Genomic DNA, 57,671 nt, shown 5'->3' with positions numbered 1-57,671 from the left:
CGCGATTGTGCTCAGCGAAGAACTGACTCGCGAGCAGTCCGCCGCCAGCAGCGTCGAGCAGCAGCTGCAGCGCTTTATGGCGCGGCGCTTCGAACGTTGCAAATACATCAGCGAAAGCTCGGTGCTGGCCGGCGACAAGGAAATGCAACACGACCGCGCCTTCGATCGCATTGGCCTGGTCAAGCAAATGCTCGCGCGCACTGCCGAGCCAATCTAAGCCCCACCTGCGACTCATCCACAGCAGTTACCACTATAAAAACAAGAGGTTAACGCGATGGTTAGTTCTACGACTGCGGCGCTCGCGCGTCGCCCGGTCTGCTCGTCTGCACCCTTTGGTTTGAGCGTTGCTGCGCTGCTGGTGCTGTGCAGCCAGGCCGCTCAGGCTTTCGACATCGATACCGGCAACCCGGACTTCAAGCTGCGCTGGGACAACACGATCAAGTACAGCGCTGCCTGGCGCACGCAGAATCCGAGCAGCAAATTGACCGAGGGGCAGGTAGCGCTCAATCAGGACGATGGCGATCGTGCGTTCAAAAAAGGCCTGATCTCCAATCGCACCGACATCCTCTCGGAGCTGGATCTGTCTTTTCAGGATTTCGGCGCACGTTTGAGCGGTGCAGCGTGGTACGACAGCGAGTACCAGGGCAACAACGACAATAACGATCCGTCCCGCGCCAACGCACGTTCGGTGGGCTACGACGAGTTCACCGACGACACCCGTCATTTGCACGGTGGTGACGGCGAAATCCTCGACGCGTTCGTCTACTGGAACGGTGAACTGGCCGACCGCGCAACGTCGGTGCGCGCCGGCCGTCATGGCCTGATCTGGGGTGAAAGCCTGTTCTTCGGCGCCAACGGCATTGCCGGTGGCATGGCCCCGGTGGACGTGGTCAAGGCGCAGTCGGTGCCTAACACGCAGTTCAAGGAAATCACCCGTCCGGTCAATCAACTGTCGGGCACCTTCCAACTGACCGATGACGTGTCCCTCGGTGCGTTTTACCAACTGGAGTGGGAAGAAACACGCTTGCCTGGCGCAGGCAGCTACTTTTCTACCAGCGACACCATCGGTGAAGGCAATGAACGCCTGATTGTCGGCGCGCCGTTTCCAGCGTTTCTGGGTGGCAACGCCGGCAGTCCGGCGGCGTTTTTCCATGGCAAAGACAAAGATGCCAGAGATTCGGGGCAGGGTGGCCTGCAACTGAAATACAGCGCCGAGACCGTGGAGTACGGTCTCTATGCCATTCAGTACCACGACAAGACCCCCAAGCTGTACCTCAGGCCTTCCACTGGCGCGCCGAACTTCAGCACGGGCCAAATCGGTGATTACTACTGGGTTTACCCGGAAGACATTCGCGCGCTGGGCGCCAGTTTCTCCACCACGGTCGATGCCTACAGCTTTGCCGGTGAAGCCTCGATGCGCTGGAACATGCCGCTGGTGTCCAACGGCGTCACAGTGCTACCGGGGGTTGCTGCCGACAACGATGACGATGCGCTTTATGCCGTAGGGCGCACCGCGCACATCAACCTCAACGTGATCGCTTCGTTCGGGCCGAACTTCATTGCCAAGGAGTCCGGATTCGTCGGTGAGGTCGCCTGGAACCGTCTGCTCAGCGTCACGAAAAACCGTGCCGCACTAGACCCCAACGCCACCGATGACGGTCTCGGCTTCAAGATGGTTTACACCCCGACTTATCGGCAGTTTTTCCCCGGCGTGGATATCAGCATTCCGGTTGGCCTGAGCTATTTCCCGCTGGGCAAGTCGGCGGTTGTCAGTTCGTTCGGCGCGGATAACGGCGGTGACATGAATATCGGTATTACCGCGACCTACCTCGACCGTGTGACGGCCGGCCTGACGTACACGCATTACTACGGCCCCGAGAACACCAACCTCAACGCGACCAGCCAATTCAATTTCCAGCAATCGCTGAAAGACCGGGATTACCTGGCTTTCTCCGTCAAGACCACGTTTTAAGAGGACTTGCGCATGACCTATAACAACAAAAATGCCGCGTTCACACTCAAAGCCTTGTGCTTCGCGTTGCTCGCAAGCCTGGCGGTATTGAGTCAGGGTGCCGCAGCAGCGACGGCTGACGAAGCGGCGAAATTGAACAAGTCGCTGACGCCGTTCGGTGCCGAGCGCGCCGGCAATGCCGACGGCTCGATTCCAGCCTGGGATGGCGGCTACACCAAGGTCGATCCGGCCTTCAAGGAGGGCGGCAAACGTAACGATCCGTTTGCGGCCGACAAGCCGCTGTTCAGCATCACCTCGAAAAACCTGGCGCAATACGCCGGCAAGCTCAGCGATGGCACCAAGGAAATGTTCAAGCGTTTTCCCGACACCTATCGCATCGACGTCTATCCGACCCGTCGCACGGCCGCCGCACCGCAATGGGTGTATGACAACACCCTGAAAAATGCTACCCGCGCCAAGCTGGTCGACAGCAGCGCCGGACCGGTGCCCGAAGGTGCGTTTGGCGGTATTCCATTCCCGATTCCGCATAACGGCGCCGAAGCCATGTGGAACCACATCCTCAACTGGCGCGGCACGTCACTGGCCATGCACTTTCGCCATTACCTGATGACTGCAGACGGCAAACAGGTGATGACCACCGACGGCCAAGCGATTCAGGACATGCCGTATTACTACCAGGACGGCACGCCGGAAAGCTTCGCCGGTGATTACTGGCTGTTCCGCCTGCTTAACGTCGGCCCGCCGTTGCGTGCCGGTGAGCAAATCATGGGGCGCACCAATATCAACGGCGACAAGTCCCAGGCTCACGTCTATCTGACCGGCCAGCGCCGCGTGCGCAAGTTGCCGAATGCCTGCTGCGACACGCCGACGCCGGCCACCGCCGGGGTGATGTCGTTCGATGAGTTGAGCGTGTTCCAGGGGCGCATCGATCGCTTCGACTGGAAACTGGTCGGCAAGCAGGAAATGTATATCCCTTACAACACCAACAAAGTCCTGACCGCCGGCAAGCCGGAAGATTTGTTCCTGGCCCATCACATGAATCCCGATTACGTGCGCTGGGAGTTGCATCGCGTGTGGGTGGTAGACGCCGAACTCGCGCCGGGCAAGCGTCACCAGTTGCCGAAGGGCCGCTACTACCTCGACGAAGATACTTGGCAAGCCATGCTCGGCGATCGCTGGGACGCCAACGGCCAACTCGCCAAAACCTTGTGGTCGCTGCCAGCAGTGCTGCCGGATCTGCCAGCGCAAGCGCAGCTGTCTTCGGGTTTCTACGACCTGACCTCCGGCGCCTGGTTTATCCAGAACGTCTACACCGGTCTGCCTGAGCAATACGGCGTGGTCGATCGCTACAAGGCATCGGAATTCTCGCCGGCGGCGATGGCGGGTGCCGGGGTTCGTTGAATCGGGCCGGATCGCGACACGCTGTGGCGATCCGGTTTCACAGGTGGTTTCGAGGTCGGTATGAACAGAATCTGTCAGGTGCTCGGGCGGTTGTTAGCGCTGCTGGCGCTGCCTTGCGTATTACCCGTAAGCCAGGCTCAGGCTGCTGTTGTCGGTGATGTATTGCACACCCCGGCAATGCGCGCGCCACAGGCCCGCCAAGCGGTCTTGCTTGATCTGGCGCGGGCAGGTGCGCGGTTGGTGGCGGTCGGCGAACGCGGCATCGTCTTGCTCTCCGATGACAACGGCATCAATTGGCGGCAGGCGCAGGTGCCGGTATCCGTCAGCCTTACGGCGGTGCAATTTGTCGATGCCAACACGGGTTGGGCGGTCGGCCATGCCGGTGCGGTGCTGGTCTCCCACGACGGTGGGGAAAACTGGGCGTTGCAGCTGGACGGCAACCGCGCTGCGCAACTGGAGTTGGACGCCGCACGCGAACAACTGCCGACAGCCACTGACCCCGACGCAGCGACGGCACGCGTGCAAACCGCCGAACGGATGGTCAGCGAAGGCGCGGACAAACCGTTTCTGAGCCTCAAGTTCACCGATGCGCGTCACGGCCTGATCGTCGGCGCCTACGGCCTCGCGTTTACCACCGAGGACGGCGGCGTGAGCTGGCAGTCGCTGATGGGCCATATCGACAATCCGATGGGGGCGCATCTGTATGCCATCGCGCAACAAGGCGAGCGTTGGTTCATCGCTGGCGAGCAAGGCTATGTGGCGCGTTCCGAGGACGGCGGACGATCCTTCGTCGCGCTCGACAGCCCGTACAGCGGCAGCTTTTTCGCCCTGCAAGTACGCGATGACGGCACGCTGCTGGCGGCTGGGTTGAAAGGCAACGCGTTCATTTCCACCGACGGCGGCAACAGCTTCGTGGCCGCGCCCGTACCGATGCCGGTGTCCTTCAGTGATGCGATCCGCAGCGCTGACGGCCAGTTGTTGTTGGTCAATCAGGCGGGCGCAATGTTTCGCACCTCGGGTGATGTACCCACCCTACAGCCTTTCGGCAAACCGCTGGGCAAACCGATCGCCAGCGTCGTGCAGGCCGCCGATGGCAGCCTGGTGCTGGCCGGTTTTACCGGGTTGACGCGCCTGGCGTCGCCCACCGCTACAGCTTCGGAGTGAGGTTATGAAACCATTCGACAACGCCACGGCCAGCCTGGCGAGTTTCGACCCGCGCTCCGGCTCGGTTGTGGAACGCACTTTGTTCAATCACCGGTTGTGGGTGTTGCTGGTGTGCCTGGTGACCACGCTCTTCCTGGGCTATCAGGCCACGCGCGTCGAGCTGAACGCCAGTTTCGAAAAGATGATTCCCACGCAACAGCCTTACATCGCCAATTATCTGCAACATCAAAAGCAGCTCAGCGGTCTGGGCAACTCCTTGCGCATCGTCGTCGCCAATCGCCAGGGTGATATCTACGACGCTGATTATCTGAAAACCTTGCAGGCCTTGAGCGACAAGCTTTACCTGCTGCCCGGCGTCGATCGTGCCTACATGAAGTCGCTGTGGACGCCGGCAACACGCTGGGTTGCAGTGACTGAAGACGGACTGGATGGCGGCCCGGTGATCCCGGACGATTATGCCGGCACACCGGCCAGTCTCGAGGACTTGCGCCGCAACGTGCAGCGTTCCAACGAACTCGGCCAACTGGTAGCGTTCGATCAAACCTCGAGCATCATTTACGTGCCGTTGCTGGCGACGACTGCTGACGGCCAGGCGCTGAATTACTCGGTGCTGTCGGAGCAACTGGAGGCGTTGCGCAGCGAGTACCAGAACGACAGGATCGACATTCACATCACCGGTTTCGCGAAAAAGGTCGGCGACCTGATTGCCGGGCTCAAGCAGATCCTGCTGTTCTTCGCTGTGGCGATCCTGATCACCACCGCCGTGCTGTTCTGGTACACACGCTGCCTGCGCAGTACGTTGCTGGTGGTGTTCTGCTCGCTGGTGGCGGTGGTCTGGCAACTGGGTCTGTTGCCGTTGCTCGACTATCAGCTGGATCCGTATTCGGTGCTGGTGCCGTTTCTGGTGTTCGCCATCGGCATGAGCCACGGTGCGCAGAAGATGAACGGCATCATGCAGGACATCGGTCGCGGCATGCACCGGGTGGTGGCGGCGCGATTTACCTTCCGCCGACTGTTCCTGGCCGGGCTGACGGCATTGCTCTGCGACGCTGTGGGTTTCGCCGTGCTGATGCTGATCAAGATCCAGGTGATTCAGGATCTGGCGGTGATCGCCAGTATCGGTGTGGCGGTGCTGATTTTCACCAACCTGATTCTGCTGCCGGTGTTGCTGTCCTATGTCGGCGTAACGCCGCGTGCGGCGCAACTTAGCCTGAAGAGCGAGCAGAACGACCAGACCGGCGCGCGGCGTCATGGCTTCTGGCGTTTTCTCGATCTGTTTACCCGACGTCGCTGGGCCAGCCTGTGCATTGCCATCAGCCTGGCGTTGGCGGCATTGGGTTTTGTCGTCAGCCTGCAATTGAAAATCGGTGATCTGGATGCCGGCGCACCGGAGCTGCGGGCCGACTCACGCTACAACCAGGACGATGCGTTTCTGACCCGGCATTACGGCGCCAGCAGTGACTTGTTCGCCGTGATGGTGAAGACCCCGGCCGGGCAATGTGCGCGTTACGACATCCTTGCCAAAGTCGATGCGCTGGACTGGCAACTGCGTGCATTGCCGGGGGTGGATTCGACCAACTCGCTGGCCTTGCTCAACCGGCGCATGCTGGTTGGCCTCAGCGAAGGCAGCGCCAAGTGGTACGAGCTGCAGAACAATCAGGCGATGCTCAACATGATCACCGCCAGTGCGCCACGCGGCTTGTACAACGAGGATTGCAGCCTGCTCACGCTGTACGCCTACCTCACCGACCACAAGGCTGAAACGCTGACGCGGCTGGTCGAACACGTCGAGCAATTCGCCGCTGCCAATAACGACAAGGATGTGCAGTTCCTGCTGGCAGCGGGCAATGCCGGCATCGAGGCAGCGACCAATATCGTGGTCAAGCAGGCCAATCGCGAGATGCTGTTCTGGGTCTACGGGGCGGTGATCGTCCTGTGCCTGATCACCTTCCGCTCGTGGCGCGCCACGCTGTGCGCGGTGATTCCGCTGATGGTCACCTCAATCCTTTGTGAAGCATTGATGGTCTGGCTGAACATCGGCGTGAAGGTCGCGACGTTGCCGGTGATCGCGTTGGGTGTCGGCATTGGCGTCGACTATGCGTTGTATGTGATGAGCATCCTGCTCGGTCATCTGCGCCAGGGCGCGAGCCTGTCAGAAGCCTATTACCGCGCATTGGTGTCCACCGGCAAAGTGGTGATGCTCACCGGCATCACGCTCGCCATTGGCGTGGCCACGTGGATCTTCTCGCCGATCAAATTCCAGGCTGACATGGGCGTGCTGCTGGCGTTCATGTTCGTCTGGAACATGGTCGGCGCGCTGTTGCTGTTGCCAGCGCTGGCCTACTTTCTGCTGCCTGCACGGCACACGAACACCGACGCAGAAACGCCGGAGGAGGCCATCAATCTGGCCGTTCCGTCGCGAGCCGTGGCGGTAGATGTTGTTCAATCGCGTCATCGGGAGACCTGTCATGGCCGTTGAGTCTTCATTTGAAAACAGCGGCCGTCACGCGGGTGTGACGCAATCGTTGCTGTTGCTACTCGGCAGCTGTCTGCCAGTGCTCGGCGCGGTATTGCTCGCGCCGGTATTGCCGCGCATGCAGGCCCATTTTGCCGAGGTCGCGGGCAGCGCGGTGCTGGTGCCGATCGTATTGACCTTGCCGGCATTGATGATTGCACTTCTGGCGCCGTTTGCCGGGGTCATCGCTGATCGGCTCGGACGCAAACCTTTGTTGTTGGCGAGCATGGCCCTGTACACGCTCTGCGGTGTGTTGCCGCTGTGGCTGGATTCGCTGGCGGCGATTGTTGCCAGCCGCGCCGGGATCGGTCTGGCGGAGGCGGGGATCATGACCTGCTGCACGACGCTGATGGGCGACTACTACAGTGGCGCCCGACGCGAGCGCTTGTTCGCCTTGCAAATGGTCGCGACGTCGCTGTCCGCTGCGGTGTTTATCGCGCTGGGCGGTTTTCTCGGCCAGGACGACTGGCGCACGCCGTTTGCGTTGTACGCGGTCGGGCTGATTTTCCTGCCGCTGATGGCGTGGAAACTCTGGGAACCGCAACCCCGCGTGCAACCGGCAGCAACGCTGCCGACACCAGTCCCGCGTCTGTTTCCGTGGCGCGCACTGACGCCCCTGTATGCGTTGTCGCTGCTCGCGGGCCTGAGCCTGTTCATCGTGCCGGTGCAGGCCGGCTACTTGCTCAACCTGTTGCACGTGGATGCGCCGCAGCAGATCGGCATGACCATGGGCGCCAATCAACTCGGTGTGCTCGCTGGGGCCTTGAGTTTTCGTTTATTGAGCGGTCTGCGCAGCCAGCATGTGTTGCTGATTGCCTATGGCCTGGCCGGCATTGGCGGCTTGTTGATGGCCGCCGCCGGCAGTCACGCGCAAGTGGTGGTCGCGGTCTTGGTCAACGGTCTGGGCATCGGCCTGATGTTGCCGACGTTGATCACCTGGATCATGGCGCAAGTCGGGTTTGCTCAGCGTGGGCGAGCGGCGGGGTGCTTCACCGCCGCGATTTTCGCAGGCGAGTTCATCAGTCCGCTGGTGGTGCTCGCCATCACTTTCGGGGCTTCCACGGCGTTGCCGCGAGCGTTGGCCATGATCGGTTGGCTGCAACTGGTCGTGGCGCTGTTTTGTCTGTCCGTGCCGAGGCTCGGTGGTCTATTGATCCGCAAGAATGTTGGCGGGCACGACTCCATCAGCAACGGCCATTGAACGAGGATTTTCCATGCAAGCGCTTCCCCCATTCAAACGCGTGGTCACCGGGCATGATGCCCAAGGCCGCGCGGTCGTCGCCAGTCACGCAGCAACGGCCAACGTTTTCGCGCTGCAATCGGTGCCGGGCACGGTGTTTCATGAAATATGGAACAGCAGCGGCAGTCCGGCCCTGCTCGACAATGCCGATGATCCAACCAGCAAACCTTTACAGCTGAGCCCCGGCCCGCAGGGCAGTGTGATTCGCGTCGTCGACATTCCACCAGACAGCGTGCAGAACCAGGTCAGCGCTGCCGATGCAGCGGCCGCATTCGCCGAGATTGGCCAGGCGCATGCCGGCACCGGCCAAGCGAACTCGCGGCACAAACTGATGCACCGCACCGAAACCCTCGATTACGGCATCGTCACCGAAGGCGAAGTCTGGCTGGTGCTCGACGATGAAGAGGTCCACCTCAAACGCGGCGACGTGGTGGTTCAGCGCGGCACCCATCACGCGTGGAGCAATCGCACCGAGGCCATGGCGCGCATGGTGTTTATTCTGCTGGACGGGCGTTTCGCCGCTGAACTGCAAGACTGCCCGGGAGAAACGGCATGAAGCTCGCAACCTTGAAAAACAGCAGCCGTGACGGCCAATTGGTGGTGGTTTCGCGCGACATGGCCCGTGCGCTGGACGCCCGTTTGGTAGCGCCGACCTTGCAGCAAGCAATCGAAAACTGGGCTAATGCCGAGCCGCGTTTACAAGCCCTGGCGCGTGAACTTGAAAACCACGATTGCCGCGAGGCCTTTGCCTTCGACCCGGCGCAGGCGATGGCACCGTTGCCGCGTGCTTACCAATGGTGCGATGGCTCGGCGTTTCTCAGCCACGGCGCGCTGATGCAGAAGGCGTTCAACCTCGACCCGATTGAAGCCGCTGACCGTACGCCGTTGATGTATCAGGGCGCCGGTGATGACTTCATCGGCGCACACGATGACATCGAACTGCCGAGCGAAAGCCAGGGCATCGATTTCGAAGGCGAATTTGTCGTGCTGGTCGATGATGTGCCGATGGGCTGTTCGGCGGAAAACGCGTTGCAACACATCAAACTGATCCTGCAGATCAATGATGTCAGCCTGCGTGCGCTGGCACCGCGTGAAATGCGCACCGGTTTTGGATTTCTGCAAGCCAAGCCGTCCTCCAGTTTTGCCCCGCTGGCGATTACCCCGGATGAACTCGGCGAAGCCTGGCGAGACGGTCGCGTCAATTTGCCCCTGCAAGTGCAGTGGAACGGCGAGTGGTTCGGCCAACCGCACGGCGCGCAGATGAACTTTCATTTTGGCCAACTGATCGCCCACGCGGCCCTGACCCGACGCTTGCGCGCCGGCACGCTGATCGGTTCCGGCACGGTGTCGAACGCCGAGCGCAACGTCGGCTCGGCGTGCATCGCCGAACGCCGGGCCATTGAGATGATCGAGCAGGGCGCGCCGGTGACAGGATTTATGCGTTTCGGTGATCGCGTGCGCATGGACGTCACCGGCAGCGATGGCCGGTCACTGTTTGGTGCGATCGATCAGCGTGTCGTCAAAGCCAACGGCTAAGGAACGCCCATGCGTGTACTGATTACCGGAGCCAATGGCTTTGTCGGTCGCGAACTGCTGCGTTGTCTGCTCGCGCGCGGCAGTTTGCGCGGGCAAGTCATTCGTTCGTTGCTGGTGCTCGACACTGATGTCCAAGACCTGCCAGACGATCCGCGCCTGCGTCGGCACAGCGGCAGCGTAACGGATGCGGCGTTGATGCGCCGTGTCCTCGCCGATGGCATCGATGTGGTGTTTCACTTGGTCAGCGTCCCCGGCGGAGCGGCGGAGGCGCATTACGAACTGGGTTATCAGGTCAACCTGCTGGCCAGCCTCGAACTGCTCGATCAACTGCGCAACAAGGCGCGACCACCGGTGCTGGTGTATGCCAGCAGCGTCGCGGTGTACGGCGCGGATCTGCCGGCGAAGATGAACGAGCAGGCTGAACTGCACCCGCAACTGTCGTACGGCACACACAAGATGATGGTTGAGCGCGCGCTGATCGATCTGGGTCGGCGCGGTGAAGTCGACAGCCGCGCGGTGCGCCTGCCGGGCATTGTCGCGCGCCCACGCGAACCCAACGGCTTGCGCTCGGCCTTCATGAGCGACTTGATGCGTGCCTTTGCCGAGGGCGCTGACTATTGCTGCCCGGTATCACCGCAAGCAACAGCGTGGTGGATGTCGGCGCGCTGTTGCGTGAACAACCTGATCCACGCTGCCGAACTGGATAACGCCGCCGCGCAACAGCGGGTCTGGCAACTGCCGGTGCTGCAGTTGTCCATCGCCCAGGTCATCGATGCACTGGCGGCAACTTACGGCGAGCAACGCCGTGCGCTGATCAGTTTCGCCGCTGACCTTGAGCTCGAAACCCTGTTCGGGCGCATGCCGCCCTTGAAAACCCCGCAGGCCCGCGCTGCCGGTTTCTGCCATGACGGCAACGTCGCCACACTTATTCGCAACGCCCTCAACCCAGCCCCATATCGGCCTCTGCCGTTGAACGGAGACACGCCTCATGTCACAGCCCATCCCGCGTAAACGTCGTTTGGTCGACCTTTCGGTGACCCTCGATAACAACCCCTACACAGACCCGCCACCGCTGTTGCCGAAAATCGATTACATGGATCACCAACAAGGCTGGCCCGAGATGGCGGCAATGTTCCCGGGTTTGCAGCTTGAGCAGATGCCCGGCAATGAATCGTGGGCCGCCGAGCGCTTACAGATCACCACCCACAGCGGCACCCACATGGATGCGCCGTGGCATTACGCCTCGACCACCGATGGCGGCGAGCCGGCGTTTGGCATTGATGAGTTGCCGCTGGACTGGTGTTTGCAGCCGGGGGTCAAACTGGATTTTCGCCATTTGCCCGACGGTCACGTGGTCACGGCAGAAGAGGTCGAAGCGGAACTGGCGCGTATCGAGCACACGTTGCAACCGCTGGATATCGTGCTGATCAACACCCGCGCCGGTGCGCTGTTCGGTCAGCCCGGGTATCTCGACGCCGGCATTGGCATGGGACGCGAAGCGACGAAGTATCTACTGGAACGTGGCGTGCGCGTGGTCGGCACCGACGCCTGGAGTTGGGACGCTCCGTTCAAATACACCCGTGAACGTTTTGCTGCCAGCGGCGATGCCTCGATCATCTGGGAAGGGCATAAGGCCGGGCGCGATATTGGCTACGGGCAAATGGAAAAACTGGCCAACCTTGAGTCCCTGCCAGCGAGCGGATTCACGGTGTCGTGCTTTCCTTACAAGATCCGGCATGCGTCTGCAGGTTTCGTGCGCGCGGTGGCTATTTTTGAAGAGTGATCGGGCTGTCTGAGGCATTCCTTTAACGACAGTAAGAGAACGGCAGGCTTTGAACACAGTGGACGGCGTTTGCCGCCGCCACTGTTCTGAGGCCATCAACCCGTTGGATTGCGCAGTCGCTCGATGATTCTGCGGGCACGATTGGCTCCGACGTCGACATGAATATCAATCATCGGGCGCGTACCGAACCGGCACATGTTCTGGTACTGCGCTTCGATCACCACTTTGTCTTCGTCGAACGTCAATCGCGTCTGATGCAGAACTTTGGCTGTGACGGCCTCGGGATCATGTTCAGGATTGGTGGCCATGGTCCAGAAATAGTGGCTTGTGGTATCTGTTTCCGGCGATACACCGTGAAAACCACGCATATGAAAACCGCCTCGATCCGGGTTGTTCAGGTCGTCTGTGCCCGCGTCTATCGCGCCGGTCCAGATGCGCAGGTGATTGAAGTGAAATTCGATCTCCTGCCAGCGGTCGATGTTGCCTTTGAACGGGTAGGCCGCGGTGTAGGTCGGCGGCGGAACGGAGTCGGGCATATGGCGAACCACACGAACCATTGAGTCATCACCATCGACGTTCATCTTCGCGTTCATATGAATGCTGGCGTTGCCGCCAATGGTGTGCAGATGGACGTAGCCCAGATGGCTGAGATCCATGAGGTTGTCGTGGATGAGTTGATAGGGCGCGTCGTAGTGGTAGACATCACCGTCGAACAGGTATTTACCGCTGCTGTGCACGTCGTAGACCGGTGGCGCGAATGTCGGCTCTGGATGCTCTGCGCTGCCGAACCAGATCCAGATGATCTGATCCTGCTCCCGGACGGGGTAGGCAGGTACTTTGGCTTTGCTGGGGATCTTGTCCTGGCCCGGAATTTCGATGCATTTACCGCCTTCATTGAACAGCAGACCGTGGTAACCGCAGCGCAAACCGCGTGCTTCCACCGTGCCGCCGGACAGAGGCAGTGCGCGATGGCAGCAGCGGTCTTCCAGCGCGGCGACCTGGTTATCTGCCGTGCGAAAAAGCACCACCGGTTTGTTCAGTAACGTACGGCCAAGGGGTTGGTCTTTCAGCTCGCGGCTCAAGGCTGCGACGTACCATTGATCGAGGGGGAAACTCGGCACGGTGGCCGGGGCGATTTCATGGGCAAGGGGTTGGGCAGCAGTTGTCATGATGTTCTCCGGCGAGCGGTCAAGGCTCGGTTCAGGTCAAAGATCCAATACCAGGCGGGGCGATTTGGCACGTGAGCAGCACGGGGTGAAACGGTCATTGGCAGCATGTTCAGCAGCCGTCATGAACTGGTCACGATGATCAGCAATGCCTTCGAGCAAAACCGTGACACAGGTGCCGCAGACGCCTTGCTCGCACGATGATTCGATGGCAATCCCGGCCTCATCGAGCACCTCGAAAACGGTGCGATCGGCGGGGATGTAAAAAATCTGTCCTGTACTCGCCAACTGAACTTCGAAGGGCGAATCAGCGCTTGCATCGACCGGTGCGGCGGCGAAGAACTCTCTGTGCACGCGATCTTCCGGCCAGCCAGCGGTCTGCGCGGTGTCGAGGATGAAATTCATGAAACCGGCGGGGCCGCACACGTAAAGGTGAGTCGTGGTATCTGGCGCGGCGAGGAGGGCGGTTGCATCGAGTTTCTGTTCGGGCGATCCGCTGTCGTCATGCAAATACACGTGGCTGGCGAAGGGCGCCTCTCCGAGCCATCGGATAAACGCGGCACGTTCGCTGGATCGAAAGCTGTAATGCAGTTCGAAATCCGCGCCTTGATGATGGAGTTCATGGGCCATTGCCAGCATCGGCGTAATGCCAATGCCGCCGCCAAACAGCAGGTGACGCTTGGCTGAGTCCGCGAGTGGGAAGAGGTTGCGTGGTTCGCTGATGCTGAGTGTCTGTCCTTGGCTGATGGTGTCGTGCATTGCAGCAGAACCGCCGCGGGAGGCAGGATCCTTCAGCACACTGATGACGTAGCGATGACGTTCTCGGGAGTCATTACACAGCGAGTATTGCCGGGTGAGGCCGCCGGCAATGTGGATGTCGATGTGAGCACCGGCATTGAACGGTGGCAACGGCTGATCGTCCGCTGCGCACAGCTCAAAACTGCAAATACTCTCGGCCTCGACGACTTTGCGGGTGACGTTGACTTGAAGCATGACTTCTCCCTCCACATTGAAGTGGCTGCTGAAAAACGAACGGCAAAAAAGGGTGCGAGCGGGTGACGAATCAGCCGGGCGCGAAGAAGCAGGAGGAGTGGCTAATCATGGGCGCCAGGGAAGGGCACGGTTGGCGAGGGTTCATAAGCAAGACCTGTAATTATTTTTTTGAGGTTGTGCTACGGCGTATCATGCGGCGCATCGTCCGCAATGCCAGGCTGAGTGAATCCTCAGATAAATTAGTTGCGGTGTCAACCAAATTGCAAGATCTTCGATCTACGGTGTTTCTTGATGCCTACCGATACACAACTGAACCTGTCGCGTTATGTACCTGGCCTGGTGACATTCCTGGCGAACAAACTCGCCACGGGAGCCTCGCAGTGCTACCGCAAACACTTCGGAATCGGCGTGGTTGAATGGCGGATGCTTTCAATGCTGGCCGTTGAATCCGACATCACCGCCAATCGAATCTGCCAGGCGATCGGTCTCGACAAGAGCGCTGTCAGTCGTTCATTGCAGACATTGGAAGCGGCGGGGCGGATCACCAGTCAGCTGGATCCCAAGGACGCGCGGCGTTACACCGTGCGATTGACGGCCAGCGGTAAAGAACTGCATGACCGCGTGCTCAAAGTTGCACTTGAGCGAGAGTCGCGTCTGCTCAGCGGATTGACCCCGGCCGAGGTTGATACGTTGGTTGACTTGCTTGGGCGCCTGCACCTGCAAGTGCCCAATGTGAACAGTTATGACCCGAGTGAGGAGTGAGTCGCGGCAGACTAGCGTGAAATCGGCGTTGAGGGCTGCTGCCCGACGCGAGTCGGCGGGTTGCTGATATTTGGTCATTGGATCAGAGGTTGTAGACCGTCCAAAAGGCTGGGAGGCTAGCGTGACATTTACCATAAGGACATGCCGAAATGAGCTCAGGAAAAATCCTCGTCACAGGTGCGGCAGGAAAGATCGGCAATGCTTTTTGGCAAAAGCGCGACGATAAATCCGATTTGCGTTTGGCCGATCTAGACGTAACAGCACTTCCGGACTCGGCACAGCGTTTCACTCTCGATGTCACGGATCAAGCCAGTTGCCTTCGAGCTTGCGAAGGTATCCATACTGTCATCCATCTAGCTGCTGACCCAAATCCAGACGCCGATTTCATGGCCTCACTGCTTCCAGTGAACATTGTGGGCACTTACAACATGCTGTTCGCCGCAAAGGCACAAGGCTGCAAGCGCTTCATATTTGCGAGCAGTGCCCAAGTGATCGAAGGATATCCAACAGATGTTCAGATACAGGAATGCATGGCACCTAAACCAGGCAATCTCTACGGCGTCAGCAAGGCGTTTGGAGAAGCTTTGGCTTCGATGTATGCAAACGACGGACAGATGACGACCATCGCAGTCCGTATTGCCAACGTAGCCAAATTTCAACAAGGGGAGACCCACAGTCCCAGAGACGTCGCGGCCTTCATCAGTTTTAGAGATGTTGTCGCGCTACTCAATAATTGCGTTGAAGCCGAGCTAAAGGGATTCCACGTTATTCATGGGGTCTCAGATAACCGCTATAAGCGCCTCTCTATTGATCAGAGTAGAAAAATTGTCGGATATGCTCCCATTGATGATGGGTTTGAGATTTTGGAAGGAGGCGCTCAATCTGATTGAACGCACACTTCCTCTGAGAAGGTCACCGTGATGCGCCGGGAAAACGTGCTGGTTTAATGATTGGCAGACGCTCACGACCACCGCTTCCGGCCCGAAGCTGACAGTGGAGGGCATGCGGTTGCTTCGATGCTTTTCAATGAACGTCATCAGAACTCGACAAGGAGACGTCCCCCATGACCAAGCCAATGCTTCATTTGATGTCAGGCAAGATTGCATCCGGTAAATCGACGTTGGCCAAGTCCTTGGCGTCTGAACGGTCGGCCATTTTGATGAGTGAGGATTATTGGCTCTCAAGGCTTTACCCTGATCAGATCCAGTCAGTGGCCGATTACGTGAGGCTTGCGCGTCAGATTCGGGCACTGGTGGGCCCGCTTGTCATCGATGTGCTGAAGGCTGGCGTGACTGTGGTTCTGGATTTCCCGGCCAACACTCCAGAGGATCGGCAGTGGTTACGCGGTCTGGCTGACGCTGCCGAAATTCCCCACTGTTTCCATTACATCGAAGTGGATGATGAGACCTGTCGGGGCAGGCTACATCGGCGCAATGGCCGCGCCGAGCATGAGTTTAGAGCAAGCGACGCTGAGTTCGATTTGATAACGAGCTACTTTCGTGCTCCAGATACGAATGAGGGGATATGGATTGAAATTCACCGACACTGAAGGGCGGTCATATTGCTTGGAGTGAGTTATCTGGAACGTCTGCTTCTAGCGGCGCAGGTGATCGTTGATGCAATAAGAAGTGGCCTCGCTGATTAACTTCCTGTTGAGCGAGGGGGCTTCCTTCGTTACTGGCCAAGTGATCAGCGTCGATGGGGGAGGGAGTCTCGGTGGGAAATAGCGATATGAAGCGGATTTTCAGCCTGCGTTGTTAATCTGTCAGTCTGCGGTCTCGAAGCGCTCGACAGACGAAATCGGCCAGAAGCGGTCGGTGGACAAAGACCTTCACAGGGAAAAAGCGTCGCCCTTTACCAAGAGGCTGCCCCATGGATGTTATTGCCGATGACTCAAAACACCATCGACCTTGCGCGGGCGTATGCGCTGCCGCAGTGAAGGAGGGGAAACATGATAGGTAAACGTTTATTAGGTATGGTCGCATTGGCAGGATTACTTGCAGGAGGAGCCGTGGCCGACGAGGAAAATGGCTTGGTGGTGCGCATCGCGCAACTCGAAATCGATCCTGCACAGGTTGCGGCCTATCAAGCCGCAGTCAAAGAAGAGATCTCAGAATCGACTCGAACAGAGCCGGGCGTTATATCAATCTATGCTGTCGCCGAAGTCGACCGCCCGAACTGGTTTCATTTCTTCGAAATCTACGCCAGCGATTCGGCATACCGAAGCCATATCGAATCGCCGCACTTCAAAAAGTACGCCGTTACCACGCAGTCGATGATTGTGTCGAAGCGCTTGATTGAAACCACGCCAATCGAGCTCAGCCCCCGGCCTGCACCGTAACAGCCCAGTTCGAAAAAGAGTTTCGCACTGGGCGGGCTGGCTTTTTAAATGGAGGAAAGTGATGAAAAGGGATGAGTTCGACGCAGATCTTGCGGTTCACGTTTAACTACACTAAATGGCCGTTTAGTCGAGTTAACGTAAGATAGCATCATATTCTACGGAGAAGAGACCATGATCATGCGTGAAGCCAAAGCTAGAGACGTTATCAAAACGTTGGATCTGCAGCCTCACCTCGAAGGTGGCTATTTCCGCAGAACCTATCAGGCCGATCATCGCGACCCACTCAAAACCTCCAGCGGCCCACGATATCTGATGACCTCGATTTACTATCTGCTGGATCAGCAATCACCGGTGGGCCAGTTTCATTTCAATCGATCCGACATCCTGCATTATTTCCAACTGGGCGACGCCATTGAGTACAGCCTGATTCATGCTGACGGCTCGTTGCAGACATTGGTGATGGGCGCCGACATTCTGTCAGGACAGCTTTTGCAATTACACGTACCAGGTGGAATATGGAAAGCTTCGCGGTTGCTCGAAGGCGAAAACGGATTTGGGCTGATCAGCGAAGCCGTTTCGCCAGGATTTGATTTTGCCGATATGGAAATGGGTGATCGGCAGAAACTCACGCAACAATTTCCACAGCATCGAACGCTGATTGAAAAGCTGACGCGTGATGAGGGTTGAGCGCCGTCGAATTCAAGGAAAAGCTGTGGATCGGATTCAGGACGATTCTGTAGGTTGAAATCCACTGTGCAACGGGGTCGGTCTCGTAATATTTTGTTACGTGTAATGTATATTATGTTAAATTATGTGCCATGTTAAAAATGTTCATGAGTCTCGTAAGGTACTGATTGGACATATCTGCTTCTGGCATCCATTCTCTCAACGGGCCATGTCCTTCGTGTTCATGGCGAGTCATTGAATGAGGTGGCTGCAGTGTTCTGAAGTAAAAATCCCCTTAGATTCTCTCTCAACCGCCAAAATGCAGCTAAGTACGCCTTAAACGTCGTTTTCTTCAAATCCAGCCTCCCTTGCCTCACGGGCGCCTGACCGATCGAGCGATGCCTGAGCATCTGTTAGGATTGATCACGGCGACGCCAATCTCGACTTGGCGGCACTGGGCAAGAACGCGGTGCGGCTAGGCGGAATAGACTGAGTCCCTTGCTGCTTGAGAAAACGTCCCGCCCCGCCCCCATTCAGTAAAAGTAACCTCGAATTGAATACGAAGCCCTCCGCAGATTCCTACAGCCTCCAAAAGATCTTCAAAGAAGAAACGGAACAGTATGAATGGTCATCTCTGTTCGACTTCTCAAGGCTTACGGCTACCGATGCCGTCATCACTGAAAGGCCGGATGGGGACGACAGCTTTTCAACAACGCTTTGGAACTATTGTTTTCCACCCATAGCCTCGACCTCCCGGTGGCATTACACACAACTCTCAACACTGAGAAGCATTGCCCAAACCAGATCAATTCGATTGCATGCCGTAGAGAAGCGCATGAGTGAAGGTGAACTCACCTCATTCGCAGGCCAGTTCGGACTCCTCGGCTACCTCACCCCTAAATCTGACGGTAGACGCGTGATTGATGACCTTGCGCGGGATCTGTTTTACCTGTCGCTGGCCTCAGGGGACGAGCCGGGCCCGCTTTGGTCGTTTGGAGAGGTGCGACTGCGACTGTTGATCGAGCCCGTCCAGCAGCGAGCGGAAATTCGACAAATCAGGTATAGCGAGATCGAAGCGAGTCATCCATTTCGGGTGTTCAAAAAGATTGCGTCCGATCGATTTGATCGCTTTTTCACACCGAAGGGGGTATCGCGCATCGGAGCGTTCGCCTTACCTTTTTACTTTGATGAAGAAGCTGAAGTACGGTTATTGGTCAAGAAATTTGACGATGAGGACACCACAGAAGTAAACATCAGTGGCCAAGATCGGTACATTTGCGTACCGCTCAACAAGGAGCATGATCGGGTGAAGATAAAATTGCTGGAGGTTCAGTGCAGCGATCCCACTGCCCATTCTGAGGTCGCTCAAATAGTGGCTTCGATGGCCGACCTGGGTGTGCAATTGACCGAATTCACTGAATATCAACGCTAGCGGTATCTAGGAGCCGCGTAGTTATAGCTAGGATGAAATTTGATGTGCCAGGATTTGAGATAATCGCGGGTTTTCCAAAACAAACTCAGTGATTGCATAGCGCGCTTCGCCATGCCATTCCTCAAGCCTATAATTGCAGTCGTAGCTCGCATGCCCCGCCGAGGGCCAGCGCATTAACGATCTGCAAGAGGTTCTGAAATTGGCATTCACCCGCCCCCACTCCAACGAAGCGCTAAGCACCGCTGACGCGATACGATGCCGCACAACTGGAGCCTACGACGAGAGATACGGCCCAGATGGCTATTATTTTGAAGACCTGCTAGGCGTAGACAGAGACCTCTTTGAAATTGCTTACAAGCCAGGAAAGTGGACGCTGCTTCATCGGTTCACCCTGAGCCATTTGTGGGAGCAGTGGAACTACTATCGGAAGAAGTCGGGCGAGGAATTTATAGAGGACGCCCACCAGCTGATATTTCACTACAGGACTCCATTTAACATTCGGGCTTATCCAGACCTGTCGGCTCAAAAGAATCACCTCTTCGAGCAGCTCCTGCAGCCCATGAAGCAGATTGCTCACGAGGTCTTTTGCATCCTCTTCAGCGACAAAGAGCTGATGCGTACTTTTTCGATCAAGGTGTCTGAGGCTATCGCTGACGCCTGCCCATCAGAATACCCAGATTACCTAGAAACCACCGGCATAATGAAGCGCACTAGCTTCTGGCCAACCTGGCTTAGAGAGGCGCTTTTCTACAGAGAGAATGGTCGCTGCGCCAAATGCTCATTGAGCCTGACGGGGGTGTTTGACTCAACGCTGAAGCCACAGGTTGACCACATTGTGCCCATCAGCAATGGAGGCACTACTGACCCGACCAATCTCCAGTACCTCTGTGAACCTTGCAACAAGAAAAAAGGCAACCGCAGCAACGAAGCTGGCGGGTTCATCTATGTTCCCTGGGAATACAGCCACAGCAAGCTTTCAAGAATCAGAATAGATTAGGGGAAAATGCAGTACGAGGGATGCTAGCCGACCCCACGGATTCCTTCGTGCCGTATCCGTTGTTCCCGCCGATTGTGCTCCTAACCGACCACCAAGGCTTGGAGCGCCCAATCAATAACGACGTCCGCGCACGGCTCGGTACCCTAGACCCCGCACTGGAAGCATTCCAAGCCTGGCGCCTCGGCATCGACTTTCTGGCCAAGCAGTGCCAACGGCCGGAATTCACCCCAAGGCACTACAAGATCAGTGCTCGAAACGATGTGGATACGTAAGCATGCAGGTAGGCCGTCGCTCTGACGGCGATCATGCACCATCGGTGAAATCACACTCAGGAATACCAGGATGGGCACGGCCTGCGGCACGGCTGTCGTGAACCAAGCCCCGACTGAGTCGGGGTCTTGGCCCTGCGGGCTTTCATCCTCGTGCCTTCGGCCAAAGGCCTGCGCGCTCGGCTTGCAACTGCCCTCCCCGGCATTAATGCCAGCTTCAAGTGCCGCGTTTCGTTGACGGCAACCGAATGGCTCACGCGGCTATCAGCAAGATTTCCCGCGCCTCGGTCGTATGCTGAAGTATCCCAGGATGCTTCACTTCAAGCTCGATGAGATCAGCTTGGTAGGTCAGAGAAGGCGTCATCTGTGTTCCGTCCTGCAGAAAACGAGTCAGACCCGCGAATTGCTCATGAGTGATCGTTGACGCGACACTGCGATCGTTGGACAAAGCCTTTACCCGAGCATCGTTAAGGCTGGCGATGTCGGTTGCAAGCTCCGTCAGGTTTTGTCGGGCGTACTTGTGAGAACCAGCCTTCAACTGAACGTGGGACATCATCAAGCCAAGGTTTACCAATCGGTTTTGCAGTAATGAAATCTGATCTAAGAGTACGACGTTGCTTGTGGCATTCCGCGAATGTCGTTCCAGGAGAAGCCTGGTGAACTGATACTGCTCATTGAACGATCCAATCAATGGCCTGAGCTGCGGAACATCACCTTCTTCGCAGAACTGCATTGCGGTGACTAGCAGTCCTCGAAAGCGAGCCTCATCAGCGAGTAGATTCCGTTCGTGCCCCTCACTCACCAACTGCCATGTATGTGCGATCGTTTTTGATTGCTCGTCTATTTTCTGGCTGATTTTGTCGAGTTTTTTGCAAACGATGACAAAGCCTGCAGTTGTCACTGCGAGGTTGAGTCCGCTCATTACGAGGTTGGCCGACTGCAGACCCTGAAGCACACTCAAGCTCTGCTGCACTTGATCCATGCCGGTTTGGAGCGACCCCAGGCCACTTGATAGTGTGGATTGCAGGTTCTGTAGGCTCTCTTGGACATGCCCTGAGTCGCCCGGAAAAAGGAGGTGCCCGACGATCTGGCCAGCCTTCTTGGTTCCCTTTGAGTGTCGGACTACGCCACCCCAAAGCGTGTAATCTCCGCTATGCAGTTTGGCCAGGACATCTGGGATTTCAGGCAAGGAGCGTACAAGCGCGTCAACGTTTACAAACATGCTTTCAGTTTCTCCGTGTAGGCCTCGAATTCTTGGTCGTAACGTGCGCGCCGCAGCTTGGCGATTTGCAGCACGGCAGGAATGGTGATCCGGAACGCCGGCGACGAAGCCTGGTAAATCGCGAGTCCTGCGGCTCCAATAGCAAGTGGCGCTGCCACCATTGAGAGCACCCGGCCTACTAATGCGCTGGCGAAGCCCGCCCCGCCACCAGTGGCAGCCATACCGCCCAGGCTACCGGCAGACAACATCAGCGCTTTCACCATTTCATTGATGTAGCCAGCGAGATTGCCGCCACTCAGATAGTCCTTGAGCGCTTCGTCTCCCATGTATTTGTCCATGGCCTGGCGGATGATGATTTCCTCAATGGCGAAGATGTCATCTTGGGCGGAGGGTTTTCCGTCCAGCTTTTTGGCGACATCTGTTGCAAGCTCGAGGTAGTCGATGCTCTCCGTTCGGAATGCGGAGGCAATGGTGTTGCTTCCGAACGCACGAATTTCCTTTTCAAGCAGGCCCGAAATAGATTGCAAACAGCCCTGCACCTTCCGGGTCATGATGGTTGCCTTCACGTCGCTGTCGAGGGCTATCCTGCCCTTGCCATTGTCGGTGATCAGGTCGGCCAAGACTTCCAGATCCGCTGATGCGGCACGCGATAAGAGATCGGATATCGACCGGTCTCTCGGAACAACTGACTCCATGTATCCCCCTGTAAGCATTCCTAAAGTGGCCGATCATCAATGCAATGATTGCCTATGGCCAGTACGGGCGTGCTGATTTTAGCCACAAGACCCACGCGTGTCTTCCCGCTGGAGAGTCAGGCTGGGGCTCACTGATGAGGAATGCAGAGCAGACGCCATGCAACGCATTGCAGCGACGCTTGCTCCATGGGCATCATGAAATCAAACAAAAACAATAAAGGCAGACCTATGACCTCCCCGACCGCTACATTTTTCGTCTTCATCCCACAGCAGCCTCAAACCACGTATTCTCCACAGCTCGGTGACAAGCTGGACAGTCAAGGGGAACCCATCTTCCAGGCCATTGGCATTTCCTATTCGATCCTGGACAGGATGATTGCCCACAACAGCCAGCTGTGCGAATGCGGCTGCGGATTTCTTCGTGACGACGCTCATGAAAGACGGTTGGTCATGGGACACGTCGTACCGCTTGCTCATGGAGACCGATTGGAAGCGCCGGATGTATCGGGCCTGGAATGTCTTGAATGCCGAGAACCGTGCGAACGCAGTAGCGCTCGACTACGAGCGTGTACCAGAACTACTGGCCAAACCTAGACTTTTGCGCGGATGGGTTTGAAGCGGAGATGGAGGATTGGATCTCTAAAATTTTGAAGTAGTAGCACTCTACATAATACGAGCACCCTACTCTAGGGGTGTTTGTGACGTGACGATTAAGTACCAGAGTGGCGGAAGGCCGCCCTGGCGAGCAATTTCAAAGCCTGCTTGTAGATTACATAGTTAGGCCGCCAAGGTTATTTTTAGGCTTGATGCGCGGGGCAGGCGACGCTAGTGGTTTATAAATTTTTTGTTGATATTTATGAGGTTGGGATCTAGCGCAAGATCAGGGCTCAAAACGGATTGAGCGACTATTAAATACTTAACCCCACCATTTACATCAAGAAACCCTTTGACTGATTCGACCAGGTCAGGATCAAAGTCAAGCTCTTAGCCTTGCAAATATCTGTCTGTAAGGCAGCACGACAAAAACTCACAATATGGATATATTGCCCTGTCATCGCTGTTAATAGTAAGTAGGTGGCGAGTCGGGATAGTAGCGGAAAAGGCGGAATGTCCACCCTCACTGCTCATGCAATCATAAAAAACAGTTCGATGAAATGAAGAATTACTGCAATACCTTTTCAACTGCTCCATGTCTAATGCAGAGAATTTTGATTTTGAATCATTAGCTTGGTCGTGATAAATTCGTTTGGCCTCAAGAAACGCCACCCCTTCCAGTGTTTTATTCTCACCAAATCGCAGCTGGACTAGAATACCAATATCGCCGTGCTTTTGCTCAATGCCCTGCTCTTTTGTATTTTTATAGACATCCCAATGGCACTTGGCGTTTTTTCCAGGTTCACCTTGTTCAATTGTTACGTTCGAATGCTCGGTTTTTAATGCATACAGCAGTGATCTTGTAAGATAATCCTCATCTTTCCAATCTCTGGGGTAGCACTTACCTAAAGCACTGTTGACAGTGTTGTCTACAGCTTGATGCCAGTCGAATCTTGAAGAGTAATTCTCCATTTAAGCGCTCAAATCCACTTTGATTTTTATGTAAATATGCGATGCATGTGAGGTAATGTGTCCCCTCATCTCTGCCTGATGAATATCGTGATCGCAGGATGTATTTACTTGCCAGCTTGCAAGGTGCGAAAAGGCTTTTCGAAGATTACCCGATCAATCGACTTCGGACAACTACTGCCGGTTCTGATCGGCAGCGTTAATATGCTACAAAAACTCGAAAACATAATATTGGCGTACGATATATGGATGTGCCTAAAGCGTTTGGCCGCCTTGCAGTACAATGGATCCCTTTAAGCTCGCAGCCCCAGCGCGGCCGAGCCCATCGTAAGCCGATATCTTCATGCCCACTCGGGTAGTACTGTCCCACCGGGTTGCGGGCCATATCCGCTGCCTGGTTTGCCAATCGTATAGCCACTGCTAGCGCTGCGCTCGAAACCAGATACCAAGGCGGTCAACAAACTCTCAGTGGGGGCGTAACCTGAGACTGCAACAGTGAAAAAAGCCCATAATCCGCCATCCCGTTGAATAGCGCTGGTCGCAAACTCAAGCTCTTCGTGTTCCGCCATTAAACCGGCCTTTACCAGATCAGCTTTGTTAAAAAGGCTGGCAAGGTGGGAAGGAAACTCTTCCCATTGGCGATCAGTGATGGGGCTGAGTAGCGCGAAATGCTGACGTGGGGGGTACATGATGCCAAAATCCTTTTATGATCAATGGCCAATCTTATCGAGCGACCGTTAACCTACGCAACCACTGCTGTTGCGGACACGGAGAGGGGTACGGATGTACTCCTCAAGCCGTTTCGTCACCCTGAGCGCCGTCGCGATGATTTTTCTTCTTGGGGACTACCCATCTCAACTAGGCCGCTGTAGCGCCAAAGGTGACTCGACTATGGTGCCATAGAACCGTGAACCTACTTGCGGACGGCAGCAGTGCGGTTGCTGTCGGCAAAAGGGCAAGGCCTGCAGCTAGCACCAGCACCAGCAGATCAGCATCATCTCATTGGGTTGCAAAGTGCGATGCTGTATCCCGGGATCCAATATCTCCACCTCCATCTGAGGCGTGACGTATCTGCTCCGTGCGGAACCCAACTTGTATCAAAGCGAGGCTGCATGCTCTACCGCTCAACAATCCCCAACCTACCGTACTCAAGCTCCTTCGTCTGCACTGAGCTCTGGAGCAGCGGCGCCTAAGTGCTCCGTGCGCTACAAACCATAACCATCATGGAACTCACATCGAAGCGAGTCTATGATCGGCTGATCTCAAAGTGCTTTTATGGAGTAGTCCATCATGGACGAGCAACTCGGACGCTTGCACGCTTCAGCCTGCTTTAACTCAGCCTCCACTTTCAAGGAGCCGACGCTGCGCAGCAAAGCGTATGCGAATGCCGCACTCACCGAGTTTGTAAAGCTTCAACGTGAGCAGCCAGAGATCCTGACCACCCTGCTCAAGGGGGGAAATCAGGGCGCCAAACGGCTGAACACCGACCCTTATCAAGGGCTTCGTGAGGTTATCCAGAATGCTGATGACCTGAATGCCACTTCTGTGCAATTTGGTGTACAGACTTTTAACGGTAGTAAGCAGCTGGTCATCGTCCATAACGGTTTGCCCGTGGAACTGCCCCACGTGTTACCAATGATCTACCCGTTCTACTCCACCAAGCAGCAATCAGCGGAGCTCAAAGGTCGGTTCGGCATCGGACTGAAAACCCTAACGCAGCTCGGCGATAATCTGACAGTCCACAGCGCGCCCTTCCATTTCGGCTCACGCGACGACCACGTGGCCATGGTGGAAGAAGCCGAGCCTATCAGGGACTTTTACGATCCCCTTGCCGACCACACGATGGTCAGCGTCGATCTCTATCCAGACTATGACCTTGCCTCTCTGGAAGCCTGGTTTGATGACTGGGCCCCCAGCGACCTGATCTTCCTGGATAACGTTCGCGCTATCACCTTGCTTGACCTGGATGAGGGTATCTCGCTAAAGCATCTAGCGATCCAGCAGACTCAATCCGACTGCCACTTCAAACTGTCACTTGGCAAGCACCAGAGCAGTGTCATCCACTCAACCTTCTTGGTGGACGACGGTCTTTGGGAGCGCTTCGTTTGTGAAGTGAGGGTTCCCGCTGGAAAGGCACGCGCTGCCAAGGCAACCGGCGACTTCACACCCATTGGTGTAGCGGTGCCGGTGAGCGTGAGTGCACGAGGACGGATCCATGTAGCGCTGCCCACCAAGATCCACACCAATGCTGCATTCTCTCTCGACGCACAGTTTGACCCTTCAACCTCTCGGGAAGACATGATTCATGGCGCGTGGAATCAGTGGCTGACCGAAGCATCTGGCCAGTTTCTAGGTGAGTTGGCCATTTATCTGGCGCAGCAACGCAATACCCTTGCTTGGCTAGCCGTTCCTGTCGGAGCGAAGACAGACAGCAGTTCGGATTGGCTCAACAAATTGTTCCATGAACAATGGAGCAAAGTGATAGAGGCCTTCAAAGCTTGTCCGACTCTCATCGATGACCGCTATGCGCTGAGTCAGATTTCTTATTGCGATGAGTCGATCGACGGGATGCTGACAGAAGCTGACCACCTCGCAGTGAGCGGATGGCCAATGCTGCCCGAGTGGATGCGGGACAGTGACGGGCGTTGGCGGGTCGTCCTAGAAGCCCTCTCCGTTTCACACTCGCTGGAACTCGAGGATGTGTTCGAACACTGTGAGCGATTCGAGCAAAAGTCTCCGTCATGGTTTTTGGACATGGCTTTAAAATGCCTTGAACTGGACGAGGACTACCTGCTACTGGACTCTCAATGGGTACCACTTGCAAGCGGGCAACGTACACAAGCCAAGGCCGAAGACGAGGCCGACTCCTGGCTAACAGGGCAGCCACCCGCGATTGGATTCGCAGCCCGCCATCATCTGACAAATGTGGTTCACCCTCTTCTTCTCTCCACGCCATATGCGCCCCTCGTCGAATGGCTATCAGAGCGCGCGAATTACAAGGCAGACGTAGTCGCCCAGGACGTGCTTGAAGCGTTTGCCAGGCGCTTCTCGCAAGACCCTATTGCAGCCGATAAGCAAGACCTCCTCGATCTGCGAGACCTGTTTGAGCACGTCGACACGAAGAACAGTCAGTTGGGCCAGGAGGTGGGCGCTGCACTGCTGATCGACGCGTTCAGTCATGTTGCACTCGAGGATGGTCGATCAACCGTTACGAAGGTGCTCGCCTCCCCGACTAGCGTGTATCTGCCAGCATCCATCGCTGATTCGCAGGACACATGGTCGAAGGCGGCGGGCACCACTCCTGAGCTGCTGTGGGCTTCTGCTAGCTACGCCGAGGTGTTCAAAATCAGCAGAGCAGGACAAAGGGGCATCCAAGGCGAGTCAGTCACCACAGCTCGAAAGCGAGGCGTGAAGCGTTTTCTGTCATTGCTTGGCGCCGAGGTTTCTCCTCGCCTCGTTGAGGTCGCCACGGACTCCGCACACATCGTGCTTGCCGCTCAGAGTGCAGCTCGCCGCTTCCTGGGCCGGGCGCGCGGTGGACTAGCGCGCGATTTCGTTTCGCCCGATCTTGATGCCGTCATCCGTAACATTCGTCAGAGCCCAATCCAGCCGGTATCACGGAGAGGACGGAAATCCCGTGAGTCGGCGCAAGCGTCCGCCCCCACGGCCGTTGAGAGAGCGATAGCACTTTTTCGCTGTATCGACAGCAACTGGCTCACCTTCGAGCCGTACAGCAGAACCTTTGCCTACCGAGAAAGCGGCAGGAGTGATAGCTCACCAGTGCCCACTACTTGGCTCGCGAGATTGATTGATAATGCGTGGTATCCCAACTACGCAGGGACACCGTGTAGACCAACCACCCTCATTGTTGAGACGAAGGTCACGCTCGCGATGTATGAGCATCACACGGATTTTGCCAGCGGCTTGACCGAAGCTGACGCGAATAGCGAATTTGCGCGTGCGCTGGGGATGCGCGTCAATCCGCCCGTTTCACAGCTGGTGGCGGCTCTTGAGCGTGCCAGAAACACATCTTCATCTGACGAAGTCAGCCTGATGAGGTTATACAAGGCCCTGGCTGGCCATTGCCCACAGGGCGCCTCCACCGTCGCGCATGAGGCGATGATCGGCGACATGCAGGCCGGGAGTCTGCGTGGGAAGTTCGGCATTCAGCGTTCACAAAAAGGGCTCATTGCCCCGTGCGTCACAACCGCTAGGCACAGCAAGGAGTGGTTCAGCATGCGAGCGGTTTTTGCCGGCAAAGACATCTTTCATGGCAGACAACCTTTCGTTCTGTATGACCGCAGCCTCACTCCGTTATGGAACGCACTGGGTATCATTCACCCGGACTTGAAAAGCTGTATCAGAGAGCTGGAATCCTTGGCCAAGACCGCCTACGACCCCAAGCAGGACGCATTGTTGCTCGACATCTATCGGCACATGGACAGGCAGTTGGATAAAGCGACTGCCGCAGATAGACGAAGCCTGAGCCTCCTGCCATTACGATCGGGGGATACCTGGACAACAAAGCGCCCACTGTATTTCTCACACTACTCAAACCTCAAATCCGACAGGATCGCCTTGTGGACGCCACCTTGTGCGGCTGACACCATTTCTCGATTCGTGAACGCCGCAGGGCTGGAGAGGCTCCCATTCGCTGCAGCCGCCCCTGCGATAACAAACGCGACCCCTGACGTGCTTGAGTTTCGTTTCCAAGCTGCGCTTCGCATGCTCAAAGGTGACCTTGCGAGAGAAGATGAACGCTCCTACAAGGCGATGGAGCCCTGGAGTCAGTTCGACAACGCCCGACTCAAGATGCACCTGCCAGGTCAACTGATCGTCAACGCCGCCCCAAAGGGGGCGCGGCAAATTCCAATTCAGCTTCACGCCTATTCCGATTTTTCCGGCCTCGCGGTGCATTTCGACGACGAAAAATTCATCGGCAGGAGCGAGCATGGCGGCATCGCGATCGCGGGTCTGAGCGATGGAACGTGCATGCGTGAGATTGCGCTTGCCTGGGTGTCTGCCTGGGCTGCCAGTGAAGACAGTGAATACATTCCCGACATCAGCCTAGCGACTGATGCTGTGGAGACCAGTCTTGATACGTTGATTGCGGAACAGGAAAGGTTGAGTGGCAATAATCGTAAGCGGGTAATCAAGCGGGATGCTGGTACGATGGCTACCACGGACAGTGCTGATCGCCCTATTCAGACCCGCAAGCTCAAGGCCCTGCCTCACGAATTCCAATTCACTGTCGAAGCCGTTGATAGAAGCGATCTTGCGCAAAAAGGGCCGCAGCCGCGCAAAGTTGGCTCGCTGCTGAACCCATCGCTTATACCCAAAAGGCCATCTTCACCTACGGTGCCAGAAACCGCTTACAAGCAGTACTCATCCGCAGAACTGCAGGCCAAGGCGTGGGCTTACCTGGAAGCGTCGCTGCAGCGGGAGGATGCTGTACTGATCGACTTACAGGCCTACAGAGGGATCGGCGCTGACGGAGCTCTGGATAAGAGCACCTTCATCGAGATGAAGTCGTTCGCCCGCAGGGCTCCTAGCGAAATTACCCTCACCGAGACCGAGTTCCGCCGTGCTGAAGAAAGCAAAACCAACTTCTACCTGGTCATCGTTTCTGGGTTAGAGGAGGGATTCGAGACTGAGCTGCGTGTTTATATCAATCCTACCAAACACCTTCCCTGGACGCCCAAGGGCCAAGTATCCATAGGTGGACTGGCTAAAGGAGCTGCCTTGGTGCTGAGGGAAGCGATTAATTGATAAAGTCAGGTTCGTTGTGAAAAAGCATTAGCTTGTCTGTTCACTGGGCTTGGGCTTCCGGTCGCACTGGAGTGCATGCGGACTTATCCTCTGCAGCTCCAAGAATGCCAAGGAGGTCTCTTCGCTCAGTCTAGTGCTAGGGCGTCTGCGATACGCTCAGATGCTCCAGCAGGGCCTTTCCGCAGTTGCAGGGGTGTGAGAGTCCTACGCGGCTCACCCTGGTCAGGTGCTTACATGTCGCTCAAAACAGGCTTTGCCAACGTACTGAAAACTTTGCGGATCACCCGAGCCCTAACTCACAAGCAAATGGCCGAGGCCAGTAGCCGTGGCTACATGTCGAAATTGGAACAGGGAGCCCTTCACTTATTTCCCAGACTCCCTCCCCGCCTTCTACGGCGGGACAGCACACGCTGACTCAAGTCCACAACACCATGCTTTGGTCATTCGCATGCTCGGTACAATTGTTCAGCAAACAGAGGCAGAAAAAGCTCGGACTCGGCTATTTGCCACCAAACCTTGTTCTCATGCTTGTCGGTAAACGCCAGCAGATCGTGGGCCAGAAAGACCTCAAATCCTGCCCGAGTGACCTTGTCTTCGGCGCTGAGCTCATAAAGCCCTGCTTGGGCGAGCAGCTTCTTGACGATGAGGGGCAACAACCACGCAGAGAGAATGAGGTGGTTATGGCGTGGCCAGAGGCTTCCCTTCTGACCGGTACCAGGGCCATGCGCGGCTGCATTGCGTGCGGCACTGAAATCGTGAACCCAGGCGTCGAGCGGGCGGCTGACGTTGCTGTCCCAGTGATTGCACCACCAGCGCTCGTCCAAATTGCCCTTGTACCAGGTGGGCGGGGTCGGTAGCTCGTCGAAGTGTTCGTTGATGGCCCTGCGAAAGGCGGCTTTGTCATGCGGAACGGCCAGCAGCGTGTCGATGGCGACCCTCATCAGAATCAACTCCGATCGGTCATCCATGGACGGGGCATCAGTGTTGGCCCTGAGGTACGTGACGATCGCTTCGTCGATGCGCTCCTTCAGTTCTCCGTCAGGGAGTTTGAGCAAAGCTTCCAGCAGTGGTGTGTCGAGCGTTATGCGCGTGAGGTTGTCGACGTGATACGGCCGAACGAACTTGAGCCCCCCGCTCCCCGCCAGCATGTTTTGCGTATTGCCGTCACGCCGGCGCGTGGTCATGCAGGAGTGAGTCGGCGTGCCGACATCAAACCGCTGCGCCACGACCCGTAGGGTGTCGGCGTTGTAGTACTCAAACGTTGAGCAGAACTTGCGTTGTGCTAAGGCGGAAAATGCGAGGTAGGAACCCTGAACCAACCGCTCCTGGATCTGGGCATCTGATGCGTCCAGGCCTGGCGTGTCCTCATCCCAGATGATGAGTGCCGCTTGATGGATTGGCTGCGAGGGGTGAGGCCCAACGCCCCGGTCGCCATAGTTAGCTAGAACGCCGTCGAAAGCTGCCTGAGGGATGCCCAGCAGCTCGCCAGGGAGCCGACCGCACTCGTAAGGGATCAGGCGTATGTCTACGATCCGCAGCTCCTCAGTAGCCGCTACCCAAGGTAGAAAAAACACCACTGCCATAGCCACCCCAATCGCCTTTCTAGATCACCAATCAGAGGATTGAAGATGGCTGCTGGCCTGGGGATTTGCAAGGTCGCCAGTTGGGATGGCTGACTGCGGTGAGGCTACCAAACCCTCATGTGATTCAACCTCAGCGAAGACCGAACCCCATCCGCTTAAGCTCTTCGACAAGCTGTTCGCGGCCATGCAGGCTCGAGACGCTCCGAAGCCTGCTCACCACCTGCTCTGACCATCCCGACGCCTTCATCCCTTCGCGTTGATAGAACGCACCCAGGTGCTCATCGTATTCAGCGAGTGCAGCAGCTTCGCCGGTGGCCGAGTAAATTTCATGGTGGAGTACCGCACGTTGGGGCAGCCTCGGTTTGACCTTGGCCGGACGATCATCCGACGGGTATCCGACGCACATGCCGAATACAGGGTAGACCTGAGGTGGCAAGCCAAGCTCCTTGGCAACACCTTCGATATCGTTACGGATGGCACCGATGTAGACGCTCCCTAGGCCCAGCGATTCCAAGGCGACCAAGGCGTTCTGGGCTGCCAGAGCGGCGTCGATCGTTCCCAGCAAGAGGCTCTCCAGGTAAGGCAGCGCCTCCAACTCGGTATCGCTCTGCTCACCGATCCGGGAAACCCTGGAAAGGTCGGCCAGCCACACGAAGAACAGCGGCGCTTGCCGGATATAGGCCTGGTTGCCGGCGAGTGCTGAGAGACGATCCTTTCGATCGGCGTCTTGAACAGCAACAACGCTCCAGACCTGCAGATTCGATGAGGTGGATGCGGACTGCGCCGCTGCGATCAGCGTCTCGATCGTTCCTTCTGGCAGAGGCAGGTCTGTGAAGGCTCGGACGCTTCGATGATCGAGCAGTTGATCGAGGGTATCATTCCATTGCTTGAGAGGCGTGATGTCCGGCGCGCCGTAGCGGGCTGCCAGTTTCGACTGGGCGGTAGCTGCCATGCGTGTCTCCAAAAGGGAAACGAGGCTATCAAATCGAGCCCGCGCAATCACACCTCCCGGCTGAAGTTTCATTTAACATGCTGGCAAATCATATGGCTAGCTAGGGCCAGCGCAAGTGAGCGGTCAGTCTGCAACCGCACACCAGCATCAGCATCAGCATCAAAAAAGGTATAAGTCGTTTGTCAGCACTGCCCCTCACTGCCCGTGAAGCCTATCCAGTCTTGCGAGACATCGCGTTGGGCATCAGCACCATGCGTCGTCTGGGCACTCAGTCTTGGGCTGAAATCTACTGCGGCCAAATGACCGTGGAAACTGACGGCTGGGTGATCACGCTCTACAACGATTGTGACACGTTGGATTACTGCGATAGCTGCTACAACCCCGACGGGCGAGCGTACATCTTCGATTCGATGCAGCATTACGGTACCGACCCAATCGAGCTCCTGAGTACCTGGGAGAACACTCAGCTAGAGAATCTGTTGAGAGCGTTGTAGTTAACCTATTTGGTAGCGGTATGACACATAGGTAGCCAAGCAGTACATCAGCAGTGATTAATTTTCCAGGCGCCGGATATAGTCCAAAACGCTTTGAGTTTCTTCTCTGGTTGCGAGCATGGTGACAGGAGATTTACCGCCTAGCCCTTTAACCGGATTCGCCATCCAGTGGAGGTCGGCTTCAACGTCACCGCTGTACAGGTCAACGATCAGCTGTCACCGGTAGAGTTTGAAAAGCGTAACACCGCGAGCTTGGAGAGTGTCTAGAAAATCAGGGGCGATTCAAACCATCGATTTTATCCCTGACAGGGATAAGTAAATTTTAGCCCCACTGCTGCAAGACTTCTAAGACACACCGAGAGATTTTTACTCATCGGATAGACGGCTGATATTTCCTCTGGAAGAGTGGGTTTGCTTAACGTACTGCCAGCACTGGCTGGTGCCATCACCTCGGTACGCACCGAGGGGTTTGCGTAGACAACCGTTTCTGCTCCACCGTCGTATGAACAGTGCGCAATGAACACCCGGCGATTCAATCAGCACGGCGACGACTGAAAGATCATTTTATGGCATGATGCCATATTGCTATTTTTGGAAGCCGTACTCTATGGATATCACTGTTAAATGAACAACAACTTCAGCATTTGTTATGTAATACAAGATAGCGCCGAATTTGAATCAAGCTTTCTTAGAGGATCCGTTTACAAAACCGAAACAATCGATGCTATCAGACACATAAACCATTTACCCCTTAGCATTCCAGAGCTGCTATGCACCAGAGAAGAAACCATTAGAACAAGGTTAGATAGTATTTTTCACGGAAGAATCGTAGAGATTGTTGAAAAATATAGCGACATAGCAGCACTATCGTATACGTTTAAAGTTGCCTTCGTTAGTACCCCGCCACCAGAAAGCCAAGCGGCTTCAAATGACATTTTGCATGTTTCTTTACACAAGCACAACGAAAGGCCTAACCTCCCCCATTTTGAAAGTCTAACCTTTGATGACTTGCGAAGTTTCTACTTTTCTAAAGTGCAACACAAAGATAAGCTATACCTTGACTTACCTGATACGTTTATTTCAGCTCCCCTTATCGATCCTCAGAATACAATAGAAGTAAATATATTTACTCACGGCAACATCGCCACATTAAGAAGCGTTGGGATTTTACCCAGTCAATGCAATAGAGGCATAATCACCCCTCTCTCGCACATCGAGATCATTGAGCACTCTATAGATCTAATAAATAAATTAAAGAGCGATATAAACCAACACTACCCCTCACGCATTTGCATACCAAGCACAGACTACTTAATCACAGACTTCAGCATTGATTTAGAGTATTCGATCAATTCCAAGCATTACACAAAACACTCGCTAATGAAGGCAGGCACTCCGAATTACGCCGTAGTAGCCGAGTCGATAGCATATGCAAGATCGCACACCAATCTTGACATGGATCATGAAAACAACCTGATTAAAGACTACAAGAAAGAAGTTTACTTCAGCAGCCTTATAAATTCTCTCTTTGCATCTTCAACGCTGGCACCAGAGATCAAGATCAGAACAAGTAATAGCGAAGTATTCCCAATTATCTCCGATATGGGCTTAAACATCCGCAACGGCAATACTTCAAAATTACACAAGCAAGCATTGAGGTTTAGCAATCAAGTTATCAGCAAATCTGATGGGCTGCTAGATTATATTTCAGACTCCTTTAACAAGCATGTAAAAATCGTATCCAATCTCCCGATAGAATGGACAAATTTGAATAGCCTGCCACTTATGATCAGGCATAATGCAAGCAGAGTATTTTCAACTCCTGGTTCCATCAAGGAAAAAATACTGCTAAACAACCGTGAAATAAAGCTGACCTTAAAAGATCTTAGCAAAATCCTAGTGATAAGCTCATTTAAACCTGGAGACCGCATAAGTCAACACATGGCGCAGGAAATAGAAAAAGCCATGCGCGTTTTCAAAAGCCCGGAGTTTGACGCGGCGGTCCAAGAGGCTACTAGAATCGGTGCATATGCACCTGACTTTGATTCGATGATTGTTTTCAGAACCATCAAAAGCAAAGATGAGCTAATTAAGGCGCTCAACGAACAACGTTATGCATTAGTAATATTTGACATGCATGGTGGTCATGATAGCGACAGCCAAGGATATCTGGCTCTTGCTAATGGTAAACTGTACCCGCAAGAATTATCAGGTACAGCCCAAATACCTCCGATTGTAATTCTTAGCGCTTGCGACACTAGCCCCGCGGACCGAAACCACTTCAATGTGGCAAACGCGTTTCTATGCGCAGGAGCTGTCACAGTTCTGGCCTCTACATATCCAATCCTTAGCAAGGATGCCGCCAGTTATATTTCAAGGCTCTACAAGCGCATACGTCTTTATCTACCCGAAAGGATACTCTCTCAAAATCGCAGTATTAGGTGGTCAGAATTTATCACAGGCTTAAATCGTCGAGTATACTTCGCATACTTCATGAAGCACATTCAAAAGAAATATAAGCAGATTAGTAAAAGCCTCATTATCGAAATAGCTAATCAAGTAAACTTCATACTCGAATCTCACCCCGAATCGTTCTTAAGCAGAATAACCCAACTATTCGATGAGCGCGCCGGGCTATCCGAAGAGCTTATTCTAGAAGAGCTTGCCAAGCACTTCACATTTGCAGAATGCATGAACTACGTCCAAATTGGTTGTCCGGAAAAAATCTTGATTCACGCAGAGGATATTTTCTATATGGACGACTACAATTATTCTAAATAATTCTTCACTGGAAGATGTTTTGTAAAAGTCGACTATTCCGGACGGGGCATCCGAAATAAAAAAGGGGCGCCCCGGCAAGGTACCCCTTTTCATTTACTAAAAGCTGTCAACAATTGGTAACAACGGGCTTCGGCCCTTGAACGGTTTCGTGAGGCCTCCACTAACCTGCATCCTGAGGGAACTCGGAGAAGTAATTCCGCCCCTTCAGTCGCCTTGCTCGCGATGTCATGATTGTGTTGGACAGGGCGATCGACCCCGAGTACAGGTTCAGCACATGATGCCTACCTGAGTGACGATTGTGAAGACCACACCAGTCAGTGTCGACACAGTTCCATATCCGGTTCGACGATTTGCAGCTGAATCGATATTATATAGCTATCATCATTCCTCACACCAGACAAGGATTGTCGGCTTTTGACAATGCTGCTTCTGCCTTTTACGGCATCCTAAATGCCGCATTCACTCGGTGTTTCACCCACATCTAGGCTGATAAGCCCTGTTGCAAATGCACCCTGTCGCGGGGTAATGGAAAACTGATCAAATGGATCATTCAATGCTTATTTCAAAGATCAAAGCCGAGTCCAAAGCCATCCAAATGAGAGAAGGTGGCTCTGCTCCAAACATCTTCGATGTCTGCTCGCTCTCGTTGTTGATTGGCCCGAATGGATCGGGCAAGAGCATGCTGCTGAAGCGAATCGTGGATTTTTTTTGTGGGCGCTTTAATCAGCAGATAAGTTGCGGGTTGGAGGTAGAGCTGCAAAACAGGGAAACGTTGAGTAAATTAACCGCCTTTGAAGACTGGGGTGTCATTTACTACTCATTAATTCCCTATGCGCCGGTGTTTGGCAAGGCAGACAACTTTGTTGACGCATCCCCTCGTAGAGTTTCGCAACTGGATGTACGGGAAATCGCCAAGCATGTGCCTTTGATTGAACGATTCGGTTTCAGGCCATATCTAAAGCTTCAGGCGCAGCTTAACACCAACTCCGTGATTAACGACGTTATTGGTTTCCTCTTCCAAGAAGATTTGATCAGTGAAATATTCCCCGATCACACTGATTTTGACCAGCTTAGGGAAATCAAAAATGATTCGGCCTTCGACAGTGAAATTTTCCGCATGCGCTCTCAGCTGTACTCAACGTGTCGAAGTGAGCTCATAGATAGGTTGCTTCATACCAGCGATACTACCCTTACTTATGCCGCGCTGCTCGTAATACAAAAAATTATAACAAAAGAAAGCGCTCGCAACACCATTGTGAGTATTTGCAGTACCTACCTTGGGGTGCCTTTAAAGGTGGATTCGCCTTTCATGCAAAATAACAGTCATCGGCGGAGGCTAGAAGGCGTGGAGCGAGTAGCAAGCCTCCTCGCCCGTTCGGATTATTTTGACAAAAACAAACGGCGTAAAACAAGATTGAATTCCAAGCCGGATTTTTTTCTAGAAATGCACTTGGATGAGTATTTCGGGGGCTACAGTCACGCTAATTACACTCAATATTTTACCGCAAATCTAGAAGGCATGAGTTCTGGACAAGCGGCATTGATTTCACAGTTCTGTAGGTTATCCACCGCCTTGGTAAAGGTATCAAAAGTCAGAAGGAACGTACTGGTCCTCATCGACGAAGGTGATGCTTTTCTCCACTTGGAATGGCAACGCATCTACATTCAGCAACTCAACCAGTTCCTCGCAGATGAAAAACAAGCCCTGGGGCTCGAGGCCCTGCAGGTCATCATGACCACCCACTCCCCTATCCTGGCTACGGACGTCCCGAAACAGTTCATTTGCCAACTGGATGAGCTAGGTGGTTCTGGTGCGCCACCACTGGCATTCGCTGCGACACTTCACGCGCTACTCAATCGTTCATTCCATGCCAGGACCATCGGAGAGTTTGCCTCGCAGCGCATCAATGAACTGATCGAAAACCTGAAGCAAGGCAGGTTCAGCGAACGAGACCGCGCGATCATGGAATGCATTGACAATCCGTTGATTCAAGACGAGCTAAAAAGGCTGATGGCACAAGGGGTGAATGAGTAAATGATCATCTCCATTTCGGACAACTGGAGTGATGCCAGAGCTCAGCATGATGTTTTTTTACAGGCGATTATCGACAGGCACAAGAAAAAGCTGTCCAAAAGATGCGGCCCACCCACGCTCACCTATAGTTTTCTTGTTGAAGTGGAGTCGTTACTGCTCTCCACTCAACAGGCCGATCTGATCAGCAGTATCGATATTTTTCTTGATTATAAAAAACGTGCCGGTAGTTTTCAGGTCCAATTCATCGCCAACCTGCAAAGTATTTTCAACTACAAGACGTTTACCGAAAAAAAAGATGGTTGGGATGCTTACAAACTCTGTCAGAAATCCAAGATAAAAGTCTGCCCTTATTGTCATCAAGTGGATATCATCACGGTCGTTGACGAAAAAACCAAGAAAGCATACCGACCACCGCTAGACCATTTTTACTACAAGAATGAATATCCACATTTGGCCTTGACGCTGAGCAACTTGGTTCCCTCTTGTACGCCCTGTAACACCAATTTGAAGGCGGTTTCAGATTTCTACCTGAACCCTCATTTGCACCCCCTATACGATGACGAAAAAATCGAGTTTGGACTACACCATCCTTTCGCCAATGCGTACCTGCTTGACATTCTTGGGAGCGACCCTGAAAGCGTTACCATCAGTGTTGACACAACGACACCCGGCTGTGCCGCGACCCGCAGATCTCTCGAAACGTTTGTGATGGCCGAACGTTATAAGCAGTCATCAACCATGGCCGTGGAGTACGCGAAATCCAAGCTGGACTGGGAGAACTTGAGGTTAAATTTGCAGATAAACCTGATGACGACGGATGAGAAAACGCTTACACGCTTTGACCGCAAGACCTACCGTAGTCGCCCGCTGGGCAAGCTGTTCGCGGACATCCATGATCTGATAAACCGTTTGAATTGACCGCCCACTCCCTAGCAGACACTGCCTATAGGGGGCTTTATCGGAGCGGGCGGGGCGCTGATCCGCCCTATCCGTCAAAAGCGCGACTCTAGACCGCGGCGCCTATTTCGCGGGTACAGGCCTGTTGGGGCTATTGCGAGCCTTCAAAATAGGCCGGCCCTGACAAAGGCCACGCTCGGTGATTTTCTTGAGCGGTCGTGTAAGCACAGCCGCCTGGCCCGCAGACGGATCAGGGAACCTCTCGTCCATCTTGTACTGCTTGCCCTCCTCGTGTCGTATTACCGACCCTACTTTCTCGACCTTTGCGGCGAGCTACCGTTACGTCTGCGTCCTGGCTTGGATCCGTTCCCCACGCTCAATCAGTTGTCCGTTCAGCGCTAGATAGTCCCGTTTAGCAACGCGACGCGGTAAATCAGAAAAATTCTTTCCGGTTGATGCGTTACTCGTGAACAACTATTCATGAACTCGCGAATAACCTAGCTCTGATTAAGTCTTTATTTGTCAGATAGTTAAATGCATCATCAACATCTGACATAGCCCATAGGTTAAATCATGTATTACGCTAAGCGTCCTGGCAGTGTCAGGAGCATGACTACAAAGTGTTGTGCCCGATCGTTGAGTCGATACTTGGGTGACCACACCGGGCTGTAGCCGATATTCCCAAAAGACGCTCCAAAACTTCGCGGGCAAGACCTTAGCCCCCTAATGACGCCCGATTATCAGATAAACACTCTCGGACAGTGGCCCGGGCCTGAGCTCCTAACACCATCGGTGCTGGTTTATTACGCATGGGCGTGAATACTTCGATTTCACCGCATCATGCTCCAACACCACCAACAACGAGCAACGAGCAACGAGCAACGAGCAACGAGCAACGAGAATCCCTTCCAAAACCTGCATGGGCCTACATTGATCGCACCAGAAAGAACGACGCGTACCGGATTCGTATTTGTGTACGGACAGCCAAAACTCCCTACGTCGAACGGAACTAGCTATGCCAATTTCGAGTTGCAGAACCTGGGCATGATTGACGTCAATTACGACTGGCCATTGCCTTCCAAATATGACAAGTAGCGGGTATCTCAGTCTGCTTCCCGGTACTCGATAGCTGGCGTTCGGGGCTGCGGCGCTACCAAGTCAGCCCCTACGCGCTCAAGACATACCGGTAAGCGTTACCTAAGCAAAACCAGTCATGGTATTCAGGCTAGCCTCCCTTCCCCATCAGCTTAGCGATCCAGTCATACGCCCCAACCGCCTTGTCCACGACATCTCCCGAGGTATTCACAAATTCCAGGACTGACTTGAGGCGAGTCAGCTGGCTTCGGTTGATTCGGGTAGTGGCGACTTGCTTAGCTGGCAAAAGACCTTGCAGACCTTCGAACAGCTTGTCGCGGCTTTCAACCCAATGCTGTGCCAGTTCCGTCACTGATGGGATAAAGAGCTCACCACGCTGAAGCTCAATGATCGGAGCCCGAAGGCTATCTAGCTCCGTTGCCAGTTTGAGCAGGCGTGCGACCTGCTCGTCTCTGAGAAACTTTTCAGAATCTTTGAAAGAGAACCGCGCAAGTAGGCTTTCAAGGATAACGCGCCCCTGACAGCCTTGACCCACGTAAGACGCTACCATCCGATGATCTTCTTCGTTCCCATTGTGCCGACGAAGCACCTGATCCAAGATTTTGGATATCTGGCCTGCTTTTGCACCAATGCTGGCGACGAGATCTTGGAGTCGTTCCAAGGGTTTAGGCAGATGGGCTGCCATAGCTGAGATTTGCTCCTTGAAATTCGGGGCGCCATCCACAATCTTGCGGATCCTCACTAGAACTTCCTTGAGTTCTTCTACAGTCCAGTCCTTTCCTAGGGAAAGGACAATGGATTCGTCCACTCCATGCACGACCAAGCTTAGGCAAGGCAGATCCTCGGGGCCTACCTTGAAAATCTCCATGAACTCAGGGACGAACCTTGCCAGCCCTCGTGCTGAGGTCCGCGCTACGTGATCTCGGTGGTTTGCCCAGTCATCTGTCAGATCTCGAAAGCCCGTGGTGTCTCGCAATGGAAAAGCAGTGCCTGAAAACGCCCCGACCTCCCCCATGCCACGGTCAAGCCCCACAGCTGAATCTCCATTGGGATCGAGCAAGATGAAGGCTACTTCGCTGCCGAGCCAAGCGTCTGCCGCTGCAAAGCGGAGAGTCAAATCCTTCAGCTTCTGCTGATCTTCCAATTCTGGAGCCAGCATGACACACATGATTCGCTGGTTTTCTTGCCTTGTGTGGAACCAGTCTACAAGCTCTTGTGGCGTTGCGGAGGTGATCAGCATGAGGCTTCCTTTTTAGTGCACAGTCAGATCTGTGTTCCGTGGCAGAGAGTGGTGTCGCCCAGCGCAGCCTGGCGAAAATCATTCCTCCCTGAATGCAGTAGCTTTATGCCATGAAAGCCCGGTTCAAGTCAGCAGTTTGGCCATGCCTTTCGTAAGTTCTTCGAAGGGGTTCACCACGGCTCAAGATTATTTCAGACGATACGCAGTCGAGACGAGCCCAGCCACTTTTGCCTTACCTCGGGACGGCATCTGAGGCTCACCGTCAGTTCGAGGATCACCGAGATCATCCCAATAGGGAGGCGCGCCGATCGCTTTGATGAAGTAGTCCCACACCACACGGACCTTCTGAGACCGCAGGCGATTCTCCGGGGAAAGCAGATGGATCTGGCTCGGCGTTTGCTCCACCGATCCCTGCCAATCAGGTAACAGCCGAATGAGCTGCTGGCTTATGAAGCTCTCGCGACTAAAGAGCCAGGACGGAAAAAACACGATCCCCCTGCCCGCCAGCGCAGCCTCCACCAGCACCTGCCCATTGTTACTTCTGAGCGGACCATGGACGTCGATGATCTCGGGTTTGTCGCTGCCAGGCTTTCTGAAATACCAGCGCTGCGCCCCGCCGGTTCCCTTGTAGACCAGGCAGGCATGATTCTGCAGATCCGCCGGCGACGCGGGTTGGCCATGCTTCGTTATGTAGTCCGCACTGGCGCACAGAACGTATTGCTGATCGCAGATTTTCCGGCCGATCAAGCCAGAGTCGCCCAGGTGCCCGACCCGGAAGATGATGTCAGCGCCCTCCTGAACCGGGTCGATAAAGGCATCGGTGACCGTCAACTCGACCGTCAGTTCGGGATACTTGTCATACAGACCGTTCAACAGTTTGACGATGTGCAGACTGCCGAACGCGACCGGCGCGTTGATCCGTACAAGTCCACGCACCTCGCCACCCTTGCCGGTTATTTCCTCATCAGCCGCATCGAGCAATTCCAGCACTTCGCGGATCTGCTGGTAATAACGCTCGCCTGCATCCGTCAGTTTCACTGCGCGGGTGTTTCGATAAAGAAGCTGCTGCCCCACCTCTCGCTCGAGCGCCGCGATGAAGCGCGAAACGGAGGATGCCGGCACTTGGAAGTGCCGAGCCGTCGCCGAGAAACTGCCAGTCACGGCAACCATGGCGAAGTACCGGTGCGCTTTGAGGTGCATGAGGAATTCCGATCATCAGGGACAGTTGGTTTGCACTAAAACAGAACTTCGCCTGCTTGTCCTCTCGCAACATCCTTGCAGGCCTGTTTGCAGCCGACATGAAAAAGCAGCCGCCCCGAATAACGGTGAAGGCTGCCAGTGCTTCAGCGGCTACTTAGCCTTTATAGGGCGGGTAATCGACATAACCCTCGGCCCCGCCGCCGTAAAAGGTTTCGCGCTTGGCGTCGGTCAGAGGCCAGTTGTGCTGCAGCCGCGCCACCAGATCAGGGTTGCTGATGTAAGCGGTACCGAACGCGGCGAGGTCGATGATGCCGTCATTGATCAGATCGTCCGCACGCTGGCGCGACATGCCGCCCGCCAGAATCAGCGCTGTGGCCGGCAATTTCGACTTGAAGGTCGACAGCAACTCAAGGAAGGTTGCCTTCGGCCCGCCGCCACCGCCCTCAGTACCCGGAGCAGGAAAACCGGACTGATCCATCACATGAACGTAGGCCAGTTGCCGCGCACCAATCTCTGCAGCCAGCGCGGTGTAGGTTTCATCGATTTGCTCGTACAGCGGCATATCGAACAACTGACCGTACGGCGAAATACGAATGCCCACCCGACCCGCGCCAATCCGCGCGACTACAGCATCGATCACTTCCAGGGTGAAGCGCAGACGATTTTCCAGTCGATCGGCCGAGTACTGATCGGTTCGATCATTGACCAGCGGATTCATGAACTGCTCGAACAAATAGCCATTGGCACCGTGAATTTCCACGCCATCGAAACCCGCCTCAATCGCGTTTTGCGCAGCCTGTGCGAACTCACCGACGATCCGCGAAACCTCAGCCGTTTCCAGTTGACGGGGCGCCGGCGGCGCTACCAGTGCCGGCTTGCCGTCGGCGTCGTAACCGAACGCTGTCGCGCCGACGGCTTGCTTCGAGGTAGCGCTCACCGGCAGTTTTCCACCGTCCTGGATCGACGGATGCGAAACGCGGCCGACGTGCCAGATCTGCGCAAACATCTTGCCGCCCACGGCATGCACCGAGTCGGTGGTCAGACGCCATCCAGCGATCTGCTCGGCATTAAAGATGCCGGGATTGAACAGATAGCCCTGTCCTTCACGGGAAATCGGCGTGCCCTCGCTGACGATCAAGCCTGCGGTAGCCCGTTGCGCGTAATACAACGCCACGCGCTCATCGGCGGCATCATTGGGTGCACGCGAACGGGTCAGCGGCGCCATGACGATGCGGTTTTTGAGCGTAGTGTCGCCCAGGCGAAATGCTTCGAAGAGTTTCGACATCAGAATTTTCCAAGGTTGATCAACTGAGACGACGATCAGCGCAGTGACAGGCTAACGATGTGGACTGTCTCGAACTCGCGCCAAAGGCCTGATGAGTTGCAGCAATGGATTGATGCTAACTTTTGATATTGACGGCAACAATCCGCCGGAATCGCAAATGACTATTGCTTTTTTAGCAACGCGCTTTTGGCGAACCTTGCTGATACTCCCGAGGCGTACAGCCCAACTCCCGGCGGAAAACCGTATGCAGATACTGCGCAGATTTAAACCCACAACTGCGCGCAACGTCGGCAATCACCGAGTCGGTACTTGTCAGGCCCTTGGTCGCCGCTGCTAGTTTGAAACGCAGGATCTCGTCATGCACGCTGCAGCCTCGCTCGGCGCGGAAATGCGCTTCGAGTGATGAACGCGACACACCGACATACGCCGCCACCTGCGCCGTTTTGATGCCCTGGCAAGCGTATTGACGGATGAACAGCAGCGCTTGCATGACGTAGGGATTGCCCAAAGGCTGGTGCAAGCTCGACACCTGCACGTTGACCGCATCGGGAGGAATCAGGATTTGTGTACCGGTGGACGGCATGCCATGGAGCATCTGATGGAGTAATTGCGCGGCGGTACGGCCCATGGTTTCTGTGCCCTGAATGACCGAGCTCAGCGGCACGCGGGTCAGGCTGCGGGTCAGCGGGTCGTTGTCGATGCCGATCAAGGCCACTTGCTCCGGTACGGCGATGCCGGCAGTCAGGCAGGCTTGCAGCAGTTGCCGGGCGCGGGCGTCACTGACGGCGATGATGCCGATGGGTTTGGGCAGGCTGTGCAGCCAGGCGATCAGTTGTTCGACGGCGCTGTCCCACAGCGGTGCGCTGGTGCCCATGCCGCGATAGATTTCGCCGTGCAGGCCGTCGCGTTTCATCAGTTTGGGAAAGGCTTTTTCGCGCTCCTGAGCCCAACGATTGGCCTGCGCTTCCGGCAGGCTGAAGCAGGCAAAACGTTGCAGTCCTGCCTCTATCAAATGCGTGTAAGCCAGTGTCATCAGCGCGTTGTTATCGGTGGCGACGTAGGGAATCGCTTTCGGATAGGCGCGCTTATCCTCGTACGAGCCCCCTACTGCTACCACCGGCATCTGGATATCGGCCAGCGCCTCGCCAATCAGCGGATCGTCGAAATCGGCAATGATGCCGTCGCCCTGCCAGCGCTCGATGCCTTTCAAGCGACAGAGAAAATCCTCTTCGAGAAACAGGTCCCAGGAAGCACGAGTGCTGCTGAGGTAGTTGCCGATGCCACTGATGATGCCACGGTCGTAGATCTTGCTGCCGTTGAACAACAGGGCGATGCGGTGAACAGGCGGTACGGTTTTCATTGTTTTTATGCTTGTCCCGGGCCCCTTGTCACAGAGGCGATTGGCACAGACTAGGCGCCTGGCCGAAGAAGCTCAATACGCAAAATCGCACCCTGTGTTGATGTTTTTCATAATCAGCAGGGTCGGGGCCGTTGCTAGTATCGAGACACCGCCAAGAACAACAAGGACAAGGTCCATGCAGTATTTCCCCGATGTCGATGCGATTCGCTACGAAGGTCCAGACAGCGATTCTCCCCTCTTCTTTCGTCACTACGACGCCAACAAACTCATCCTCGGCAAACCCATGCGCGAACACCTGCGCATGGCCGCCTGTTACTGGCACACGTTCGTTTGGCCGGGCTCCGATGTGTTCGGTGCGGGGACGTTCAAGCGCCCATGGCAACACGCCGGCGACCCGATGGAACTGGCGATCGGCAAAGCCGCAGCCGCTTTCGAATTCTTCTCCAAACTGGGTATCGACTATTACTGCTTCCATGACACCGATGTCGCCCCGGAAGGCAGCTCTCTGAAGGAATACCGCAACCACTTCGCGCAAATGGTTGATCACCTCGAGCAACACCAGGAAGCCAGCGGCATCAAGCTGCTGTGGGGCACCGCCAATTGCTTCAGCAACCCGCGTTTCGCTGCCGGCGCCGCGAGCAACCCCGATCCGGAAGTGTTCGCCTGCGCCGCTGCTCAGGTGTTCAGCGCGATGAACGCGACCCATCGCCTGAAAGGCGCCAACTACGTGTTGTGGGGCGGTCGCGAAGGCTACGAAACCCTGCTCAACACGGACTTGAAGCGTGAACGCGAACAGCTCGGCCGCTTTATGCGCATGGTGGTCGAGCACAAACACAAGATCGGCTTCACCGGTGATCTGCTGATCGAACCCAAACCGCAGGAACCGACCAAGCACCAATACGATTACGACAGCGCCACCGTATTCGGCTTTCTCCAGCAGTTCGGACTGGAGCACGAAATCAAGGTCAACATCGAGGCCAACCACGCGACACTGGCTGGGCACAGCTTCCATCACGAGATTGCCACGGCCGTCTCGCTGGGGATTTTCGGCAGCATCGACGCCAACCGCGGTGATCCGCAAAACGGCTGGGACACCGATCAATTCCCCAACAGCGTCGAAGAAATGACCCTGGCCACCTATGAAATTCTCAAGGCCGGCGGATTCAAGAATGGCGGATTCAATTTCGACTCCAAGGTTCGCCGGCAAAGCCTTGATCAGATCGATCTGTTCCATGGCCATGTCGGCGCTATGGACGTTCTCGCCCTGTCCCTGGAACGCGCAGCAGCCATGGTGCAGAACGACGAACTGCAACGGCTCAAGGATCAACGCTACGCCGGTTGGCAGCAGCCGCTCGGGCAGGCGGTGATGGCCGGTGACTTCAACCTTGAGTCGTTGGCCGAGCACGCGTTCACCAACGAGTTGAACCCGCAAGCCGTCAGCGGCCGCCAGGAAATGCTCGAGAACATCGTCAACCGCTTTATCTATCGCTGATCACACAGGGAGTCTGCGGGCGCATCGACGCGGTGACATTTCTACGACAAATCTGTGCCTGCGGCGTCTGCGGATTCTCTACAGTTTTACCAGCCCGATACTCATCGTCAGGCCGTGTCTTTCCAAAAACAATAAAAGGACGCCCCACCATGAAGAACGTAAAACGCACGCTGTTGGCCACTGCTCTGGCCTTGCTGTCTCTGCCGGTGCTGGCTGACGCTGCCCACCCGAAAATCGGTTTTTCCATTGATGACCTGCGTCTGGAACGCTGGTCGCGTGACCGTGATTACTTCGTCGCGGCGGCAGAAAAAATGGACGCCAAGGTCTTCGTGCAATCGGCGGATGCCAACGAGCAGAAGCAGATTTCCCAGATCGAAAACCTCATCTCCCGAGGCGTCGATGTCATCGTCATCGTGCCGTTCAATGCCACGGTGCTGACCAACGCGGTGGCCGAAGCGAAGAAAGCCGGGATCAAGGTCGTCTCCTATGATCGGCTGATCCTCAACGCCGATGTCGACGCCTATATTTCCTTCGATAACGAAAAAGTCGGCGAGATGCAGGCCAGCGGCGTGCTGAATGCCGCGCCCAAGGGCAATTACTTCCTGCTCGGTGGTGCGCCCACCGATAACAACGCCAAGATCCTGCGTGAAGGCCAGATGAAAGTGCTGCAGCCAGCCATCGACAAGGGTGATATCAAGATCGTCGGCCAGCAGTGGGTGAAGGAATGGAACCCGACCGAAGCGCTGAGCATTGTTGAAAACGCCCTGACCCGCAACGACAACAAAATCGACGGCATCGTCGCCTCCAACGACGCCACGGCCGGCGGCGCGATTCAGGCACTGGCGGCGCAGCAACTGGCCGGCAAAGTGCCGATTTCCGGGCAGGACGCTGACCTTGCTGCAGTCAAACGTGTGATCGCCGGCACGCAAACCATGACCGTGTACAAACCGCTGAAACTCATCGCCAGCGAAGCCGCCAAGCTCTCGGTGCAACTGGCGCGCAACGAAAAACCCGCCTTCAGCTCGCAGTACGACAACGGCAGCAAAAAGGTCGACACCATCCTGCTCACGCCCACCCCGCTGACCAAGGACAACATCGACCTGCTCGAACAGGACGGCTTTTACACCAAGGCGCAAATTGCTGGGAAGTAATCTCCGGTAATGCGAAAACCCCTTGTGGGAGCGAGCCTGCTCGCGAATGCGCTGTGTCAGTCAACGAAGCATTGTCTGAACTGACGCTTTCGCGAGCAGGCTCGCTCCCACAGGTTTCGTGGTGTGTGAGTCTTTGATATACGAGCCCTGTCCATGTCCGACTATCTGCTGCAAATGAACGGCATCGTCAAAACCTTCGGCGGTGTCAAAGCGCTCAACGGCATCGACATCAAGGTCAGACCCGGCGAGTGCGTTGGCCTGTGCGGCGAGAATGGCGCCGGCAAGTCGACGCTGATGAAGATCCTCTCGGCGGTCTACCCGCACGGCACCTGGGACGGTGAAATCCTCTGGGACGGACAACCGCTCAGGGCGCAATCGATCAGTGAAACGGAAGCCGCCGGTATCGTCATCATTCACCAGGAGCTGACGCTGGTGCCCGATCTGTCGGTGGCCGAAAACATTTTCATGGGCCACGAACTGACGCTGCCCGGCGGACGCATGAATTACCCGGCGATGATCCATCGCGCCGAAGCGCTGATGCGCGAACTGAAAGTCCCCGACATGAACGTATCGCTGCCGGTTTCGCAGTACGGCGGCGGCTATCAGCAACTGGTAGAAATCGCCAAGGCCCTCAATAAAAAGGCCCGTCTGCTGATCCTCGACGAGCCTTCATCGGCCTTGAGCCGATCGGAAATCGAGGTGTTGCTGGACATCATCCGCGACCTCAAAGCCAAGGGCGTTGCCTGCGTCTACATCTCACACAAACTCGATGAAGTGGCCGCCGTGTGCGACACCATTTCGGTGATCCGCGATGGCAAACACATCGCCACCACCGCCATGGCCGACATGGACATTGCGCAGATCATCACGCAGATGGTCGGGCGAGAAATGAGCAACCTCTATCCCACCGAACCACACGACATTGGCGAGGTGATTTTCGAGGCCCGTCACATCACCTGCTACGACGTCGACAACCCCAAGCGCAAACGGGTCGACGACATTTCCTTCGTGCTCAAACGCGGCGAAATCCTCGGCATCGCAGGGCTGGTCGGCGCCGGCCGTACCGAACTGGTGACCGCGCTGTTCGGCGCTTACCCCGGCCGCTATGAGGGCGAAGTCTGGCTCGACGGGCAAGCCATCGACACGCGCACGCCGCTCAAATCAATCCGTGCCGGCCTGTGCCTGGTGCCGGAAGACCGCAAGCGCCAGGGCATCATTCCGGATCTGGGCGTCGGCCAGAACATCACCCTCGCCGTGCTCGACAACTACTCGAAACTGACCCGCATCGATGCCGAAGCCGAACTGGGCAGCATCGATAAGGAAATCTCACGCCTGCACCTCAAGACCGCCAGCCCTTTCCTGCCGATCACCAGCCTGTCGGGTGGCAATCAACAAAAAGCCGTGCTGGCGAAGATGCTGCTGGCCAAACCCCGGGTGCTGATTCTCGACGAGCCGACCCGAGGCGTGGACGTCGGCGCCAAATACGAAATCTACAAGTTGATGGGCGCGCTGGCCGCCGCCGGCGTGTCGATCATCATGGTCTCGTCGGAGCTGGCCGAAGTGCTCGGCGTTTCCGACCGGGTGCTGGTAATCGGCGAAGGCCAGTTGCGCGGCGACTTCATCAACCATGATCTGACACAAGAGCAGGTGCTCGCCGCCGCACTCAGCCAGTCTGGCAGACATAACAATAATGATCGGAAATCCGCGTAAATGAATCAGGTCAAACAACTGTTCACCCGCTACAAAATGCTCGCGCTGGTGTTTGCCGTGGTGCTGATCTGGCTGTTCTTCAGTTGGCAGACCGAGGGTGGATTCCTGACCCCGCGCAACCTCTCCAATCTGCTGCGCCAAATGTCCATTACCGGGATTCTTGCCTGCGGCATGGTGCTGGTGATCATCAGCGGCGAGATCGATTTATCGGTCGGTTCATTGCTCGGCCTGCTCGGTGGCCTCGCGGCGATTCTTGATGTGGTCTATCACATTCCGCTGTTGGCGAATCTGAGTCTGGTCGCCTTGTGCGGCCTGATCATCGGCCTCGCCAACGGCTACATGACGGCTTACCTGCGCATACCCTCCTTCATCGTCGGTCTGGGCGGCATGCTGGCTTTTCGCGGGATACTGCTGGGGATTACCGGCGGCACGACCATCGCACCGGTGTCGCCGGAGCTGGTTTACATTGGCCAGGGTTACTTGCCCCACGCGATCGGCACTGGCCTCGGCGTTCTGCTGTTTGCGCTGACCGTGTTCCTGACCTGGAAACAACGGCGCAATCGCGCCCTGCACGGCCTCGCGGCGCATTCATTAGTGCGTGACGTCATCCGCGTGTTGGTGATCGGCGCCGTACTCGCCGGCTTCGTGCAGACGCTCAACAGCTACGACGGCATTCCAGTGCCGGTCCTGTTGCTGCTGATTTTGCTGGGCGTGTTCAGCTACGTCACCAGTCAAACCGTGTTCGGTCGTCGCGTCTATGCCGTGGGCAGCAACATGGAAGCGACGCGCCTGTCCGGGATCAATGTGCAGGCGGTGAAGCTGTGGATTTTCGGGATCATGGGCGTGATGTGCGCCCTCGCCGGCGTGGTCAACACCGCGCGCCTGGCCGCCGGTTCGCCTTCAGCCGGGAGCATGGGCGAACTCGACGCCATCGCCGCGTGCTTTATCGGCGGTACTTCCATGCGCGGCGGTTCCGGCACGGTGTACGGCGCCCTCCTCGGCGCGCTGGTCATCACCAGCCTGGACAACGGCATGTCGATGCTCGACGTCGACAGCTATTGGCAGATGATCGTCAAGGGCAGCATTCTGGTGTTGGCGGTTTGGGTGGATGTGAGTACGCGGACCGGGCGACGTTGAGCCGCAAGCATCACGCTGCGGGCGTGGTCGCGGGCGCCGGGCTGAGAATTTCCATCAGGAAATCGATAAACACATTGATCCGGCTGGAGCCTCGGTGATTGGGTAAATACAAGGCGTTGATGCAGGTGCTGGCACTGCCGGGATTGACCTCGTAGTGCTCAAGCAATCGGGTCAACCGGCCGGCTACCACGTCGTCGCGCACCAGCCAGTCGGCCAGCAGCGTTACCCCGCCGCCGCCGATAGCGGCTTCGCGCAGGATGTCGGCGTTATTACTTTGCAGGCGCCCGTGGACATTGAGCTGAATGGGCGCGTCTTCATTCTGAAAGGTCCAGTGCTGGTGTGTGCCGCCGTAATCGAAACGCAGGCATTGGTGCTCAAGCAAATCCCGTGGATGACAGAGCGCCGCGCTACGCGCCAGATACGCCGGACTGGCTACCACCCAGCGTTCAAACTGCCCCACGCGTTTGCTGACGATGTCTTCACTGACCACCGACGACCCCAGTCGCACCGAAACATCGATCTGCTCGCTGAGCAGGTCGCTGACCTGATCGCTCAGCGACAGACTGATCTCCAGACCCGGATGCCGCTCAAGCAAGCGGCTCAGGTGCGGCGCGATCAGGCGTCGGCCGAACTCCACCGGCACACTGATGCGCAGACGGCCCTGCGCTTCGGCGCCACGATCGGCGACAACGGCATCGGCCTCGTCGATCGCGTCGAGAATCGCCACGGCTTTTTCAAAATAGGTCTGGCCGGCAACGGTCACGCTGGTGTTGCGCGTGGTGCGATTGAGCAGGCTCGCGCCCAGCTCGTGTTCCAGCCCCGCCACTTGCCGTGTCACTGACGACGTTGAAATCCCGAGTTTGCGCGCTGCCGAGGAATAGCCCCCGCAGCGCACGGTTTCCACAAACATCTTCAGTGCCAGCAACTTGTCCATAAGCGGGGTCCGGTCGAAAGGGAACGCGGATGATTGTGCATCACTGTTCGCCCTTCGTCTTGTGCCGCCGTGCTCGCCCGCACCTGTTGGCTGTTCAGACATCGGCCTTGCGGCTCAGGAACAACCCGAGCGCCAGCGCTGGCAGCAGCGCCACCGCGACGGCGGACAGGTTCCAGCCGAAATGCTCGTACAGCGGACTGGCGACCAGCGAGCCTACGGCGCCGCCGACGAAAATGCTGGTCATGTACACCGCGTTCAGGCGCGCACGGCTGTGGGGATCAAGGGCGTAGACCTCACGCTGGCCGAGCACCATGTTCAATTGCACGGCGAAATCCAGCAGCACCGCGCACACCACCAGCCAGACATAGCCGCTGCCCGGGAGCGCGGCGATCAACAGCGAAACCGGCGCCAGCAACAATGCGACCAGCGTGCCGCGCCGACCATGCCCGGCATCCGCCAGACGCCCGGCAATAGGCGCCGCAATCGCACCCACCGCACCGACCAGCGCGAAGATCGCCACGTGGGCCTGAGTGAAGCCGTGGTGACGCATCAGTTCAATCGGCGCGAGGGTCCAGAACAGACTGAAACTGGCAAACAGCAAACCCTGATACAGCGAGCGCTGACGCAACAGCGGATAGCGTCGGGCCAAGGCAAACACCGAACCGATCAGCGCAGCATAGGTGGCTTTATGTGTCGGCAGCCGACGCGGCAGTGCTACGGCGGTAATCAGCGCGATGACGGCCATCAGGGCCGCCGCGCTGTAAAACACCCCGCGCCAACCGAACACTTCAACCAACAGGCTCGACAGTGGCCGCGACAACAGAATGCCCAGCAGCAGGCCGCTCATGATATTGCCGACGACGCGGCCACGACTGGCCTCGGGCGCCAGGTGTGCCGCCAACGGCACCAGAATCTGCACGGCGACCGAGGTCAGACCGATCAATAAAGACAACACCAGGAACATCGACGGTGAATGGGTCAGCCCGGCGCACAACAGCGTGACGCTCGCCGCCAGGGTGAAACCGACCACAAGCCGGCGGTTTTCCATCAGATCGGCCAGCGGCACCAGCAGCAACAGGCCCAGCGCGTAACCAAACTGCGTCAGCGAAACGATCAGGCTGGCATTGGCGCTGGACAGACCGATCTGCGGTGCAATCAGTTCGACGATCGGCTGCGCGTAATAAAGATTGGCCACGACCGCGCCACAGCAGAATGCCAGGAACGCGACCATCAGGCCGGAAAGTGAAGTTGGCTGTTCGGCATTCGCCGCAACGGCCGGATTGCCCGTGAGCATGATGACACCTCATTGAGTTCAGGAAAGTGCTGCCAAGGCTACGGCCCTGTGGCGATGCGCAGAATCCACGCGGCGGGCAATGCACTGATGCGTCCGGCGCAACGGCGCAAGCGTTGCTTCTCGCGCAACGCGCTGTTGCGTGCGCGGGTGATTCTCCCGTGAGGACGGTTTCTCTACGCTTTCGCCACTGGCGTCGTAGTCCCCATCGACGCCCTTTTCCGGCTGTCACAAGGAGCGTTGTCATGACCCGTATCCCATCCGTTCTGCCATTGCCTGCCGCGTTTTTCTCCGTCTCATGAACCGCCACCTCCTGAAGTCCAGAACGCTATGGATCAGCGTGGCCGTCGTCGCCGTGCTCGGCCTGATCGGCGCCATATTGCTGATGTGGCGCCCGGCAATTAGACCGATCGAGCGCCCGACGCTGTTCGATACTGCGCAGTTGCAACGCGGGGCGCGGGTGGTCGAGGCCGGCGATTGTGCGGTCTGTCATACCCGCCCCGGTGGTGAATATCTGGCCGGCGGGCTGCCGCTGGTAACGCCGTTCGGCACGCTGTACAGCACCAACATCACCCCGGATGTAGAGACTGGTATCGGCCAATGGTCACTGCCGGCCTTCGAGCGGGCGATGCGTCAGGGCATCGCTCGCGATGGTCACTTCCTTTATCCGGCGTTCCCCTACGTGCACTACCGGCGCATGAGCGCAGCAGACATCGCCGACGCTTATGCCTACTTGATGAGCGGCCCTGCCGTACACGCGCCGGCCGAGCAGAACCAGATGAACTTTCCGATGAACATTCGTCCGTTGGTGGCGTTCTGGAACCTGCTGTTCCTGCACGGTGAGCCATTGACGCCGCTGGCACAGCGCAGCGAAGCGTGGGATCGCGGGCGTTATCTGGTCGACGGCCCGGGGCACTGCGCCGGCTGCCATTCGCCGCTGAACCTGATTGGCGCGGAAAAATCTTCGGAATATCTACAGGGCGGCAGCGTCGACGGCTGGCAAGCGCCGATGCTGGTCGGTATGGGCCAACGCAGCAACCCGTGGAGTCGCGAGCAACTGGTGGGCTATCTGCGCGCCGAGATCGTCGATGGCCACGGCACGCCCGCCGGCCCGATGCGGCCGGTCAGCTTGAGTCTGGCCCGCTTGCCCGCCAGTGAAGCCGAGGCGATTGCGGAGTATTTGCTCAGCCTGGAAAACCCGCATTCGGTGACAGAGACGACGGCGAAGACGCCTGCCAATGAAGCGGCAGACCACTCGACCGGCGCCCTGCTCTTCAGCAGTGCCTGCGCCGGCTGCCATGGCCCGGCGGCGCCGATGCGCACCATCGATGGTCGCCCGGCGTTGCAAAACACCTCGGCGCTGCAAGCGGCCAGCTCGCGCAACTTCCTCAAAACCGTGCTTGAAGGCTTGCCCGCGACAGCCGGATTGCCCGGCCCACTGATGCCGGCGTTTGCCGCCAGCTTCGACAACGCGCAACTCGCTGCACTGGCCGCGTATCTGCGTCAGCAAGCCAGCCCCGATCAGCCGTGGGCCGACCTCTCTTCCACTATTGAAGCGTTACGTCAGGAGACGAAATGAGCCAGATCACCCTCAACGTCAACGGAGCCGCGCAACCGCTTGAGCTGGAGCCGGACATGCCGCTGCTGTATGCGCTGCGCAATCACTTGAACCTCAACGGCGCCAAATACGGCTGCGGTCTCGGTCAGTGCGGAGCCTGCACGGTGATCGTCGACGATCAACCGGTGTTCGCCTGCCTGACACCTTGCGCCGGCCTCGAAGGCAAAAAAATCCGCACCGTGGAAAGCCTCGGCAGCGCGGAAAAACCCGGCCCTCTGCAAGCCGCGTTCATCGAGAAACAGGCCGCGCAATGCGGCTACTGCATCGCCGGCATGCTGATGCGCGCGCAGGCGTTGCTTGAGCGTAATCGCAACCCGGATGAGGCGACCATTCGCGAGCACATGGCCGGCAATCTATGCCGCTGCGGTACGCACTTGCGGATCATCGAGGCGATCAAACAGGTGGCCGGGCACAACGGGAGCCTGACATGAGCGAGTCGAATGAACTGAATCCGAGTCGACGCGCCTTTCTGCGCGGTGGTGCGTTGCTGATGGCGTTCACCCTGATGCCGGTCGCGCGACGTGTGTTGGCGGATACGGAAGTCGATACGCTCGGCACCGTGGTCCTCGCGCCCGACCTGCCTGGCAGCCTGCGCACCAACCCGTTTCTCGACGCCTGGATCCGCATCGGCGCCGACGGCATTACCGTCTACACCGGCAAGGTCGAATTGGGCACCGGGGTGAAAACCGCGCTGCTGCAAATTGCTGCCGAACGTTTGCAGGTGCCGGCAACCGCTATCAACCTGCTCACCGCCGACACCGCGCTGACGCCCAATGAAGGCTACACCGCCGGCAGTCACAGCATTTTCGACAGCAGCACCGCGTTGTACAACGCCGCCGCACAGGTACGCGAAATGCTCGTCGATGCCGCCGCGCGCAGTTGGCAGGTTGATGCAGCGCTGCTGAGCACCCGCAACGCTGTGATCGAGGGCCCGGCCGCTCAACGGATGAGTTATGCCGACGCGGTCAAGCATGTCGATGTGCATCAATATGCCAAGGCTCAGTCACCGGCGACGGCTGCCGCTGATTTCAAACTGATCGGCCATTCGTTGCCGCGCCTCGACATCCCGGCGAAGGTCAGCGGTGGCGCGGCATTCGTCCAGGACATGCGCCTGCCGGGGATGCTGCATGCGCGGGTGATCCGCCCGCCTCGTCCGGGCTGCACGTTGCAAGCATTCGACGCGGCGTCCATCGAAGCGCTGGCTGGCGTGGTCAAGGTGATCCGCGACGGCAACTATCTGGCGGTGGTCGCCGGTGATGAGTGGCAAGCGATCAAAGCCATGCGCCGTGCCAGCGAGGTGACGCAATGGAGCGGCGGCGAGGCGATTCCCGAGGCTAGCGAGATTCATGACCTGCTCAAACGCCTGCCCTCACGGCGCTATCCGATCAGCCACAGCGGCACGCCGAGCGGCGTGGCTGACACGCGTTTTCAGGCGCGGGTCACCAAGCAATACCTGATGCATGGCTCGATCGGCCCGTCTTGCGCAGTGGCCTGGTTCAAGGACGGCACGCTCACCGTCTGGACCCACACCCAGGGCGTTTACCCGCTGCGCGCCGGCATTGCCGAAATGCTCGGCCTGCCGCCTGATCGGGTGCGCTGTATTCATACCGAAGGCTCAGGGTGTTACGGCCACAACGGTGCCGATGATGCCGCCGCCGATGCGGCATTGATTGCCCTGCGCGTGCCCGGTACGCCGGTGCGCGTGCAATGGATGCGCGAACAGGAAAATCTTTGGGAGCCATACAGCTCGGCGATGGTCACCGAAGTTGACGCTGGTCTCAGCCACGGCCGTTTGCAGGATTGGGCCTACGAACTCTGGACCACACCGCACAACGAACGCATCGTCAACGCCGGGCGTCTGCTGCCGGCACGCTTGCTCGCGCGGCCTTTCGCCTCGGCGCCCTCCGTGCCGATCGCCCAGCCCGAAGGCGATGGTGATCGCAATGCGGTGCCGCTGTACGACCTCAACTCGACGCGCATCAACATGACCTTCGTCACCGAAATGCCCTTTCGCACCTCGGCCATGCGTTCGCTGGGTGCGCACATCAATATCTTCGCCATCGAGGCGAGTATCGACGAGCTGGCGATCAGGGCCGGCATCGACGCGGTCGCCTTGCGTCTGGCCCATCTCAGCGACCCGCGTGCTCGCGCGGTGGTAGAACGTGTGCGTGATGAGATCGGTTGGCCGCAAAAAAGCAGCGAGCCCGGCGCGGGTATCGGTTTCGCCTTTGCTCGCTATAAAAACATCATGGGTTACTGCGCCATCGCGGTGAAACTGCGCGTGCATCCGCAGACCGGCGAGATCCGCATCGACCACGTGGTGACGGCGGTGGATGTCGGCCAGATCGTTAGCCCCGACGGCCTGCGCAATCAGGTCGAGGGCGGCATCGTGCAGTCCGCGAGCTGGACCCTGTATGAAAAAGTCGCCTACGACGCAGGGGGCATTCGCAGCTACGACTGGGGCGGTTATCCGATTCTGCGTTTCACCCAACTGCCGAAACAAGTCGATGTGCATTTGCTCGACCAGCCGGGACAACCCTTCCTCGGTGCCGCTGAAATCGTTCAGGGGCCGATGGCCGCCGCCCTTGGCAACGCCGTCGCCAACGCCACCGGCCGGCGCTGGCTGAACCTGCCGCTGACCCGTTCCAACCCGCCCGCCTGAGCCACGCCCGTGTTCATCGCTGATGAGCACGGGCGTCGTTGCGCCCTGCGCAAAACAGCGTAGCGCCGGTCACCGATTATCAGCCCCGCTGAGCGCGGTTAAGTTAGCGGCACTGGTTCGCGGCCCCGCTGCCGCGCTTGAATTCCTTCTATTGAAATCTGGAGCTACCCATGACCCGTCGTCTGTTCCAACCCCTCGCACTCGGTCCTTACACCCTCGCCCATCGCGTAGCGATGGCGCCGTTGACGCGCTCACGCGCCGGCCAACCTGGCGATGTACCGACGCCGATGAACGCCGAGTACTACCGCCAGCGGGCCAGTGCCGCGCTGATCATCACCGAGGCCACACAAATCTCCCGGCAGGCTCAGGGTTACGCCTGGACGCCGGGCATCTACAGCCCAGAGCACGTCCGGGCGTGGCGTGACGTCAGCGCGGCGGTGCATGAGGCCGGCGGCGTGATCTTTATGCAGCTGTGGCATGTTGGCCGGGTGTCCCACCCCAGCTTTCAACCCGATGCCGGCCTGCCCGTTGCGCCCAGCGCGCTGCCGGTGCCGGGCAAGACGTTTATCGTCGACGAAAACGGTAACGGTGTCTGGGGTGATGTGCCGGTGCCGCGCGCGCTGGAAACCGCGGAAATCGCCGGCATCGTCGAGGACTACCGCGTGGCCGCGCGCAACGCATTGCAGGCGGGCATGGACGGCGTGGAAATCCATGCCGGCAACGGTTACCTGCTCGATCAGTTTCTTAACAGCAACAGCAACCAGCGTGACGATGCCTATGGTGGCAGCGTGGAGAATCGCGCACGGTTTTTGCTGGAAGTGGTTGCGGCCGTGGCTGAAGAAGTCGGCGCCGAACGAGTGGGCGTACGCCTGACGCCGATGGGGCGTTTCATGGGCATGGGCGATGACACCCCGGAGGCGACCTTCGGCCACCTCGTCGAAGCGCTCAACCAATGGAGTCTGGCCTACCTGCACCTGGTCGAGCCGGCGATGGTCGGCACAGTTAAAGACGAGAACTTCGACCCGCGCTGGGACGCGATCATTGCCCAGTTGCGCAAGACGTGGAACGGCGTGCTGATTCTGGCGGGCGGCTACGATGCGCAATCTGCCGAACAGGCACTGATTGCCGATCGTGCCGACATCATCGCGTTTGGCCGCCCGTTCCTGGCCAACCCGGACTTGCCGCGTCGGCTGCATGATGGCCTGACACTCAACGTGCCAGACCCAGGCAGCTTTTTCGGCGGGGATCAGCGTGGGTATATCGATTAT

The 57,671-nt window shown here is 56.8% G+C and carries 45 protein-coding genes and 1 pseudogene (2 of these 46 cut by a window edge); 31 read left to right on the top strand and 15 right to left on the bottom strand.

Features of this window, described 5'->3' with window-relative positions:
* The 10 genes in view from VY732_RS14730 to VY732_RS14685 are tightly spaced (at most 60 nt apart) and all read left to right on the top strand, a layout consistent with a single transcriptional unit that may run on beyond the window.
* Positions 1–217 carry the 3' portion of an FAD-dependent oxidoreductase gene (locus VY732_RS14730; RefSeq protein WP_331695820.1) on the top strand. The gene continues 920 nt to the left of window position 1, outside the view, so 217 of the gene's 1,137 nt are visible here — the last part of the coding sequence; its start codon lies beyond the left edge, outside the window; its stop codon occupies positions 215–217.
* A 57-nt stretch (positions 218–274) separates the two neighbouring features.
* A complete protein-coding gene (locus VY732_RS14725; protein ID WP_331695819.1) occupies positions 275–1,972 on the top strand; it encodes a DUF1302 domain-containing protein in 1,698 nt (565 codons plus the stop codon).
* Positions 1,973–1,984: 12 nt separating this feature from the next.
* A complete protein-coding gene (locus VY732_RS14720; protein ID WP_331695818.1) occupies positions 1,985–3,373 on the top strand; it encodes a DUF1329 domain-containing protein in 1,389 nt (462 codons plus the stop codon).
* A gap of 60 nt (positions 3,374–3,433) precedes the next feature.
* Positions 3,434–4,537 carry a WD40/YVTN/BNR-like repeat-containing protein gene (locus VY732_RS14715; protein WP_331695817.1) on the top strand — a complete coding sequence of 368 codons (1,104 nt, stop codon included), beginning with the start codon at positions 3,434–3,436 and terminating at the stop codon, positions 4,535–4,537.
* Between the two features lie 4 nt (positions 4,538–4,541).
* The gene (locus VY732_RS14710; RefSeq protein WP_331695816.1) at positions 4,542–7,016 is read left to right on the top strand and encodes an efflux RND transporter permease subunit; all 2,475 of its coding nucleotides are present in this window, start codon (positions 4,542–4,544) and stop codon (positions 7,014–7,016) included.
* Entirely contained in the window at positions 7,006–8,253 is a 1,248-nt protein-coding gene (locus VY732_RS14705) for an MFS transporter (protein ID WP_331695815.1), read from the top strand. The genes VY732_RS14710 and VY732_RS14705 overlap by 11 nt, the downstream gene beginning before the upstream one ends.
* A gap of 13 nt (positions 8,254–8,266) precedes the next feature.
* Positions 8,267–8,848 (top strand): cupin domain-containing protein, encoded by a 582-nt coding sequence (locus VY732_RS14700; protein ID WP_331695814.1) that lies wholly within the window; start codon positions 8,267–8,269, stop codon positions 8,846–8,848.
* A complete protein-coding gene (locus VY732_RS14695; protein ID WP_331695813.1) occupies positions 8,845–9,828 on the top strand; it encodes a fumarylacetoacetate hydrolase family protein in 984 nt (327 codons plus the stop codon). Before VY732_RS14700 ends, VY732_RS14695 begins: the two co-directional genes overlap by 4 nt.
* 9 nt (positions 9,829–9,837) lie before the next feature.
* Positions 9,838–10,839 (top strand): NAD-dependent epimerase/dehydratase family protein, encoded by a 1,002-nt coding sequence (locus tag VY732_RS14690; RefSeq protein ID WP_331695812.1) that lies wholly within the window; start codon positions 9,838–9,840, stop codon positions 10,837–10,839.
* A complete protein-coding gene (locus tag VY732_RS14685; RefSeq protein ID WP_331695811.1) occupies positions 10,817–11,611 on the top strand; it encodes a cyclase family protein in 795 nt (264 codons plus the stop codon). Before VY732_RS14690 ends, VY732_RS14685 begins: the two co-directional genes overlap by 23 nt.
* Positions 11,612–11,706: 95 nt before the next feature.
* Here VY732_RS14685 and VY732_RS14680 read toward each other — a convergent pair whose 3' ends face one another.
* Both VY732_RS14680 and VY732_RS14675 read right to left on the bottom strand, forming a co-directional pair.
* Entirely contained in the window at positions 11,707–12,780 is a 1,074-nt protein-coding gene (locus tag VY732_RS14680) for an aromatic ring-hydroxylating dioxygenase subunit alpha (RefSeq protein ID WP_331695810.1), read from the bottom strand.
* Between the two features lie 36 nt (positions 12,781–12,816).
* Positions 12,817–13,770, bottom strand: a complete 954-nt coding sequence (locus VY732_RS14675; protein WP_331695809.1) for a PDR/VanB family oxidoreductase — start codon at positions 13,768–13,770, stop codon at positions 12,817–12,819.
* 291 nt (positions 13,771–14,061) lie between these two features.
* On the opposite strand from VY732_RS14675, the gene VY732_RS14670 reads away from it, so the two are divergent.
* From VY732_RS14670 to VY732_RS14635, 8 genes and pseudogenes are all read left to right on the top strand, one after another.
* On the top strand, positions 14,062–14,532 hold the full coding sequence (locus tag VY732_RS14670) for a MarR family winged helix-turn-helix transcriptional regulator (RefSeq protein WP_077572848.1): 471 nt from the start codon (positions 14,062–14,064) through the stop codon (positions 14,530–14,532).
* 149 nt (positions 14,533–14,681) lie between these two features.
* A complete protein-coding gene (locus VY732_RS14665) occupies positions 14,682–15,422 on the top strand; it encodes an NAD-dependent epimerase/dehydratase family protein (RefSeq protein WP_116030320.1) in 741 nt (246 codons plus the stop codon).
* A gap of 173 nt (positions 15,423–15,595) precedes the next feature.
* Positions 15,596–16,081 carry an AAA family ATPase gene (locus VY732_RS14660; protein WP_077572850.1) on the top strand — a complete coding sequence of 162 codons (486 nt, stop codon included), beginning with the start codon at positions 15,596–15,598 and terminating at the stop codon, positions 16,079–16,081.
* Between the two features lie 76 nt (positions 16,082–16,157).
* Positions 16,158–16,259 (top strand): annotated as a pseudogene (locus VY732_RS14655) (SDR family oxidoreductase); the annotation flags it as partial.
* A 224-nt stretch (positions 16,260–16,483) separates the two neighbouring features.
* Positions 16,484–16,873, top strand: coding sequence for a putative quinol monooxygenase (locus tag VY732_RS14650; RefSeq protein ID WP_077572852.1), 390 nt, complete (start codon positions 16,484–16,486; stop codon positions 16,871–16,873).
* A gap of 171 nt (positions 16,874–17,044) precedes the next feature.
* Positions 17,045–17,560: a cupin domain-containing protein gene (locus tag VY732_RS14645; RefSeq protein ID WP_331695808.1), complete on the top strand. Its 516-nt coding sequence runs from the start codon at positions 17,045–17,047 to the stop codon at positions 17,558–17,560.
* Between the two features lie 814 nt (positions 17,561–18,374).
* Positions 18,375–18,971 (top strand): hypothetical protein, encoded by a 597-nt coding sequence (locus tag VY732_RS14640; RefSeq protein ID WP_150692484.1) that lies wholly within the window; start codon positions 18,375–18,377, stop codon positions 18,969–18,971.
* A gap of 199 nt (positions 18,972–19,170) precedes the next feature.
* Positions 19,171–19,968: an HNH endonuclease gene (locus VY732_RS14635; protein ID WP_331695807.1), complete on the top strand. Its 798-nt coding sequence runs from the start codon at positions 19,171–19,173 to the stop codon at positions 19,966–19,968.
* Between the two features lie 522 nt (positions 19,969–20,490).
* Here VY732_RS14635 and VY732_RS14630 read toward each other — a convergent pair.
* The 4 genes from VY732_RS14630 to VY732_RS14615 form a co-directional block, all read right to left on the bottom strand.
* Positions 20,491–21,459, bottom strand: a complete 969-nt coding sequence (locus VY732_RS14630; RefSeq protein ID WP_331695806.1) for a hypothetical protein — start codon at positions 21,457–21,459, stop codon at positions 20,491–20,493.
* Positions 21,450–22,079: a hypothetical protein gene (locus VY732_RS14625; protein ID WP_331695805.1), complete on the bottom strand. Its 630-nt coding sequence runs from the start codon at positions 22,077–22,079 to the stop codon at positions 21,450–21,452. The genes VY732_RS14630 and VY732_RS14625 overlap by 10 nt, the downstream gene beginning before the upstream one ends.
* Before the next feature lie 1,059 nt (positions 22,080–23,138).
* Positions 23,139–23,720 carry a hypothetical protein gene (locus VY732_RS14620; RefSeq protein ID WP_150692481.1) on the bottom strand — a complete coding sequence of 194 codons (582 nt, stop codon included), beginning with the start codon at positions 23,718–23,720 and terminating at the stop codon, positions 23,139–23,141.
* A gap of 338 nt (positions 23,721–24,058) precedes the next feature.
* Positions 24,059–24,406 (bottom strand): hypothetical protein, encoded by a 348-nt coding sequence (locus VY732_RS14615; protein ID WP_150692480.1) that lies wholly within the window; start codon positions 24,404–24,406, stop codon positions 24,059–24,061.
* Between the two features lie 601 nt (positions 24,407–25,007).
* Between VY732_RS14615 and VY732_RS14610 the strand changes: the two genes are divergently transcribed.
* Positions 25,008–29,486, top strand: a complete 4,479-nt coding sequence (locus VY732_RS14610; RefSeq protein ID WP_331695804.1) for a sacsin N-terminal ATP-binding-like domain-containing protein — start codon at positions 25,008–25,010, stop codon at positions 29,484–29,486.
* A 440-nt stretch (positions 29,487–29,926) separates the two neighbouring features.
* On the opposite strand, the gene VY732_RS14605 is transcribed toward VY732_RS14610, so the two are convergent.
* Both VY732_RS14605 and nfsA read right to left on the bottom strand, forming a co-directional pair.
* Entirely contained in the window at positions 29,927–31,069 is a 1,143-nt protein-coding gene (locus tag VY732_RS14605; protein ID WP_331695803.1) for a hypothetical protein, read from the bottom strand.
* Between the two features lie 130 nt (positions 31,070–31,199).
* Complete coding sequence (gene nfsA, locus VY732_RS14600; protein WP_331695802.1) at positions 31,200–32,021, bottom strand: oxygen-insensitive NADPH nitroreductase; 822 nt, start codon at positions 32,019–32,021, stop codon at positions 31,200–31,202.
* Positions 32,022–32,200: 179 nt separating this feature from the next.
* On the opposite strand from nfsA, the gene VY732_RS14595 reads away from it, so the two are divergent.
* Positions 32,201–32,515, top strand: a complete 315-nt coding sequence (locus VY732_RS14595; protein WP_331695801.1) for a DUF7693 family protein — start codon at positions 32,201–32,203, stop codon at positions 32,513–32,515.
* Positions 32,516–32,572: 57 nt separating this feature from the next.
* Here the strand turns inward: VY732_RS14595 and VY732_RS14590 are convergent, their stop codons facing one another.
* Positions 32,573–32,716 (bottom strand): antitoxin Xre/MbcA/ParS toxin-binding domain-containing protein, encoded by a 144-nt coding sequence (locus tag VY732_RS14590; RefSeq protein ID WP_331695874.1) that lies wholly within the window; start codon positions 32,714–32,716, stop codon positions 32,573–32,575.
* A 423-nt stretch (positions 32,717–33,139) separates the two neighbouring features.
* On the opposite strand from VY732_RS14590, the gene VY732_RS14585 reads away from it, so the two are divergent.
* The 3 genes from VY732_RS14585 (at position 33,140) to VY732_RS14575 (ending at position 38,249) form a co-directional block, all read left to right on the top strand.
* Entirely contained in the window at positions 33,140–35,296 is a 2,157-nt protein-coding gene (locus tag VY732_RS14585) for a CHAT domain-containing protein (protein ID WP_331695800.1), read from the top strand.
* A gap of 553 nt (positions 35,297–35,849) precedes the next feature.
* A complete protein-coding gene (locus VY732_RS14580; RefSeq protein ID WP_331695799.1) occupies positions 35,850–37,331 on the top strand; it encodes an AAA family ATPase in 1,482 nt (493 codons plus the stop codon).
* Positions 37,332–38,249, top strand: a complete 918-nt coding sequence (locus VY732_RS14575) for a hypothetical protein (RefSeq protein ID WP_331695798.1) — start codon at positions 37,332–37,334, stop codon at positions 38,247–38,249. It abuts the gene before it with no gap.
* Positions 38,250–39,453: 1,204 nt separating this feature from the next.
* Here the strand turns inward: VY732_RS14575 and VY732_RS14570 are convergent.
* The 4 genes from VY732_RS14570 to VY732_RS14555 form a co-directional block, all read right to left on the bottom strand.
* A complete protein-coding gene (locus tag VY732_RS14570) occupies positions 39,454–40,563 on the bottom strand; it encodes a hypothetical protein (RefSeq protein WP_331695797.1) in 1,110 nt (369 codons plus the stop codon).
* A gap of 186 nt (positions 40,564–40,749) precedes the next feature.
* Positions 40,750–41,763, bottom strand: a complete 1,014-nt coding sequence (locus VY732_RS14565) for a LysR family transcriptional regulator (RefSeq protein ID WP_331695796.1) — start codon at positions 41,761–41,763, stop codon at positions 40,750–40,752.
* A gap of 154 nt (positions 41,764–41,917) precedes the next feature.
* Positions 41,918–43,048: an alkene reductase gene (locus tag VY732_RS14560; protein ID WP_331695795.1), complete on the bottom strand. Its 1,131-nt coding sequence runs from the start codon at positions 43,046–43,048 to the stop codon at positions 41,918–41,920.
* Positions 43,049–43,220: 172 nt separating this feature from the next.
* Complete coding sequence (locus VY732_RS14555) at positions 43,221–44,408, bottom strand: XylR family transcriptional regulator (RefSeq protein ID WP_331695794.1); 1,188 nt, start codon at positions 44,406–44,408, stop codon at positions 43,221–43,223.
* Positions 44,409–44,583: 175 nt separating this feature from the next.
* On the opposite strand from VY732_RS14555, the gene xylA reads away from it, so the two are divergent.
* The 4 genes from xylA to VY732_RS14535 all read left to right on the top strand — a co-directional run bounded on the left by xylA (position 44,584) and on the right by VY732_RS14535 (position 49,898).
* Positions 44,584–45,900 carry a xylose isomerase gene (xylA, locus tag VY732_RS14550; RefSeq protein WP_331695793.1) on the top strand — a complete coding sequence of 439 codons (1,317 nt, stop codon included), beginning with the start codon at positions 44,584–44,586 and terminating at the stop codon, positions 45,898–45,900.
* 149 nt (positions 45,901–46,049) lie between these two features.
* Positions 46,050–47,051: a D-xylose ABC transporter substrate-binding protein gene (gene xylF / locus VY732_RS14545; RefSeq protein WP_122598279.1), complete on the top strand. Its 1,002-nt coding sequence runs from the start codon at positions 46,050–46,052 to the stop codon at positions 47,049–47,051.
* A gap of 153 nt (positions 47,052–47,204) precedes the next feature.
* Positions 47,205–48,761, top strand: coding sequence for a D-xylose ABC transporter ATP-binding protein (gene xylG / locus VY732_RS14540; RefSeq protein WP_331695792.1), 1,557 nt, complete (start codon positions 47,205–47,207; stop codon positions 48,759–48,761).
* Positions 48,762–49,898: a sugar ABC transporter permease gene (locus VY732_RS14535; protein WP_331695791.1), complete on the top strand. Its 1,137-nt coding sequence runs from the start codon at positions 48,762–48,764 to the stop codon at positions 49,896–49,898.
* Between the two features lie 10 nt (positions 49,899–49,908).
* Here the strand turns inward: VY732_RS14535 and VY732_RS14530 are convergent, their stop codons facing one another.
* Together VY732_RS14530 and VY732_RS14525 are read right to left on the bottom strand one after the other, a co-directional pair.
* Complete coding sequence (locus VY732_RS14530; protein ID WP_331695790.1) at positions 49,909–50,832, bottom strand: LysR family transcriptional regulator; 924 nt, start codon at positions 50,830–50,832, stop codon at positions 49,909–49,911.
* 94 nt (positions 50,833–50,926) lie between these two features.
* Positions 50,927–52,126: an MFS transporter gene (locus tag VY732_RS14525; protein WP_127927645.1), complete on the bottom strand. Its 1,200-nt coding sequence runs from the start codon at positions 52,124–52,126 to the stop codon at positions 50,927–50,929.
* Positions 52,127–52,463: 337 nt separating this feature from the next.
* Between VY732_RS14525 and VY732_RS14520 the strand changes: the two genes are divergently transcribed.
* From VY732_RS14520 to VY732_RS14505, 4 genes are all read left to right on the top strand, one after another.
* A complete protein-coding gene (locus VY732_RS14520; RefSeq protein ID WP_442968567.1) occupies positions 52,464–53,702 on the top strand; it encodes a c-type cytochrome in 1,239 nt (412 codons plus the stop codon).
* A complete protein-coding gene (locus VY732_RS14515) occupies positions 53,699–54,172 on the top strand; it encodes a (2Fe-2S)-binding protein (protein ID WP_331695788.1) in 474 nt (157 codons plus the stop codon). The genes VY732_RS14520 and VY732_RS14515 overlap by 4 nt, the downstream gene beginning before the upstream one ends.
* A complete protein-coding gene (locus VY732_RS14510; RefSeq protein ID WP_331695787.1) occupies positions 54,169–56,403 on the top strand; it encodes a xanthine dehydrogenase family protein molybdopterin-binding subunit in 2,235 nt (744 codons plus the stop codon). The genes VY732_RS14515 and VY732_RS14510 overlap by 4 nt, the downstream gene beginning before the upstream one ends.
* Positions 56,404–56,573: 170 nt before the next feature.
* Positions 56,574–57,671 carry the 5' portion of an alkene reductase gene (locus VY732_RS14505; RefSeq protein ID WP_331695786.1) on the top strand. It continues 15 nt past the right edge of the window, so the window shows 1,098 of its 1,113 coding nt (coding positions 1–1,098); the start codon lies at positions 56,574–56,576; its stop codon lies off the right edge, out of view.

Source organism: Pseudomonas sp. ZY71 (assembly GCF_036542145.1).
Taxonomy (GTDB): domain Bacteria; phylum Pseudomonadota; class Gammaproteobacteria; order Pseudomonadales; family Pseudomonadaceae; genus Aquipseudomonas; species Aquipseudomonas koreensis_A.
The sequence above is the reverse complement of the archived record's forward strand: the minus strand, read 5'-3'. Positions and strand labels throughout refer to the sequence as shown.

Bases quoted from the DNA above. Each gene is read 5' to 3' on its own strand.
- VY732_RS14510 (WP_331695787.1), top strand. From the start codon at position 54,169: ATGAGCGAGTCGAATGAACTGAATCCGAGTCGACGCGCCTTTCTGCGC.
- VY732_RS14675 (WP_331695809.1), bottom strand. From the start codon at position 13,770: ATGCTTCAAGTCAACGTCACCCGCAAAGTCGTCGAGGCCGAGAGTATT.
- VY732_RS14695 (WP_331695813.1), top strand. From the start codon at position 8,845: ATGAAGCTCGCAACCTTGAAAAACAGCAGCCGTGACGGCCAATTGGTG.
- VY732_RS14575 (WP_331695798.1), top strand. From the start codon at position 37,332: ATGATCATCTCCATTTCGGACAACTGGAGTGATGCCAGAGCTCAGCAT.
- VY732_RS14585 (WP_331695800.1), top strand. From the start codon at position 33,140: ATGAACAACAACTTCAGCATTTGTTATGTAATACAAGATAGCGCCGAA.
- VY732_RS14645 (WP_331695808.1), top strand. From the start codon at position 17,045: ATGATCATGCGTGAAGCCAAAGCTAGAGACGTTATCAAAACGTTGGAT.
- VY732_RS14570 (WP_331695797.1), bottom strand. From the start codon at position 40,563: ATGCTGATCACCTCCGCAACGCCACAAGAGCTTGTAGACTGGTTCCAC.
- nfsA (WP_331695802.1), bottom strand. From the start codon at position 32,021: ATGGCAGCTACCGCCCAGTCGAAACTGGCAGCCCGCTACGGCGCGCCG.
- VY732_RS14680 (WP_331695810.1), bottom strand. From the start codon at position 12,780: ATGACAACTGCTGCCCAACCCCTTGCCCATGAAATCGCCCCGGCCACC.
- VY732_RS14560 (WP_331695795.1), bottom strand. From the start codon at position 43,048: ATGTCGAAACTCTTCGAAGCATTTCGCCTGGGCGACACTACGCTCAAA.
- VY732_RS14660 (WP_077572850.1), top strand. From the start codon at position 15,596: ATGACCAAGCCAATGCTTCATTTGATGTCAGGCAAGATTGCATCCGGT.
- VY732_RS14565 (WP_331695796.1), bottom strand. From the start codon at position 41,763: ATGCACCTCAAAGCGCACCGGTACTTCGCCATGGTTGCCGTGACTGGC.
- VY732_RS14555 (WP_331695794.1), bottom strand. From the start codon at position 44,408: ATGAAAACCGTACCGCCTGTTCACCGCATCGCCCTGTTGTTCAACGGC.
- VY732_RS14630 (WP_331695806.1), bottom strand. From the start codon at position 21,459: ATGTTTGTAAACGTTGACGCGCTTGTACGCTCCTTGCCTGAAATCCCA.
- VY732_RS14515 (WP_331695788.1), top strand. From the start codon at position 53,699: ATGAGCCAGATCACCCTCAACGTCAACGGAGCCGCGCAACCGCTTGAG.
- VY732_RS14610 (WP_331695804.1), top strand. From the start codon at position 25,008: ATGGACGAGCAACTCGGACGCTTGCACGCTTCAGCCTGCTTTAACTCA.
- VY732_RS14650 (WP_077572852.1), top strand. From the start codon at position 16,484: ATGATAGGTAAACGTTTATTAGGTATGGTCGCATTGGCAGGATTACTT.
- VY732_RS14715 (WP_331695817.1), top strand. From the start codon at position 3,434: ATGAACAGAATCTGTCAGGTGCTCGGGCGGTTGTTAGCGCTGCTGGCG.
- VY732_RS14640 (WP_150692484.1), top strand. From the start codon at position 18,375: ATGAGTGAAGGTGAACTCACCTCATTCGCAGGCCAGTTCGGACTCCTC.
- VY732_RS14535 (WP_331695791.1), top strand. From the start codon at position 48,762: ATGAATCAGGTCAAACAACTGTTCACCCGCTACAAAATGCTCGCGCTG.
- VY732_RS14620 (WP_150692481.1), bottom strand. From the start codon at position 23,720: ATGGAGAATTACTCTTCAAGATTCGACTGGCATCAAGCTGTAGACAAC.
- VY732_RS14710 (WP_331695816.1), top strand. From the start codon at position 4,542: ATGAAACCATTCGACAACGCCACGGCCAGCCTGGCGAGTTTCGACCCG.
- VY732_RS14725 (WP_331695819.1), top strand. From the start codon at position 275: ATGGTTAGTTCTACGACTGCGGCGCTCGCGCGTCGCCCGGTCTGCTCG.
- VY732_RS14690 (WP_331695812.1), top strand. From the start codon at position 9,838: ATGCGTGTACTGATTACCGGAGCCAATGGCTTTGTCGGTCGCGAACTG.
- VY732_RS14685 (WP_331695811.1), top strand. From the start codon at position 10,817: ATGTCACAGCCCATCCCGCGTAAACGTCGTTTGGTCGACCTTTCGGTG.
- VY732_RS14615 (WP_150692480.1), bottom strand. From the start codon at position 24,406: ATGTACCCCCCACGTCAGCATTTCGCGCTACTCAGCCCCATCACTGAT.
- xylF (WP_122598279.1), top strand. From the start codon at position 46,050: ATGAAGAACGTAAAACGCACGCTGTTGGCCACTGCTCTGGCCTTGCTG.
- VY732_RS14720 (WP_331695818.1), top strand. From the start codon at position 1,985: ATGACCTATAACAACAAAAATGCCGCGTTCACACTCAAAGCCTTGTGC.
- VY732_RS14525 (WP_127927645.1), bottom strand. From the start codon at position 52,126: ATGCTCACGGGCAATCCGGCCGTTGCGGCGAATGCCGAACAGCCAACT.
- VY732_RS14530 (WP_331695790.1), bottom strand. From the start codon at position 50,832: ATGGACAAGTTGCTGGCACTGAAGATGTTTGTGGAAACCGTGCGCTGC.
- xylG (WP_331695792.1), top strand. From the start codon at position 47,205: ATGTCCGACTATCTGCTGCAAATGAACGGCATCGTCAAAACCTTCGGC.
- VY732_RS14580 (WP_331695799.1), top strand. From the start codon at position 35,850: ATGCTTATTTCAAAGATCAAAGCCGAGTCCAAAGCCATCCAAATGAGA.
- VY732_RS14665 (WP_116030320.1), top strand. From the start codon at position 14,682: ATGAGCTCAGGAAAAATCCTCGTCACAGGTGCGGCAGGAAAGATCGGC.
- VY732_RS14605 (WP_331695803.1), bottom strand. From the start codon at position 31,069: ATGGCAGTGGTGTTTTTTCTACCTTGGGTAGCGGCTACTGAGGAGCTG.
- VY732_RS14670 (WP_077572848.1), top strand. From the start codon at position 14,062: ATGCCTACCGATACACAACTGAACCTGTCGCGTTATGTACCTGGCCTG.
- VY732_RS14700 (WP_331695814.1), top strand. From the start codon at position 8,267: ATGCAAGCGCTTCCCCCATTCAAACGCGTGGTCACCGGGCATGATGCC.
- VY732_RS14705 (WP_331695815.1), top strand. From the start codon at position 7,006: ATGGCCGTTGAGTCTTCATTTGAAAACAGCGGCCGTCACGCGGGTGTG.
- xylA (WP_331695793.1), top strand. From the start codon at position 44,584: ATGCAGTATTTCCCCGATGTCGATGCGATTCGCTACGAAGGTCCAGAC.